Source organism: Clostridium sp. D46t1_190503_E9 (assembly GCF_015555225.1).
Classification (GTDB): domain Bacteria; phylum Bacillota; class Clostridia; order Clostridiales; family Clostridiaceae; genus Clostridium.
In genome coordinates this window covers 57,672-115,342 of record NZ_JADNKB010000003.1, presented here as the reverse complement: position 1 = coordinate 115,342, position 57,671 = coordinate 57,672, and the positions used below count along the sequence as shown (strand labels likewise).

Annotated in this window: 53 protein-coding genes and 3 pseudogenes (2 of these 56 cut by a window edge); 52 read left to right on the top strand and 4 right to left on the bottom strand. The window is 26.9% G+C overall.

Annotation, left to right across the window (positions count from 1 at the left end; genetic code table 11):
- The 4 genes from I2E83_RS04265 to I2E83_RS04250 form a co-directional block, all read left to right on the top strand.
- On the top strand, positions 1-612 hold the 3' portion of the coding sequence (locus I2E83_RS04265; RefSeq protein ID WP_243249557.1) for a multicopper oxidase domain-containing protein. Its footprint begins 876 nt before the window's first position; the window shows 612 of its 1,488 coding nt (coding positions 877-1,488); its start codon lies off the left edge, out of view; its stop codon occupies positions 610-612.
- A gap of 265 nt (positions 613-877) precedes the next feature.
- Entirely contained in the window at positions 878-1,978 is a 1,101-nt protein-coding gene (locus I2E83_RS04260) for a peptidase S41 (RefSeq protein ID WP_195428724.1), read from the top strand.
- Entirely contained in the window at positions 1,975-2,406 is a 432-nt protein-coding gene (locus tag I2E83_RS04255) for a DUF2809 domain-containing protein (RefSeq protein WP_195262517.1), read from the top strand. Before I2E83_RS04260 ends, I2E83_RS04255 begins: the two co-directional genes overlap by 4 nt.
- A 30-nt stretch (positions 2,407-2,436) precedes the next feature.
- Entirely contained in the window at positions 2,437-3,162 is a 726-nt protein-coding gene (locus I2E83_RS04250; RefSeq protein ID WP_195428721.1) for a glycerophosphodiester phosphodiesterase, read from the top strand.
- 73 nt (positions 3,163-3,235) lie between these two features.
- Here the strand turns inward: I2E83_RS04250 and I2E83_RS04245 are convergent, their stop codons facing one another.
- A complete protein-coding gene (locus I2E83_RS04245; protein ID WP_195262515.1) occupies positions 3,236-4,588 on the bottom strand; it encodes an MATE family efflux transporter in 1,353 nt (450 codons plus the stop codon).
- An 89-nt stretch (positions 4,589-4,677) separates the two neighbouring features.
- Between I2E83_RS04245 and I2E83_RS04240 the strand changes: the two genes are divergently transcribed.
- The gene (locus tag I2E83_RS04240) at positions 4,678-5,502 is read left to right on the top strand and encodes a MerR family transcriptional regulator (RefSeq protein WP_195262514.1); all 825 of its coding nucleotides are present in this window, start codon (positions 4,678-4,680) and stop codon (positions 5,500-5,502) included.
- Between the two features lie 197 nt (positions 5,503-5,699).
- Here I2E83_RS04240 and I2E83_RS04235 read toward each other — a convergent pair whose 3' ends face one another.
- Positions 5,700-6,515, bottom strand: a complete 816-nt coding sequence (locus I2E83_RS04235; protein WP_195428719.1) for an alpha/beta hydrolase — start codon at positions 6,513-6,515, stop codon at positions 5,700-5,702.
- 184 nt (positions 6,516-6,699) lie between these two features.
- Between I2E83_RS04235 and I2E83_RS04230 the strand changes: the two genes are divergently transcribed.
- The 31 genes and pseudogenes from I2E83_RS04230 to I2E83_RS04105 all read left to right on the top strand — a co-directional run bounded on the left by I2E83_RS04230 (position 6,700) and on the right by I2E83_RS04105 (position 37,133).
- Complete coding sequence (locus I2E83_RS04230) at positions 6,700-7,512, top strand: arginine deiminase family protein (RefSeq protein WP_195428717.1); 813 nt, start codon at positions 6,700-6,702, stop codon at positions 7,510-7,512.
- 176 nt (positions 7,513-7,688) lie between these two features.
- Positions 7,689-8,606: a DUF2935 domain-containing protein gene (locus I2E83_RS04225; RefSeq protein ID WP_195428715.1), complete on the top strand. Its 918-nt coding sequence runs from the start codon at positions 7,689-7,691 to the stop codon at positions 8,604-8,606.
- A 253-nt stretch (positions 8,607-8,859) separates the two neighbouring features.
- Positions 8,860-9,564: a LytTR family DNA-binding domain-containing protein gene (locus tag I2E83_RS04220; protein WP_195428714.1), complete on the top strand. Its 705-nt coding sequence runs from the start codon at positions 8,860-8,862 to the stop codon at positions 9,562-9,564.
- A 164-nt stretch (positions 9,565-9,728) separates the two neighbouring features.
- Positions 9,729-10,040 carry a hypothetical protein gene (locus I2E83_RS17990; RefSeq protein WP_243249555.1) on the top strand — a complete coding sequence of 104 codons (312 nt, stop codon included), beginning with the start codon at positions 9,729-9,731 and terminating at the stop codon, positions 10,038-10,040.
- A 12-nt stretch (positions 10,041-10,052) separates the two neighbouring features.
- Positions 10,053-10,424: pseudogene (locus tag I2E83_RS17985) on the top strand (ATP-binding cassette domain-containing protein); the annotation flags it as partial.
- Positions 10,425-10,502: 78 nt separating this feature from the next.
- Complete coding sequence (locus I2E83_RS17980) at positions 10,503-10,769, top strand: hypothetical protein (protein ID WP_243249553.1); 267 nt, start codon at positions 10,503-10,505, stop codon at positions 10,767-10,769.
- Entirely contained in the window at positions 10,756-11,253 is a 498-nt protein-coding gene (locus tag I2E83_RS04210) for a hypothetical protein (protein WP_195428712.1), read from the top strand. Before I2E83_RS17980 ends, I2E83_RS04210 begins: the two co-directional genes overlap by 14 nt.
- The gene (locus I2E83_RS18145; protein ID WP_279325322.1) at positions 11,240-11,362 is read left to right on the top strand and encodes a hypothetical protein; all 123 of its coding nucleotides are present in this window, start codon (positions 11,240-11,242) and stop codon (positions 11,360-11,362) included. Before I2E83_RS04210 ends, I2E83_RS18145 begins: the two co-directional genes overlap by 14 nt.
- Positions 11,363-11,386: 24 nt before the next feature.
- Positions 11,387-11,476, top strand: a pseudogene (locus I2E83_RS18230) (hypothetical protein); the annotation flags it as partial.
- 7 nt (positions 11,477-11,483) lie between these two features.
- Entirely contained in the window at positions 11,484-11,762 is a 279-nt protein-coding gene (locus I2E83_RS18225) for a hypothetical protein (protein WP_347708054.1), read from the top strand.
- Positions 11,726-12,325, top strand: a complete 600-nt coding sequence (locus I2E83_RS17970; RefSeq protein ID WP_347708053.1) for an HlyD family efflux transporter periplasmic adaptor subunit — start codon at positions 11,726-11,728, stop codon at positions 12,323-12,325. The genes I2E83_RS18225 and I2E83_RS17970 overlap by 37 nt, the downstream gene beginning before the upstream one ends.
- 234 nt (positions 12,326-12,559) lie before the next feature.
- The gene (locus tag I2E83_RS04200) at positions 12,560-12,958 is read left to right on the top strand and encodes a hypothetical protein (RefSeq protein WP_195428709.1); all 399 of its coding nucleotides are present in this window, start codon (positions 12,560-12,562) and stop codon (positions 12,956-12,958) included.
- Positions 12,959-13,052: 94 nt separating this feature from the next.
- Entirely contained in the window at positions 13,053-13,349 is a 297-nt protein-coding gene (locus I2E83_RS04195; RefSeq protein ID WP_195428707.1) for a hypothetical protein, read from the top strand.
- A gap of 486 nt (positions 13,350-13,835) precedes the next feature.
- Positions 13,836-14,189, top strand: coding sequence for a hypothetical protein (locus tag I2E83_RS04190; RefSeq protein ID WP_195428706.1), 354 nt, complete (start codon positions 13,836-13,838; stop codon positions 14,187-14,189).
- A gap of 287 nt (positions 14,190-14,476) precedes the next feature.
- Positions 14,477-14,752, top strand: a complete 276-nt coding sequence (locus I2E83_RS04185; RefSeq protein ID WP_195428704.1) for a hypothetical protein — start codon at positions 14,477-14,479, stop codon at positions 14,750-14,752.
- Between the two features lie 851 nt (positions 14,753-15,603).
- The gene (locus I2E83_RS04180; RefSeq protein ID WP_195428702.1) at positions 15,604-15,789 is read left to right on the top strand and encodes a hypothetical protein; all 186 of its coding nucleotides are present in this window, start codon (positions 15,604-15,606) and stop codon (positions 15,787-15,789) included.
- Between the two features lie 622 nt (positions 15,790-16,411).
- A complete protein-coding gene (locus I2E83_RS04175) occupies positions 16,412-17,119 on the top strand; it encodes a hypothetical protein (RefSeq protein WP_195428701.1) in 708 nt (235 codons plus the stop codon).
- 158 nt (positions 17,120-17,277) lie between these two features.
- Positions 17,278-17,496, top strand: coding sequence for a hypothetical protein (locus I2E83_RS04170; protein WP_195262509.1), 219 nt, complete (start codon positions 17,278-17,280; stop codon positions 17,494-17,496).
- 479 nt (positions 17,497-17,975) lie between these two features.
- Complete coding sequence (locus I2E83_RS04165; RefSeq protein WP_195428700.1) at positions 17,976-19,175, top strand: class I SAM-dependent methyltransferase; 1,200 nt, start codon at positions 17,976-17,978, stop codon at positions 19,173-19,175.
- A gap of 405 nt (positions 19,176-19,580) precedes the next feature.
- Positions 19,581-21,977, top strand: a complete 2,397-nt coding sequence (locus I2E83_RS04160; RefSeq protein WP_195428698.1) for a hypothetical protein — start codon at positions 19,581-19,583, stop codon at positions 21,975-21,977.
- Positions 21,977-22,900, top strand: coding sequence for an ABC transporter ATP-binding protein (locus tag I2E83_RS04155; protein ID WP_195262506.1), 924 nt, complete (start codon positions 21,977-21,979; stop codon positions 22,898-22,900). Before I2E83_RS04160 ends, I2E83_RS04155 begins: the two co-directional genes overlap by 1 nt.
- Before the next feature lie 15 nt (positions 22,901-22,915).
- Positions 22,916-23,809 carry an ABC transporter permease gene (locus tag I2E83_RS04150; RefSeq protein WP_195262505.1) on the top strand — a complete coding sequence of 298 codons (894 nt, stop codon included), beginning with the start codon at positions 22,916-22,918 and terminating at the stop codon, positions 23,807-23,809.
- A 4-nt stretch (positions 23,810-23,813) separates the two neighbouring features.
- Positions 23,814-25,361 (top strand): pectinesterase, encoded by a 1,548-nt coding sequence (locus tag I2E83_RS04145; RefSeq protein WP_195428695.1) that lies wholly within the window; start codon positions 23,814-23,816, stop codon positions 25,359-25,361.
- Positions 25,362-25,373: 12 nt separating this feature from the next.
- A complete protein-coding gene (locus I2E83_RS04140) occupies positions 25,374-26,357 on the top strand; it encodes a MoxR family ATPase (RefSeq protein ID WP_195428693.1) in 984 nt (327 codons plus the stop codon).
- 3 nt (positions 26,358-26,360) lie between these two features.
- Entirely contained in the window at positions 26,361-27,245 is an 885-nt protein-coding gene (locus tag I2E83_RS04135; RefSeq protein ID WP_195262502.1) for a DUF58 domain-containing protein, read from the top strand.
- 12 nt (positions 27,246-27,257) lie between these two features.
- Positions 27,258-29,045, top strand: coding sequence for a BatA and WFA domain-containing protein (locus tag I2E83_RS04130; protein WP_195428691.1), 1,788 nt, complete (start codon positions 27,258-27,260; stop codon positions 29,043-29,045).
- A 14-nt stretch (positions 29,046-29,059) separates the two neighbouring features.
- Complete coding sequence (locus tag I2E83_RS04125) at positions 29,060-31,942, top strand: VWA domain-containing protein (protein ID WP_195428688.1); 2,883 nt, start codon at positions 29,060-29,062, stop codon at positions 31,940-31,942.
- Positions 31,943-32,193: 251 nt separating this feature from the next.
- Positions 32,194-33,921: an FUSC family protein gene (locus I2E83_RS04120; RefSeq protein WP_195428686.1), complete on the top strand. Its 1,728-nt coding sequence runs from the start codon at positions 32,194-32,196 to the stop codon at positions 33,919-33,921.
- A 243-nt stretch (positions 33,922-34,164) separates the two neighbouring features.
- The gene (locus I2E83_RS04115) at positions 34,165-34,854 is read left to right on the top strand and encodes a hypothetical protein (RefSeq protein ID WP_195262498.1); all 690 of its coding nucleotides are present in this window, start codon (positions 34,165-34,167) and stop codon (positions 34,852-34,854) included.
- Between the two features lie 198 nt (positions 34,855-35,052).
- Positions 35,053-36,393, top strand: a complete 1,341-nt coding sequence (locus I2E83_RS04110) for an MATE family efflux transporter (RefSeq protein WP_195428907.1) — start codon at positions 35,053-35,055, stop codon at positions 36,391-36,393.
- Positions 36,394-36,494: 101 nt separating this feature from the next.
- Positions 36,495-37,133: an Rpn family recombination-promoting nuclease/putative transposase gene (locus I2E83_RS04105; protein ID WP_195428684.1), complete on the top strand. Its 639-nt coding sequence runs from the start codon at positions 36,495-36,497 to the stop codon at positions 37,131-37,133.
- A gap of 179 nt (positions 37,134-37,312) precedes the next feature.
- On the opposite strand, the gene I2E83_RS04100 is transcribed toward I2E83_RS04105, so the two are convergent.
- Positions 37,313-37,468, bottom strand: a complete 156-nt coding sequence (locus I2E83_RS04100) for a hypothetical protein (RefSeq protein WP_008677115.1) — start codon at positions 37,466-37,468, stop codon at positions 37,313-37,315.
- A gap of 592 nt (positions 37,469-38,060) precedes the next feature.
- On the opposite strand from I2E83_RS04100, the gene I2E83_RS04095 reads away from it, so the two are divergent.
- From I2E83_RS04095 to I2E83_RS04050, 10 genes and pseudogenes are all read left to right on the top strand, one after another.
- Complete coding sequence (locus tag I2E83_RS04095; protein ID WP_142691122.1) at positions 38,061-40,094, top strand: YgiQ family radical SAM protein; 2,034 nt, start codon at positions 38,061-38,063, stop codon at positions 40,092-40,094.
- 45 nt (positions 40,095-40,139) lie between these two features.
- The gene (locus tag I2E83_RS04090; protein ID WP_195428682.1) at positions 40,140-40,937 is read left to right on the top strand and encodes a RelA/SpoT domain-containing protein; all 798 of its coding nucleotides are present in this window, start codon (positions 40,140-40,142) and stop codon (positions 40,935-40,937) included.
- 25 nt (positions 40,938-40,962) lie between these two features.
- The gene (locus tag I2E83_RS18140; protein WP_279325321.1) at positions 40,963-41,091 is read left to right on the top strand and encodes a hypothetical protein; all 129 of its coding nucleotides are present in this window, start codon (positions 40,963-40,965) and stop codon (positions 41,089-41,091) included.
- A gap of 12 nt (positions 41,092-41,103) precedes the next feature.
- Positions 41,104-41,352, top strand: a pseudogene (locus I2E83_RS17965) (HI0074 family nucleotidyltransferase substrate-binding subunit); the annotation flags it as partial.
- Between the two features lie 635 nt (positions 41,353-41,987).
- The gene (locus tag I2E83_RS04075; protein ID WP_195428680.1) at positions 41,988-42,311 is read left to right on the top strand and encodes a metalloregulator ArsR/SmtB family transcription factor; all 324 of its coding nucleotides are present in this window, start codon (positions 41,988-41,990) and stop codon (positions 42,309-42,311) included.
- A gap of 20 nt (positions 42,312-42,331) precedes the next feature.
- Positions 42,332-43,660 (top strand): MATE family efflux transporter, encoded by a 1,329-nt coding sequence (locus I2E83_RS04070; RefSeq protein ID WP_195262492.1) that lies wholly within the window; start codon positions 42,332-42,334, stop codon positions 43,658-43,660.
- Positions 43,644-45,953, top strand: a complete 2,310-nt coding sequence (gshAB, locus tag I2E83_RS04065) for a bifunctional glutamate--cysteine ligase GshA/glutathione synthetase GshB (protein WP_195428678.1) — start codon at positions 43,644-43,646, stop codon at positions 45,951-45,953. The genes I2E83_RS04070 and gshAB overlap by 17 nt, the downstream gene beginning before the upstream one ends.
- A 244-nt stretch (positions 45,954-46,197) precedes the next feature.
- Positions 46,198-46,908 carry a GntR family transcriptional regulator gene (locus tag I2E83_RS04060; protein WP_195428676.1) on the top strand — a complete coding sequence of 237 codons (711 nt, stop codon included), beginning with the start codon at positions 46,198-46,200 and terminating at the stop codon, positions 46,906-46,908.
- 206 nt (positions 46,909-47,114) lie between these two features.
- Positions 47,115-48,473 (top strand): PTS cellobiose transporter subunit IIC, encoded by a 1,359-nt coding sequence (celB, locus tag I2E83_RS04055; protein ID WP_195262489.1) that lies wholly within the window; start codon positions 47,115-47,117, stop codon positions 48,471-48,473.
- 59 nt (positions 48,474-48,532) lie between these two features.
- Positions 48,533-48,847 (top strand): PTS sugar transporter subunit IIB, encoded by a 315-nt coding sequence (locus I2E83_RS04050; protein WP_195262488.1) that lies wholly within the window; start codon positions 48,533-48,535, stop codon positions 48,845-48,847.
- Positions 48,848-48,986: 139 nt separating this feature from the next.
- Here I2E83_RS04050 and I2E83_RS04045 read toward each other — a convergent pair whose 3' ends face one another.
- Positions 48,987-49,313, bottom strand: a complete 327-nt coding sequence (locus I2E83_RS04045) for a PTS lactose/cellobiose transporter subunit IIA (protein WP_243241901.1) — start codon at positions 49,311-49,313, stop codon at positions 48,987-48,989.
- Positions 49,314-49,516: 203 nt separating this feature from the next.
- On the opposite strand from I2E83_RS04045, the gene I2E83_RS04040 reads away from it, so the two are divergent.
- The 6 genes from I2E83_RS04040 to I2E83_RS04015 form a co-directional block, all read left to right on the top strand.
- Positions 49,517-50,914, top strand: coding sequence for a glycoside hydrolase family 1 protein (locus tag I2E83_RS04040; RefSeq protein WP_195428675.1), 1,398 nt, complete (start codon positions 49,517-49,519; stop codon positions 50,912-50,914).
- A gap of 328 nt (positions 50,915-51,242) precedes the next feature.
- Positions 51,243-52,280 (top strand): M42 family metallopeptidase, encoded by a 1,038-nt coding sequence (locus I2E83_RS04035; RefSeq protein WP_195262778.1) that lies wholly within the window; start codon positions 51,243-51,245, stop codon positions 52,278-52,280.
- A 109-nt stretch (positions 52,281-52,389) separates the two neighbouring features.
- On the top strand, positions 52,390-52,890 hold the full coding sequence (locus I2E83_RS04030; RefSeq protein ID WP_195262486.1) for a DedA family protein: 501 nt from the start codon (positions 52,390-52,392) through the stop codon (positions 52,888-52,890).
- An 87-nt stretch (positions 52,891-52,977) separates the two neighbouring features.
- Complete coding sequence (locus I2E83_RS04025; RefSeq protein ID WP_243249548.1) at positions 52,978-54,639, top strand: multicopper oxidase; 1,662 nt, start codon at positions 52,978-52,980, stop codon at positions 54,637-54,639.
- Between the two features lie 184 nt (positions 54,640-54,823).
- Entirely contained in the window at positions 54,824-56,269 is a 1,446-nt protein-coding gene (locus I2E83_RS04020; RefSeq protein ID WP_195428673.1) for a DEAD/DEAH box helicase, read from the top strand.
- Positions 56,270-56,518: 249 nt separating this feature from the next.
- Positions 56,519-57,671: the 5' portion of a bifunctional diguanylate cyclase/phosphodiesterase gene (locus tag I2E83_RS04015; protein WP_195428671.1), read on the top strand. The gene runs 899 nt beyond the window's last position; only the first 1,153 of its 2,052 coding nucleotides appear in the window; its start codon is at positions 56,519-56,521; its stop codon lies off the right edge, out of view.

Genomic DNA, 57,671 nt, shown 5'->3' with positions numbered 1-57,671 from the left:
ATTGCTTCAGATGGAGGATTTTTAGAAGCGCCAGTAAAACAAAATAGCATTTTCCTATCACCTGGGGAAAGAGGCGAAATAATAGTTGATTTTTCAAAGTATGAAATTGGAACCAAAATAGAATTAAAAAGCGATAACAAAAGTATAATGACCTTTAATGTTAATGAAAAAGTGGAAGATAAAACTGAAATACCTAATAGCTTAACTACTATAAATAGAATGACAAAGGATACTGTAACTAAAGAAAGAAGTTTTGAACTTAGAGGTATGGGGCATATGGTATCAATAAATAATGAAAAATTTGATATGGATATAATAAATGAAGTAGGTAAATATGGAGAAACAGAAATTTGGACAATTACTAATCCAGCTACAATGATGCATTCTATGGGGCATCCATTCCATATACATGGAACACAATTTCAAGTTCTAACAAGGAATGGAAAAGAACCTTTACCAGAGGAAATGGGATGGAAAGATACTGTGTTTATTAATCCTGATGAAGAAGTAAAACTTATCGTAAGGTTTAATAATGTAGGAGCATATATGTATCATTGCCACATACTAGAACATGAAGAAGAAGGTATGATGGGGCAAATAAAAATAGAGTAAAATCATATTAGAAAATATTTTATTTTGATAGGTATTAAAAGTATTAATAATATTAATGTTTAATAAGTTGATAATCTTAAAAAGAAAGAGGCGTGGTTATTTAGCTAACTAGTAAAAGTTTAGTTCAAATAAATTCGTCTCTTTATTCTTTAATAATGGTATAGTGAATAATAAGGATATAAATTGAATTTATTATACAAAAGATAGTAAAAAATAATTTATAATAACAATAATATAATAAATTTAATAACATAAAGGAGCTATAATGAGTAATACATGGGAAGAAAAGTGGTTTGAAGATATAGAGTATTTAAAAGAAAACTTAATAGAGAGACATAAAAATTTATTTTTTCATATATCAAGAAATGAGTTTCAAGAAAAAATAAATTATTTAAAATCAATAGTAAATAATTTAGATTACGATGATATGAAAGTTGAGCTAAGTAGAATTGTTGCATCAGTAAAGGACGCACATACTTCTATTATTTTTCCAGTTAAAAAGTATTTACCATTTAAGTTTTATTGGTTTAATGATGGAATTTATATAATAAAGACTAATGAAAAATATAAAAGTTTGTTGTATAAAAAAGTAAGCTCAATTGAGGGTATATCAATATATGAAATTATAGAAGAACTAAAAGAAATAATCTCATATGAAAATGAGTTTTTATTTAAAGAGCAAAGCATGAAATATCTTCAAGCAGCTGATGTACTATATGGATTATTATTAATAGATTCAGTAGATAAAGTTAAGATTAAAGTAAATGATTTTGAGTGTATTGTAGAGACTTTATCCTTAGAGGAATTGATATATACAGAAGAATATAAATTACCTATATATGCAAAAAATGAATTTGAAAACTTTTGGTATGAACATTTGATAGATTCAAAAGAAATATATATAAAATATAATTCATGTAGAGAAGATGGAGATATAAAATTAAGTCAAAAGATAAATGATGTAGTTGAATATATTAATAAAAATTCCATTGAAAAATTAACAGTGGATTTAAGTGATAATCTTGGAGGCGATTCTAGATTAATTAGAACACTTATAGATTTTATAAAAACAAATAAATATATAAATAAACGTGAAAATTTAAAAGTCATAATTGGTAGAAGAACTTTCTCATCAGCCCTTTTAAATGCCTATGAATTTATAAATGAAACTAATGCAAAGATAGTAGGAGAACCATCTGGAGGAAAACCTAACTGTTATGGTGAAATATTAAAATTTGAATTACCAAATAGTAAATTTATTGTTACTTACTCAACAAAATATTACAATTTAATAGATGATGATTCAGTTATGGCATTATATCCAGAAGAAATAGTTTATAGAAAAATAGAGGATTATATAAAATGATAAAGCTTGGAACTTTCTTTAAAAATAAAGAAAGTAATTTTAGTAGAAGTAGAGCAATTTATTTATTATTAACTTTAACTACAATGTGCTTTGGATTAGTCTCAAGAAAGTATATTAATTATTTGCCTAGTTTTTTAGGAAAGTATGCAGGAGATACCTTATGGGCAACTATGGTCTATTTAGGATTAGCCGTTCTATTTAATAGGTTTAATATAAGAAAAATTACAATATTATCTTTAATATTCTCTTATGGAATAGAAATTTCACAACTATATCAAGGAGCGTGGCTTAATGAAATAAGAAATACTCTAATAGGATCATTAATATTAGGTCATGGATTTTTATTTTCTGATTTGATTTGTTATACTGTTGGGATATTTATAGGAATAATAATAGATAAATTTATATTTAGAATTAAGTTTGATTGATATTAGGTATGATATATAGGGAGGAGAATGATGATAAATTTTGCACATAGGGGAGCAAGTTTTAATTATCCAGAAAATACGATGCTTTCATTAAAGGAAGGAATCAAATCTGGGGCAAATGGTCTAGAAATAGATGTGCATAAGACAAAAGATAATAAACTTGTTGTAATTCATGATGAAGATGTAGAGCGTACTTATTTAGGGAAGGGTTTAGTTAAGGATTTTAATCTTGATGAGTTAATAAAACTTAAAAATAGAAAAAAATTATTTATAGATAATATAGATTGTCATATACCTACATTAGAGGAAGTACTAGAACTAATTAAAGGTAAAGACATAACATTAAATATAGAATTAAAGACAGATGAGATTCATTATAGGGGAATTGAATCAGATGTAATTAGTTTAATAAATGAATATAAATTAAATAAACAAATAATTTTATCAAGCTTTAATCATGATTCTATAAAAATTGCTAAAAGATTAGATAGTAGTATAAAGACAGGGATATTATATGATAAGCCAATAGAGGATGTAATTAAATATGCTAAAGAGTTAGAGGTAGATGCAATTCATCCTGATTTAAGACTTGTATCAAGAGAGTTAATTCAAGAAGCACATGAAAATAATCTGAAGATTAATATATATACTGTTAATAATCCAATATATATGAGATTACTTATTAAAAATAAAGCAGATGGATTATTTACTGATTATCCAGAGTTATTAAGAGAAATATTAAAAGAAGAAATATAAAAAGAAAAAGTTAAATTAATCCATAGTGTTTTCTTATTCCGGAATATACTGTAGATTAATTTAACTTTTTTGTTTAAGCATAGGGTTCTAAGTTTTTATAGCTATATCCATAGGTATTTTTGTGTTTATAAACATAAAATAAAGAAAATACTAAAGTTAAGGTTTCCGCAAGAGGAACAGCAAGCCAAACACCATTTACACCTATTAATGATGGTAAAAATATTATTCCAGTTGATAAGAATACAAATGTTCTTAAAAGTGAAAGTAAAGCAGATACTTTACCATTAGAAAATGCAGTAAACATTCCAGATGTAAATATATTTACCCCACATAATAAGAAGCTTATTTGGAATAAATTAAATCCATTTAAAGTAATATCATAAATTTCATTGCCTTTCCCAGCAAATATAGAAACTAATGATGGAGATAAGTATTTTGAAATTATAAAAGTGAAAATAGAAAACAACATTATGAATATATAACTATATTTAATTATTTTAGTAAGCTGTTTTTTATCTTTACTGCCAAAGTTATAGCTTATACGAGGTGATACCCCAGAAGTAAAGCCTATTAAAGCAGAAACTAATAAAAATTGAGTATATAAAACTATAGTTATAGAAGCAACACCATTTTCACCTAAAAGCTTTAACATTATTATATTATATAAAAATGTTGTAACAGCTGATGATATTTGAGTTACCATTTCTGAAGAACCATTACTACAACTATATAGTATTGTTTTAAAATTGAATTTAGGCTTAACAAAATGTAAGATATTTTTCTTATTAAAGAAATACACAATTCCAATTATTGATGGAAGTAAATAACCTATACATGTTGCTAATGCAGCACCAACAATTCCCATATTTAAAGGTACAATAAGTACATAATCTAAAATAATATTTGTTATTCCTCCTATTATTGCACTTAATAAACCTAAGTTTGGATTACCTGCTGTAATTAAAAAATAATCAAAAAGCATTTTAAGTATAATTACAGGAGTAAAAAGTAACATCGTAAACAAGTATTTATGGGAGTTTTCATATAAACTATCAGTTGAGCCTAATAAGTAAATAATTTGTTTTATAAATAGTAAAGAAAATATAGCTATTATTAGCCCAAATACTATTGAAGAAATTGTTATAAGAGTAAAGCTTTCTTTTGCTTCTTTATTTTTTCCTTCTCCCATTAACTTTGCAACAATAGCACTTCCACCAGTAGCCATCATAACGCTTATTCCTATTAATATGCAAATAATTGGATATACTATATTTATCGCAGAAAGAGCAGTTGATCCAATATATCTAGAGACAAATATACCATCAATAATTGTGTATAGTGAGAAAAATACCATCATTATAATTGTTGGCAAGGTAAATTTTATAAGATTAAAAAAAGTAATTTTCTTTCCAAGTGAATTATTCATGTCTCCCCCTCCTAAGTATTAATTGATTTTTTCCTTTTCTTATAATAAAGTATCCAGTAAGGGAATAGTCAATAGGAGGTTTATTATTTATGGAAAAAAGATATAAAAAATATTATACAACAGGGGAATTTGCAGAGATTTGGGGTATAAAAAAGAAAACTCTTTTTCATTATGATAATATTGATTTATTTAAGCCTGAAAAAATTATGAATAATGGATATAGGTATTATTCAAAGCACCAATTAGAAGTTTTTAATGTTATATCAGTATTAAAGGAAATTGGCATGCCATTAAAGGAAATTAAAAAGTTTTTAGATAAAAGAACTCCTGAAAGCACTTTAGAATTATTCAAATATGAAAAAGAAGAAGTTGAGAAGGAGATAAAAAATTTAAAAAGAATTCAAAAACTTTTAGAAGTTAAATTGAGATTAATAAATGTTGGGATAAATGCTCCAAATGAACTATCTTTAGAAGAAAAAGATGAAGAGTATATAGTATTAAGCAATCCAGTAAAGGAAACTGAAGATGATTATGATATAGAAACATATACACAACTTATAAAATACTGTATTGATAATGATTTGGATTATGGTTATCCAGTTGGATCTATGATAAGTAAAGAAAATTTACTTAATAAAAGATTTGATAATTATAGTTATTATTTTAGTAAGGTAATAGGAAAGAAAAAATATAAGGATTTAGTTATAAAGCCAAAAGGTCTTTATTTAGTAGGTTATTCACGTGGATATTACGATAAAGTCTATAAGATATATGAAAAAATGATAAAATACATAGAAGAAAATAATTTAAGAATTAGTGGATATTCTTATGAAGAAGTATTAATAGATGAAATAGCCAGTAGTAATGGTGAGGATATTGTTATTAAAGTTTCAATAAAAGTTGAAAGAAATTAATTATAGTAATATTTGAATTTATAACGGGACTATCTCTAAATAGTTAGGACTTAAAATAGCTTTTAGTCTGCAAATTAAATAGAATGTAGTTACAACCTAAAAGCACCTAATAAAAATATTTATATCTTATTAGGTGCTATTTATTTAAAAATCTCTAAATTAGTTTTTAAGTATAGTTTTGAGATATCCTATTTATCTTAATTATTTTCTATAAATTTTAGAATATTATCATTTACTTTAATTTTTTCTTCAATAAATGGTACATGACCACTTTCTGTTAAAGGAATTAATGTAGAACTTTTAATATTTTCATTTAAATACTTAGCAAATTCATAAGGACAAACTTCATCATGAGTTCCGTGTAAAATTAATGTTGGAATATTTATTTTAGGTATATCATTAAATAGTCTTTCATTTTTTAAGCTAATTAAACATTGAGTAGTTGCCCATGGTGAAGAGGATAATGCTAGATCATCAAACCATTTTAAAAGATCTCGAGATATATACCTATAGAAGAATAAATTAGAAATATTATTAATAAAATTAGGTCGATCGTTAAGAGAGTTGTTTATAAATCTAATAACATCTTCTTCAGTATAGCCATAAGGAAAACCTTTTGTTTTTACCCAGCTAGGAGCAGCAGCTCCTATTAAACAAAGTTTAGATACCCCTTGAGCATTATAATTAGCTACGTATCTTATTGATATTGCAGCACCCATAGAGTGTCCTACTAAAGTTATATTATCTAATTTAAGAACATCTATTATTTTTTTGATGTCTGCAGCCATAGTATTATAATCATAACCTTTGTATGGTCTATCAGAGGCTAAAAATCCCCTTAAATCAATCCCAACACATCGATAGCCCTTACCTGGGAAGAACGTTAGTTGATATTCGTATATTTCATGATTAAGTGGCCATCCATGTATAAATAATATAGTTTTTTCAGCTTCAGTATTTATATCTTCAATAGCAATTCGAGTATTGTCACTTGTTTTAACAAAATATTTCATAAAGATCTCCCGTATATAGTTTATCTCTAATAATATATTCAAAAATTACAGCTTCTGTTAATAATTTAAAATGTTCAAATAAGATGTGTTTTAAAATGTTTTTTATTGTAATTTTAAAAGTGAATATTATAGATGTGATTTTGAAATTATAAATATATAATGTTTAATAGATAAGGAGATAAAGATGAAGGTACAAAATTATTGCCAAAGTGATAATTTAAAATCTTGTATATTATGCTATCCAGTAAACTTTAAAATAATAGATAAAAGTAGTGAGTATTATAATAAAGTAAATTATGATTTGCTTTATAGTCAATATAATAATTTTATAAATTCAATGAGTAAAAATAATATTAATTTATACTTTATAGATATAAATAAAAATGCAACTCAGCAAGTGTTTACCCAAGATATTGGATTTATAATAGATGATATAATGTTTGTTAGCAAAATGAGAAATGAAGATAGAAAAATTGAGACTGAAAATTTTATGAATTTTATAAAGGATAATAATATTAAATATTATGCAATGAAGAATAACATAGAAGGTGGAGATGTTATAAAGTATCAAGATGTTATTTTTGTTGGAATGAGCAGCAGAACAAATATCCAGGCCGCCAATGAACTTCAAGAAGTTTTGATAAATATGGGAAATAAGTCTAAAGTTCTTCCAATTAATTTTGATAATAGTAAAATACATTTAGATTGTGTTTTCAATACCTTAGATAAAGGAAGTGCAGTTATATCACCTTATGTTTATGATAAAAAGATAATAGAGAAATACATAAACAATTTATATGAAATATCAAAAAGGGATGCAGATGATTTAGGAACTAACTATGTATATTTAGGAAATAAGAAGTTATTAAGCAGTAATAAATCTGTAACTGAAATGCTTAAAGAAAAAGGCTATGAAGTTGAATTTATAGAATACAGTGAAATAATGAAAAGCGAAGGAAGTTTAGGGTGTTCATGCATGTTTGATTTAAGAGAATAGTTTATGTGTAGTATTAGAGAATAATTTTTGCTTTGTAAAATATTTACACGGATATAACTTTCATGCAGAATAAATTAAAAAAACAAAATTTATTATTTGATTAAATTAGTGCTTAGCATGAACATAAAAAGAATTTTATAAATATACTATAATAAAATTCTTATGGAGGAAAAACTATGCTAGGCCGTAAAAGATATATTTTCTTATCTTTAGAGTTACATTTATTTTATGCAAGAATTATGAAAGAGCATGCTATTTTTTTGGAGGCAGGATTTACGCCTAAAAATACTAAGCTTGCTAAAGAAGCAGATGAATATAAATTACAATTAGAAAAACTTTTATTAGATACTATAAAAATAAGTAATGGAAGAGTTAGGCAAGAAGTATTAGATTCTGGGGAGCTTTACACAGATTACACTTTAAGTACAGAAAGAAAAACAGAATACTATACTGGTATAGAAATAAATTCTAAAATAACAATTATGGAAACAAAATTACAGTCTAAAGGTGATAAGGAACATGATAAAAAAATAATGGATTCTGTGAAAAAACTTAATTGTAGGGCTATAAAATTACTTGATGGATTAATAGACTTAAAAACAAAAGTTTTAAATGAAGTACTATCATGTAATTTATTTACTGCAAGTTATCCTACATTCTTAGATCACTTAATACATGAAGCAAAATTATACCGTTCATATGTTTACTCTTTGGAAAATGATCAAGATATCGAAGAGAAAAATATTAAGGATGCTGAGTTATTTTGGGACCATATTATGCTTGAACATGCTTCCTTTATAAGAGGTTTATTAGATCCTTCCGAAGGAACTCTAATAAGAACAGCAGATGAGTTTATAAAAAAATATAACGATTTAATTCAAAAGACTATCAATATGGACAATATAGCAATGCTGAGTGTTACTGATAATACATTAACAGAAACTATTAATTTCAGGGATTTTAAAAAGTCAGGTACAGAAGGAATTGATGAGTGTAAAATAAAGTCCATGATGCTTCCACTTATGGCTGATCATGTTTTAAGAGAAGCTAATCATTATATAAGATTACTTAAAAGTTTTGAAAATAGAATTTAGATAAATAATATTTTAATGAAGGAAAATAATAATATACATAAGAAGAGCTAACAAGAAAATCTTATAAAGAATATAGTTTAGTAACCACCTTTTTAGGGTGGTTATTTTAATTATAAAAAATAAACAAATGGAATAATATTCTATATATTTACAAAAAAAGTGAATATGATATATAATAATAAAGGCAATTATACAGAAGAAAATTTTAAAAAATTAGAAAGGGTTTATTAAAATATGAATTTAGGGAGGATTTATGAATATATTACTAGTTGAGGATGACATAATTCAAAGTAGTCTATTACGAGAAATGATAGAAATTAAATATATTGATGTAAGAGTATATGAAGCAAAATCTGAAAAAGAATCAATGAGCATTATAGAAAAAGTAGATATTGATGTGTTCTTTCTGGATATTAAATTAAAAGAGAGTTCTGGATTAAAGTTAGCAGAAAACATTAGAAAAATTGAAAAATATGAATTATCTCCTATAGTGTTTGTAAGTGGACAAATTGGATATATGATAGATGCTTTAAAAAAAGTTAATTGTTATGACTTTATAACAAAACCCTTTGAAATGGAGGATATAACAAAAATAATCGATAAATTTCTCAGACATAAAAACAAAATAATTAATGAAAATTACTCTTATTTTAAGACTGTAGATGGAAATGAAATAAAGATAAATAAGAGCGATATAATATTTATAGAATATTATCTTAAAAAGTGCATTATACATACAACGTTTGGTGAACATAATATAAAATCAAATGGATTAGAGAAATTAATTAATGAAATAAATTATAAAAATATTATAAGAACCCATAAATCATTTGCAGTAAATATAGACTATTTAAAAGAAATAAGAAAAGTAAATACAAAGCTTTGGGAAATAACTTTTTATAATTATGATAAAGTTAGTGAATTAAGTTATAACTATAGAAATGATTTAAAAAAATAATTAAATAAGTGTTATAAAAGTAAGGATTAGAATTATTAGATTAATGATAATCCTTATTTTTATTTTAAACTTATAAAGATTTATTTAAATAAGAGAAAAATTCTATTTAAGCGGTATCAAGTGTAGGAAACCTTGTACTTATGTATATAGGAGCTATGATGATTATGAAAGGAGATATTACATTAGGTAGTCTTATGGCATTTTCAACTCTTTCAGGTTATTTTATTGAGCCAATAGGAAGACTTATAGGACTACAATTAAGTATCCAAGAAGCTAGTATATCTTTAAAAAGAATTTCAGAAATATATGAAGTAGAAAAAGAGCAAGATGAAACTGAAGTAGAAAAAATTAAATTAGAAAAAGTAGATGGAGATATAGAATTAAATAATATTACTTTTAGATATGGAAGTAGATCACCAGTTTTAAATGATGTAAGCATAAAAATTCCTAAAGGTAAAAAGGTATCACTAGTTTGAGAATCAGGAAGTGGGAAAACAACGATATCTAAACTTTTATTAAAGTACTACACTACTGAAGAAGGAAAAATAAATATAAATGGATATAACATAGAAGAATTAGATTTATATAACTTAAGAGAAAATATAGCATACGTTCCTCAAAATGTTGAATTATTCTCAGGATCTATAAAAGAAAATATAACTTTAGGAAAGACAAATGCAAGTTATGAAGAAATAAAAAGTGCTTGTGAAAATGCAGGTTGCAGAGAGTTTATAGAAAAACTACCAGGTAAGTATGGTACATTCTTAGAAGAAGCAGGGGGAGGACTTTCAGGTGGAGAAAAACAAAGAATTGCACTTGCAAGAGCTTTAATTAAAAAGCCAAGTTTTTTAATACTAGATGAAGCAACAAGCAATTTAGATTTTATAAGTGAAGCAAAGATATTTGATACCTTATTTAAAAAAGGCAGGAATATTACAATGCTTATGATAGCTCATAGATTATCTACTATAAGAAGCTGTGACATAATTTATGTTATGGATAAAGGTAAAATTGTAGAAGAAGGAAATCATGAAAGCTTATTAAAGAAAAAAGGATATTATTATAAGCTTTATGTAAGTCAAGTTGGCTCATTAGAAGAAAGAGATAACTTATTTATTAATGATTCTACTTATGAAATTAATGAAAAAAATGCAATTTCACATGAAGAAATAATTGAGGAAGGTGAAGAGTATGAATACAATTGAAAAAATAGTTTTAAGAGAAAATAAAACATTGAAATTAAATAATGTATTAATTAGAGAAATAAGTGAAAATGAATTAATTGATATAAATCAAATTAGTTATATGATGGATAGCTATATTAAGTCAAAGGGAAATTCTACTATTGGACCAATGATAAATTATTCTACGGTAGAAGTAGATGAAAGTGGACAACCTAAGGTAATAATAAAGATAATGATTCAATTAAAAAATCCAATTCATAATATTGAAAAGCCATATGAATTAAACTCACAATTAAGAGTTACTAATTGTTTATTTGCTAGATTCAGCGAAAAAGAAGAAAATTTACAGTTTGCATATCAAAAGTTAGGAGTATATGCCTTTGAAAATGATATTAGGCTCAAGGGCGATTCTTATACTGTTTTCGTTAAACAAGAAGAAGAAAATATTGTAGCAGACGTATTTATGGAATGTTTGAAAGGTGGAGATTTACTTGAAAGTATATAACTTAAATGAAATTACTGATAGTAAAATACTTTATGATAAAAATCCACCAGCATTTATGAAATATATTATTTTAATAGTTACAGCATTAATAATTGTAGCATTAATTTGAGCAAATAAATCAGTTAAAACATATATGGTAAAAGGACAAGGTATAGTAGTTTCAGAAAATAAATCACATATTATGACAAAAGGCTCAGGAGAAATAAAAGATGTGTTTATAAGTGAAGGAAGTGAAGTTAAAGAAGGTGACGTATTATTTAAAACTAATGGCATTGAAGCGAACCTTCAATTTAGAAGAAATAAATGCACAAATAAACAGTTATAGCAGAAGAATAGAACTATTAAGCATAGTAGAAGAAAATGCAACAAATGGAACAAATTATTTTGATAGATATAATGAGGAAGAAAGTGAATTTTATAATAAATTAAACGCAGCTTATATAGCAAGAAAAGAATTTTATGTGGATAAAGAATCCTTAAAAAACAAGGTTATGATGATAAGCAAATAGAGGATTATGCCAAAACACAAAAAAATAAATCAGATGAGCATTATTATAAAACTATTTCAGAGTTTACAAATGAAAAAAATCAATATGAGTTAGAATTATCAAAACTAGTTGCACAAAAGGAAGCACTAGAAAAAGGTAAAGGTCAGTATGAAGTAGTTGCTCAAAAAGGTGGAATAGTTCATTTAAACACACCATTAACATCAGGAATGGTACTTCAAGGAGGAAGTTTAATAGGAACTATAACAAGTAAAGAAGAAGAATTAATAATAGAAACTATGTTACCATCTAGCGATAGACCTAGAATACATATTGAAGATGAAGTAGCTTTAGCCATAGGTGGATTATTACAATCGGAATATGGAGCAATACCAGGAAAGGTAATAAGTATAGATGAAGATGCAACAATGGATAATGAAAAAGGCAATGTATTTTTTTTAGTTAAGGTTAAACCAGATAAAACTTATTTAGAAGATTCTAAAGGAGAAAAAGTTAATTTAACTATAGGAATGGTAACTGAAACAAGGGTTAAATATGAAAAGATAAGTGAAATCCTAAATCTTTGATTTAGTTGATTGAACTTACTCATCCGAAGTATTGAGGAGGAGTTTCCTTGTAATATGAAATACATTTTAGAATTAGTAGGAATTAAGTTTAGTTAATTAATTTGCATTAAAAGAAAATTAAATATAGTAAAGTTAATATACAAAGCGCGCGAATTAATTAATTTTGTGTTAAATATTTACAAATATTAAAAGTTCTTTTAAAATAAATATATGTATAAAATGGAGGAGAAGAAAATGAGTACATTTGTATTAAAAAGAGAATACAATTTACAATTACCAAATAACTATGTAGGTGTTGACAGAGAGGAAATGGAATATGTTGATGGAGGAGCTAGATATAGTGGTAGTCAAGGATGGATAGTTGCATCAGCATTAACAGCTGTTGGGTATGGAGTAGCAGCATTTGGAAAAGGAACATTAACTGTTTTTAAAGCTGCACTTTCAGAAATTCTATTAGCAGGTCCTTTAGCATGGTTAATATCAGCCGTTTGTTATATAACTGCTGCTAGTCTAACATATATGGGCGGAACATTTGCAGGAGCAGGTTCCGAAGCATGTTGGTACATGGGAACAAAAGGGTATTTTGATCTTACATTTGGAACTAATCCATTTGCATTGTTATCAGTTTCATAAAATTAAATAATTATATATTTTTATATGTAGCAGATATATTTAGTAAGAGTATTTAATTTATTTATAATTGAATATATTATTGGAGGAATAAAGTATGGGACTAGTTATTATAAATATAATATCATATTCAATTATAATGATAATTGAATTATTGAGTGAAAAAAGAAAAATTGAGAAATTAAAAAGAGTAAATAAAATAAATAGAGGAGATAGTATTGGAAGTTTAATATTAGTATTAATTGGAGCTGGAATATCAGCTTATGCTTGCAATAATCCAGAGTATACAGGGATTATGAGAGGCATAGTTATAACTTCCTTTGCTTTCATATACTTAATATATTGGGCAGCTATCTCAATCATAGATACTAAGATAAATGAAAGTGATAAATAGATATAATTAAATTAGAGGCATTAAGTGTTTTCATATAAAAACACCTAATGCCTCTTTATCATAGAAATATACAGTAAATATTTTGATTTCTATAGTAGTTACTTTAATAAATATTTTTTTGATATATAATATAGAAAATCTGTTAATAACTAAGTATAAGCATATGTTAATCTAAATTTCTTTTTATAATTCTAAAAAATATAATACTTTTGTATTAATAAAACTTAAATATAAGTTTTAATATGAATAGCGCGCGGATTAATTAATTGTATGTTAAATATTTACAAGTGTTTAAAGTTCTTTTAAAATAAATATATAATGGAGGAGAAGAAAATGAGCGCATTGGCATTGAACACTTAATGAAGCTTTAGCTGAATTTAGTGTGAAAACCCATCTTACGAAGGGAACTGAGGAAGATGTTCCTATGAAAAGAGAGAATACGATTTACAATTACCAAATAACTATGTAGGTGTTGACAGAGAGGAAATGGAATATGTTGATGGAGGTGCTAATGCTGTAGAATATTGGTGGGGATGGGCAGTTGATCTTAGCGCATCTGAAGCTATACAGTTTGGAGATGCACTAATATCATTTAATGCAACATCAGCTGGAATAATTGGAGGTACTGCAAGCGCTTTAGCATCTTATGCAGCTTCAAGAGTGGTAAGTACAACATTAAAGTTTTTACTGGGTTCTACAGGCTGGGGATTTATAATCGGAACTGCTGCATATGCTCTTAATGTTCTTTATGTTGGAACTAAATTGAAAAATGCAGGTGGTAGTGGGCGAGGAGCAACATTATGTAAGAATGCAGCTGGATATTCAGTTAACGTATGGTAAAAAGATATCACATATAATATAAATTTACTAAATATAGTTAGGATAAAATAAGAGAGTATTGAGAAAGTAATTAATGGTATATTTCTTATTATTTCAATACTCTCTTTTTTATAATTAATAATTAATGATATGATAAATATTATTTAATTTAAGTTTTAGAGCAAAATACGAGAGATGAATTATTAAGTGGAATGAGTTAAATGTATATTAACAAACTGATAAGAGTAATGAGAAATTAAATAATTAGATAGAACTTGTATAAAGAGTTATAATAAGGAGAAATTTTTATGGATAAATTGGAATTAAGTAAAATATTTACAATAAATATATTTATAAATGTAATAGTATTATTAATAGGAATATATTTATATGAAAATTATTTAACTCTCTTTTCTGCTTTAGTAATGATTGCTAACGTATTTTTAAATTATAAGCTTTTAAATTATTGGGTAAATGGAAAAGATAGAAAAGTAATAGCGTATATAGGATTCTTTAATTTAATTTTAACAAATGTTATTTATTTAATTTTAATATATAAGATTACTATTATAAGATATCAATAAAAGTTATAAAGTAAGTGAAACTGTAACTATAATATAATTGTAAAGTAAACATAATATATTATTCAAAAATTTATTAATTGTACTTTGAATCTATCACATAATAAATGACATAATGATATATTTCTTATTTAGGCTTAACGGATTTATAATTATTAGCACATTTTTTTAATAGTAAGCATCAAAAATTAACGGATAGAAAATAAAGACTCCATTTGCTAGAATCAAAAATAACAATAAAAGCAAAGGGAGGTTATTTTTATGACAAAAAGAATAAGAAAAGAGTCTTGAAAGGAATATATAGTAAAAATTTCTTCTTATATAGGATTGTTAAGATAGTATTGTACTGAGAATAATATTATTAAAAATAAATTTTATTATAATAAAAAGGTATTCTATGTAGATACTGTTGGTTCAGCAATAAATTTAGTACTAGGATATATTATGCCTTTATCAGCAATAGGGTAATATTCAAGAAGGGTTGGAGCAAGAAATGCCACGAGCAAGTGGGATTCAGATCATCCCACAAGCATCCCGGGCACAAAGTAGATAATAAGATAGCTAGCTTTAAATGAGTTAATAAATTCCTTTAAGGCTTATTTTTTTGCATTTAAATCTTATATTTTAAAATAGAAAGTTTTTTCTTATATAATTATTTTATTAAATATACCATGTATAGCTATGGAGAGGTTAATAGAAACATTTTGTTTGGATAGGTAATCTATTGAAAATTAAAAGATTTATGAGGTCTTTATTAGTAGAGTTGATGTAACTTTTGCCATGAATTGTTTAAATTTAGAAAACTCTATTGATATTAGAGATGCGATAATAATGGAATGGATGGTTAGCATAAAATGAAAACAATATTCAAATATATTACTCTTATAATTTATGGTACTTTAGTTTTATATTTAGCAAATAAATTTATAGAACTAAATAATTTAACAAAAAATTTTTATTATGGTAGCATAGTTTTGTTTTTATTAATAACTGGTTACACACTAATTCAAAAGTTTTTTATGGGTAAAGAAGAAAAGTAATAATAATAGGCGGTATCTCAAATTATTTTTAAATCATTTACTTAAACGGTTCCATTCTCATATTATTCATTACATGGGAAGTGTAAATCAGAAAATGGTTAAAAGTAATAGGATTTCGATTAATAATAAACTGTAAATATAATAGGTATATATTTGATTATATTTATCAGGAGAGTACTAAATAGTAGGAAACAGATTTGTTTAAAATTAGAAAATATATGAATGAAATCTGTGATTAGTAAATGATAGGTTATTAATAGATATTTTTATATGATTAAATAATTAAATAATTAAATTATTTTAGAATAGGTAAGTGAGTTAATAGTGAATTTAAATATGTTGATTCGATATGTGATAAGTGTTGGAATAAGTTCGTTGGTGTTTTTTACTATTATGGTAAATTATAATAGGATGAAGAAGGTTGTAAAAATAGATTATTAATATTCTTTTTATCTGTAGTCATAGTTTTAGTTGATATTATAATTAAAAATTATTTCGGAAGTGAAAGCATTTTTGCTACAATAACTAGAAGTATTACATATTCAGTAAGTATGAGTATTTTTATTTATTTGATTTTAAGTAGGAAACAGAAAGTATAATGAATTTTGAATAGAGGTTATTTATGTATCAATACAATTGGCTTTTTGAAGCACAATCAATAGGAGAATTTTTTAAGAGACTAGGGATTTTTATTTTAATAGTAATAATATTTGTTTTACATTTTATTGGAGTATCTTATTTAATTGATAGTTTTATTAAAGCATTTAATGAAAACTATTTATTAATAACAACGAAGATATTTGATAATATTGTATGTTTATTAATTCCAGTAATAATATTAGCAATGATTTACTTTAGAATTAAAATAAAAAGGATGACAAGAGATATAATTTATAGGAAAAGAAATAAAAGAGGTTCTATAATCTTCTATTCTATTTTACTTTCTTTAATATTAGTTTTTATCTATAGCTTAAATAAATATACGATATTTTATGAAAATAAAATTATAAGACATAATATTATAAAGCCTCTGGAAAAGGAATATAGTTATTCTGATATAAAAGAAGGGGATATAGGTATAAAGTGGAGAAATAGAAAATATCCAAGTTGGTATTATTACATTAATTTTAACGATGAATATAAAGTTAATATTACAAACGGAGTATTTGGAGACAATTATGATTTAAAGAAATTGATCGAAGTTAATAATATTCTTTCACAAAAGGACATTATTAGAAATATAGACAAGACATATCTTGATATTTATACAATAGATTTTGGTGAAGACAGAAAAAATGATATGTATGAGTTATTTAATATTAGTAATTAACTAAATTAATATTAAATAATATCTAGAAATTTTATATGAGTTTTATAGAAAAAAGTTTAATTAGAAATAGATTTATTTTATCAGCTATTATAAATGGTTTTTATGTTTGTTTATTAAAAGAATAATTATATAAATAAATTTAAAAGGAGTCTTAAGCTATGAAAAATAAAAAGATATGTCCTAAATGTAACGGTGAGAAAATCTTAAGAATACCTGGTGAAACTGGTATATATGGAACGGGGAATAATATTCCAGCAGGGTTTCTAAATGGTACTGTAAATATTTCAAGATATTTATGTTGCAATTGTGGATACATGGAAGAATGGGTAGATAATAAAGAAGATATAAACAAGTTGGAAAAAAGATATAGTAAATAATAATATAATAAAATAAAAAACAAGGATCTATCGCATAAAGATATTTAAGTAAAATGTAGAATGTAAAATTTAAAGTGATATTTCATACTGAAATACTTAAATTTACATTATTTTAAAACTACTTTCAGTAGTTTTCATCTTAATTTTACATTATAAATTTACATTTTTAGTTGCGTAACAGAGCCTTGTTTTTTTGTTAGAAAATTATAAGATTAAAGATTTTAAAAGTACGATAGGATAACTTTTAAAGGCTAATGTGAAAGCTTATAAGTATATTTTTCCTTTGTATTGTCTATAATCTCAACTAGATTAGTTTAGTTAAAGTGATTTAATTTGTGAAAGCAAAAGTAAATTTATTTCTAAATTTAAGACGTTATTAGTTGTATCTTATTTATGGTGATATATAAACTCATGAAATAATATTTTGCTACATTAAGAGTTAACAAGTTCACAAGATTAATGTATTTAGGAGGAAGTTTATGGATATGGAAAAAATATTCTTTAAAACATTTTTAAAGAATTTTGAAGACTTATCATTTGAAGTAAAGTTTTGGGATGATGAGGTTGTTAAAGTTGGAAAAGAGGAGCCTTTATTTAATCTATATTTAAAAAAGCCAATACCAAAAAAAGCATTATTAACTAGTACTTCATTAGCTTTTGGGGAAGCCTATATGGATGGTGATATAGAAATAGATGGAGATTTATTTACTGTATTTGATGAGTTGTTAAAGTGTATAGATAAGTTTTCTACTGATTTTAAAGGCTTACCAAAGATATTTAAAAGTTCAACATCTGAAAAACATCAAAAAGAAGAAATATCATATCATTATGATATAGGAAATGATTTCTATAAATTATGGCTAGATGATACCATGAGCTATTCTTGCGGATATTTTAAAAATCCAACAGATACTTTATATGATGCTCAAATGAATAAGATTCATCATCTATTAAAAAAATTAAATCTAAAAGAAGGATTGACTTTATTAGATATAGGATGTGGATGGGGTGGACTTCTTATAGAAGCTGCTAAATTATATAAGGTTAAAGGTCTTGGAATAACTTTAAGTAAGGAACAACATGATGAGTTTAAAAAGAGAATAAAAGAAGAAGGATTAGAAAATTATTTAGATGTAAAAATAATGGATTATAGAGATCTAAAGAAATCAAAATTAAACTTTGATAGAATTGTTAGTGTTGGAATGCTTGAGCATGTAGGACGTGAAAATTATAATTTATTTTTTGAAAATGTAAATTCTGTATTGAATAAAGGTGGAGTTTTTGTGCTTCATTATATAAGTGGTTTAAAAGAATCACAAGGAGATGCATGGATAAAGAAATACATATTCCCAGGTGGGGTAATACCAACACTTAGGGAAATAATATCATTATCAGCAGAGTATAAATTTTATACTATAGATGTTGAAAGTCTAAGATTACATTATAAAAATACATTATTACATTGGGCTAAAAATTTTGATAACAATATAGATAAGGTTAGAAAAATGCATGATAGTAATGGCAGAGTATTTGATGAAAGATTTATAAGAATGTGGAGAATGTATTTATATTGCTGTGCAGCATCTTTTAACAATGGAGTTATTGATCTACATCAAATAGTTTTTGTAAAAGATATAAATAATAATTTACCAATGACTAGAGAGTATATGTATAGATAATGATACAATAAATTATGTTAATAAAATTATTATTATTAATATACATTTAAAGAATAATAACTAAAAATAAATATTATAGATGAAAAAGAAAATTATCCATATTTTGAGTTGTTTTAATTTAAAATATGGATTTTTATCTTTTAAAAATAAAATATAAAACTTTTATCAAGTATTTTATTGAATATAATCTCAAGTAAAGAAGTGTGTTGTAAAAATTATATATAGTATAAGTCGTTATATATTAGTTATTTTTGAAATCTTAAATAATAAGTCTATATTATAGTTATATTATTGCTAAATTTGTTAAAAATAAGAAATTTTTAAGAATTTGTTAAGGGAAAATTATAGTAATTAGGATACAATTAAAATATATGATTAAAAATATGTAACTTAGGGGGAAGAATAATGAAGTCGCTTTTTAGAAAGGTTGCAGTAATTATTAGTTTAGTTTTAATGATTATTGCGTTACCTAGTATAAGTTTAATAACAAAGGCTGAAGATACAAAAACAGATCCATATGAATTGAAAATTACATCAGGTATTGAAGGAAAGTTTAGGGCTTTAAAATATATACCTGTGACAGTAGAATTTACTAGTTTGGAAAAGGATTTCAATGGTGAGGTAGAAATTAGAACAACTGGTTCTTATTCATCAACTTATGATGCTTATAGTAAAGAGGTTTCAATAGCTAAAGGAGAAACTACTAAAGTAGTTATCCCAATTAAGCTTTTAGAAGGATCAAGTAAAATAACTGTTAACCTTATTGAAAATGGGAAAGTATTATTTGAAAAAAAGAGTTTAATATCAAATGGTAGAGTAAATGATTCTAATTTATTTATAGGTATATTAACTGATGATGCGTCATCTTTAAATTATATAGGATCAATTTCTCTTGAATCTAAAGAGATTAAAGGTGTAATTGAAAGGGTTCAATTAGACAAAGATATTATAGGTGAAAGTAACTTAAATATAGAGGGATTAGATGTAATACTTATTAATAATTACAATATGTCTAATTTGAAAAAAGAGCAGTATCAATCTTTGAACTCTTGGATAAATAAAGGCGGAACATTAATAATTGGTGCTGGAGCTAATGAAAGTAAAACTATTAGTAGTATAGATAAAGACTTTTTAAATATAAAATCTAATGGGAATTCAGAGAAAGCTATAAAATTAGTAGATGATAATTTAAAACTTATATTTTCTAATTTAGAAATTAAAGATGCTAAGATTAAGCAAGGAACTGAGGAAATTCCATTAGTCTATTCTCTAGAAAGAGGTAAGGGAGAAATATTAGTATCAACTTTTGATTTAGGATTAGAGCCATTAATATCATCAAAGGATGCTGGAAAGTTTTTAAGTACTATATTATCAGGTTCATATTCAAGCCTATTTAATAATGGAATGAACGGTAAATATATGCCAGGATATTATAGAAGTTACGAATTAACTAGAAATATTCCTATAAACGAAATTGTAGGGGTTAAGTCTTTGGCAGTTGTACTTGGATTATATGCATTAATAGTTGGAGTATTACTTTATATTATATTAAAAAAACTTAATAAGAGAGATTTAACTTGGATAGCAGTTCCTGTAATATCCATAGTATTTACTTTAGTTATTTATTATATGGGAAGTTTAACAAGAGTAAATGATATTATATTAAATCAAAATAATATTATTTCATTAGATAAAGATGGTAAGGGAATAGCAAAGGGATATTTAGGAATAGGAACAAAATATAAAGATGATGTAATTATAAAAAAACCAGAAGATTTAACTATGAATTATTCTACTCAGGACAATTATTATTACGCTAATCAAGAACAAGAGGTAAGCGATGTGCTTAGGGTAAAAACTACTTATAGTGGGAATAACTCCTATTTTACTTTTAAAGATAGTAATGCATTAGATATGAAATCATTTGAAGTTATTGGTAAAGAACAAGTAATTACAACTATTGACTCTTCATTTAATTTAGTTGATGGAAATTTAAATGGTAAAGTAAAAAACAACCTAGATTATGACATAAAAAGATTGCTATTAGTAGCTGGAAGAAATATTTGGGATATGGGCTCACTTGAAAAGGGGCAAGAAAAGGAAATTTCTAAATTAGCTACTGCTAGTTCAGGAGGATTAGAAGCTTATTCAGAAACATTAAATCAAAAGTATTATACTGCAAGATGGGATAAAAATAAGGATTTAAAATCAGAAGAGTTTAACGGAATACTTAGAACTTCAGCTATAATTGCAACAGCTTCTAGTGAAATATCTGTTAATAAAGATATCAAGTTAGTTGCAATAACAGATATGCCAGTAGAGTATGGAGTTGATTTTGGAAAGAAATCAGTTTCTAAATTTGATACTACTGTAATTATTCAAGATGCAGCATTAGATTTTAAAGATAAAGATGGAAACTATAATTTCCCTGATGGATATTTTGAATCTAAAGTAGAGTCTTCTTCAGCAAATGTACACATAGATGATTATAGTGGATACATTTATGGACAGGGAGAAGTTGTATTTAAATATGAAATAGATAAAAAAATTGAAGTATTAGATTTAATAGTAAAACCTGGTGTAGATAGATACGGAAATGGTGGTCAAGATAATTCGGAAAAATATATTTATAATTATAAAACTGAAAGCTATGATAAAATCAAAATGTCTCAAGGTTACGAAAAGATTAAAGACTTAGATAACTATATAAAAGATAACACAGTAAAAATTAAGTTTATAGTTGATGATTCAAAAGGCCAGTCAATGATTCCAAGAATTACTGTTAAGGGGAGGGAAAGATAATGCTAGTTATAAAAAATCTTGAAAAATCTTATGGTAAGTTTAAGGCATTGAATGGATTAAACTTAGAAATTGAGAAAGGCGAGATATTTGGATTTATAGGTCCAAATGGAGCTGGGAAAAGTACTACAATGAAAATTGTATCAGGCTTACTTTCTCCAGATAGTGGTGAAGTTTATGTAGATGGAATAGATGCAATAAAAAATAATAAAGCATTAAAAGATAAAATAGGATATATGCCAGATTTCTTTGGGGTTTATGATAATTTAAGAGCAATAGAATACCTAGAGTTTTATGCTTCTATTTATGGAATTGTTGGAGAAGAAGCAAGGAAATTATCTATGGACTTGTTAGAATTAGTTAACTTACAAGATAAGTGGGATGCAAATGTAGATGGGTTATCAAGGGGAATGAAGCAAAGGTTATGTTTAGCAAGGTGTTTAGTTCATAATCCAGAGTTATTAATATTAGATGAGCCAGCTTCAGGTATGGATCCAAGAGCAAGATTTGAAATGAAGGGGATATTAAAAAATCTTAAAGAAATGGGAAAGACAATTATAGTATCCTCTCATATACTTTCTGAACTTGGTGAAATATGTACTAGAATTGGAATAATTAAAAATGGAGCTATTGTATGTGAAGGCACTGTTGAGGATGTTATGCTTCGAGCATCAGGTAGTGCGCCTATTAATATAACTGTAATTGAAGATCCTGAAAAAGCAATAAAGGTTCTAAAAGAAATACCAGATGTTAAGGAAATTTCATTAGACGGGAATAAAATTACAGCAAATGTCGCAGGAGGCGATAAGGAAGCTAAGGAAATATTAAAAGCTTTAGTTACACAAGAGGTATCTGTAATCGGATTTGCTAAAGCTGTAGGAAATTTAGAAGATGTATTTATACAAATAACAGAGGAAGATAATTAGAAGGGGGATGAAAAGATGAGATTAAATCCAGTTTTAAGAAATGAAAGCAAGCTATCTGTTAGAACAGCTAGATTTTCACTAATGTTATTAATATATATAGCTGTATTATCTGTAGGGACATTGATTTTTTATAATAGCTATAGTAGTGAAGTTTATGCTTCAGGAATAAATCCACAAAATGCAGTTTCTCTTTATATTATTATGGCAGTAATTCAGGCAATATTATTGATGTTTATTGTGCCATCATTGACAGCGACTTCAATATGTTCAGAAAGAGAAAAGCAAACATTAGATATATTATTATCAACAAGATTAAAACCACTTCAAATTATATTAGGAAAGCTTTCAGCATCTTCATTAAAGGTAATAATGCTTATAATTTGTACAATACCATTATATGCGATATGTGGGTTAGTCGGAGGGATAAAATTAAGTAATATATTGGTTTTAATTGGCTCCTTTATTATTAATACAATATTTGTTGGTTCTATTGGAGTGTTTATTTCAACCTATTCAAAGACATCTAAAGCAGCAACAGCTTTATGTTATGCATTAGTATTATTCATTTTTGTTGGAACTGTAGTTATAGCATATATTATCTTGTTGATTAATGCATCAAGAGGAATATATAGTGGAGTAACAACACCTCCATCTATATCACCAATTGCATATTTAAGCCCAGCTACTGGATTTTTTGTAATGTTATCTAATCAAGTAGGATTTGGAGGAAATTCTTTTTATTTCATAGGACAAATTGGAATGTCTAAGTACACTGAATATATTTCTGTAGGAATTCAAATAGTATTAAGTTGCATATTTATAGGATTTGCAGCTAGAAGATTAAATCCACTAAATAGAAAAAGAAATAAGAAGGTAAAGATTAAGACAAAGAAAAAAGTAAAGGAGTAAAGCTATGAATTCTTTAAATAATGAAATATTAACCTTTATAAAAAAGGCATCAAAAAGAATTAGGGCGAACTTCATAATAAACTTGAGCATAGTAGGTTTAAAATACCTACTATGCTCAATCTTATGCTTATTATTAATATCTTTATTTATAACATTTCCATATGTAGAAGAAGTTTCTCTTAGTGTTTTAGCTTTAGGATTAATTTCAATAATAATATATGGATTTATAAAATCACCTGATAAAAAAAGTGTTTCTTTAATAGTTGATTCAAAAGGATTAAATGAAAGAGTTACTACTTCTTTAGAATTAATAAATGAAGAAGATAATATTTCAATTGCTCAAAAGAAAGATACTGTATCATTTATTAAAAGTTTTAGCATAAAAGATAATTTGAAAATAACTGTAGATAAAAAGCAAATACTTATAGTTTTAGGATTAATAATAATGTGTTTTATGACTTCATTTATAGATACTTCAGCTAAAAAAGAAGCTAATTCAATTAGAGAATTTAATAAATATCAACAGGAATTTATTAAAAAAATCGAAGAAGAAAAGAAGTTAGTTGAAAAATCAGAAGAATTAACTGAAGAAGAAAAAGAGGCTATAAAAAAGATATTAGAAGATGCAAAGAAGGAGTTAAAGGAAAGCGAAAAGAAGCTTGATGTAAATAAAACTTTAGAAAGAATGGAAAAGAAGCTAGAAGATAAAAAGAATGAAGCAAAGAATGATAAAAGTAAATCTGCTATAGAAAAGACTCAAAAGAATTTATTAGATGAGTTTAATAAAGATAAAGAAGAAGGCGCAAAGAAAGACTTAAATAAATTGACTAATGAGCTTATGAAAAAGAAGGAAGGTAAAGAGCTTGCAGATGCAATATTGTCTAAGGATAAGGAAAAATTAGAAAAGGCTTTAGGAAACTTAAAAAAATCCCTGGGAAATATGAGTAGTAGTGAGCTAAATAATTTATCAAAAGCTCTTGCAAATGCCTCTAATAGCGTAAGTGATGAAAATCTTTCAGAAGCCTTAAGTGAAGCTTCAAACTCAGTTCTAGATGGAAAGCTTGATGCAGAAAGTCTAAAGGATGCTATTCAAAATTCACAAAGTAATAGTAGTGGAAAGAAGCCTGGAGATAAAGAAGGCGAAGGAGAAGGCGAAGGCGAAGGTCAAGGAGAGGGCGAAGGACAAGGTGAAGGCGAAGGAAATGGATCAGGTAGTGGAAACGGGAATGAAAGTGGAAATGGAAGTGGAACAGGTTGGAATACAGGAAGTGATGAAGGCAAAGAAAATGATTTAGAAAATAAAGAGGGAGAGCAAATATATATTCCAGGAAGAGACGTTGGAAATGATGAAAATCTAACTGGAAATAAAAATCAAGATGGAAATTCCCAAACTATAGAAACTGAAAATGGATTTAATTTAGATGGAAATAAAATAAATTACGATAAGGTAATAGGAGATTATACTAACAGTGCATTAGAAGGTGCAAATAATAGTAATCTTCCAGAGAGTTTAAAAGATCTTATAAAGGATTATTTTGAAGGATTAAACTAAGAGGTGAAAAGTATGGAAATAAGTGAAAAAGAAATAATAGAAGTTTCAGAGAAAATAAGAAGATGTGAAGAAGAAATATCTAAAGGAATAATAGGACAAAAGGATATAATTAGAAATGTTTTAATTGCTATTTTTGCAGATGGTAATGTACTTTTAGAGGGTATGCCTGGAATGGGAAAAACTCAGTTAGTAAAAACAATTGGGAAGGTACTAAATTTAAGCTTTTCAAGAATACAGTTTACACCAGATTTAATGCCAGCAGACGTAGTTGGAACAAATATAGTAGTTAAAGAAAATGATAAAACTTTATTTAAATTTGAAAAGGGACCTGTATTTACAAATTTACTGTTAGCAGATGAAATAAATAGAGCAACTCCTAAAACTCAATCTGCATTACTTGAAGCTATGGGAGAAAAAACAGTAACAGTTGGTAAGACAACATATGAAATGTCAAAACCATTTATGGTGCTTGCAACTCAAAACCCAATAGAACAAGAAGGAACATATCCACTTCCAGAAGCACAATTAGATAGATTTCTATTTAAGTTAAATGTAGATTTTCCAAATCTAGAAGAGCTTAAGGCCATTATGGATTTAACATTAACTAATAACAAAGTTGAATTTGATGCTGTTCTTGAAGGCGATGAAATATTAAAGATAAGAGAAGCAATTAGAGAAATAAAACTAGCAGAAGCCGTTAAAGAATTTGCATTAAAGCTTATATTAGCAACTCATCCAGAAATTCCAGAAGCTTCAGAGTTTGTTAATAGATATGTAGAAGCAGGGGCAAGTCCAAGAGCTGCACAAGGTATTATTAGTGGAGCAAAAGTAAGAGCAGTTATGGAAGGTAGGTTAAATGTATCATTTGAGGATATTAAGGCTTTAGCTTATCCTGTTTTAAGACATAGAATAATACTAAATTTTGATGCTATAACAGAAGGCTTAACAGAAGAAAGTATTATAGATAAGATACTAGAAGATTTAAAGGTTGTGTAAAAAATGAGTGAAAGGATATTTAATGAGGATTTTTTTAAAAAGCTAAATAAAATAAATATGCATATAAATTTTAAGCTTTCCTCGGGAACACAAGGAGGAAGAAAGTCAAAAGCAAAAGGAGTTTCTGTAGAGTTTTCTGATTATAGAGAATATGCTCCAGGTGATGATTTTAGGCGAATAGATTGGAATGCATATGGTAGATTTGATAAGTTTTTTATAAAGGTTTTTATGGAAGAAAGAGAAGGTGTTTTTAATTTCTTTGTTGATAAAAGTAAATCAATGGACTATGGAAGTGAAAATAAAAAAGATACAGCATTAAAAGTTGTTGCTGCTTTAAGCTATATTGCCTTAAATAATTTAGATAGAGTGAATATAAGCACTATGGATAACGGGGATATACAAAGTATAAAATCAGCAGCTGGAAACAAAGCATTTCAAAGGATATTAAGAGAGTTAGAAAATATTGAATTTGATGGTAAAACAGATATTACGAGCAGTATAAAAAAGAGACCATTAACTCCTAGGGGTGTATCGGTAGTTGTATCTGATTTCTTAAATAATGAAGGATTAAAAGATTTAGAAGATGCTCTTAAGTATTTAGCTTTTAAAAAGCAAGATATAATATTGGTTCAAATATTATCAAATGAGGAAATCGATCCAGAGTTCAATAATGAAATTACATTTATAGATAGTGAGACAGGTGAAAATGTAAAAATGAGTTTAACTCCAAGTTTAATAAAAGAGTATAAAAATACTTTAAAGTCTTATAAAAAGTCTATTGAGGATATTACAAGAAAATATGGTGGTAAATTTATAAGTGTAAATTCATCTATGGAAATAGAAGAAATAATATTAGGTGAGTTTAGCAAGAAAAGAGTATTGTATTAGGAGGATTATGTTATGGGATTCACAAATTTATGGCCCTTATTTTTATTAATAACAATTCCTCTTTTAATAATGCTTTATATATTAAAAAGAAAGTATAAAGAAGAGGTTATATCTTCAACACTTTTGTGGAATGAAGTTTATAAAAATACTAGAGCAAACACTCCATGGGAAAAGCTAAGAAAAAATATTATGTTACTTTTGCAAATAATAATATTACTTTTACTTATTTTAAGTTTAATGAAACCTTTTTTAAACTTTGGAGGTAAGAGTTATAAAAATATTATTTTAGTATTAGATAATACTGCAAGCATGAGTGCTGAATATGGTAATAATACTAGGCTAGATGAAAGTAAAGTCCTTGCTAAGGAGTTTTTACAATCAACAAAGGATGATACTAATACTTTTATAATAAGCTTTGATGGAAGTAGTAACTTACTACAAAATGGAGATTTTAATAAAGAAGTTTCTAATGAAATAATTGAATCAATACCTCAAAGTTATAATACTGGAGATATAAATGATACTTTATCTTTTATAAAAGCAATAGGCCAAGGTATTGAAGAAGAATATGAAGTTATTGCTTTTACAGATAAAGAACTTTCATTAGGCGATGTAAATGGAAAGGTTGTATCATTAGCCAATTCAGGAGTAAATGCATCTGTTGACAATGTATCTCATAAGTTTTTAGAAGATAAAGTAAGAGTTATAGCAACTATAACAAATAGAGGTACAGGGGTTTATGAAGGTGATTTTTCTCTTTATGATGGGGAAGAACTTGCTGCTGTTGAAAGCTTGCAATTACAAGAAGGAGAAAATAAAACATTAACTTTTGACTTGCCTAAAATAAATGGTGAAGTTTTAAAGGGAGAATTATCTAGAAAAGATATGATTCTTGGTGACAACACTTATAACCATGTTGTAGGAAAGAAAAAAGTAAATAAGGTTCTTATAGTTACAGAACAAAATCTATTTTTAGAAAGAGCCTTTGGCAGCATTGAAAATACAGAAGTATATAAGACTAATGATGCATCAAACTTAACAAGTGCAGATGCATATGATTTATATGTATTTGATAATGTTACTCCTGATATAATGCCATCGAAAGGAAGCATACTATTTATTAATCCAGCTTCAAATGAATTCTTTAATGTTGTTTCAGGGGGAGAAGGGGGAGAGGCTAAAGCTGTTATAGGAGAACTTTCAAAGTACTTAGAAGATACAACATTTACTGCTGCTAAGTATAATGCAATAGAAATTCCTTATTACGGAAGAGGCTTCTTAAATATAGATGAAAGTTATATAGGATTTAAAGGAGAAGTTGATGGAAGAAAAATAGCTGCTTTATCTTTTGATCTTCACAATAGTGATTTTGCACTTAAAAAGGAATTTCCTGTATTAATGTATGAGCTTGGAGAAAATTTAATATCAAGTGGAATGGTATATAAAAGTAACTTTAAAGCTGGAGAAAAGATAATAGCTAAAGGCGTGTCATTAGATAATAATATTACTTTAACATATCCAAGTGGAAATACATTAGAAATAAAATCAGGTGATGAAATAAAAGAAGATAGTGAACTTGGGATTTATAAGCTAAATGTCTTAGAAGAAAAAGAATTATTTTCAGTTAACTTTCCATCAGAAAAGGAAAGTAACACTAATATAAACAATATTGGTGAAAGTGAAAATATAAGTGATGCAAAAGCTGATTTAAAACGAGGTTTAAATATTTCTCCATTACTTATAATATTAGCTATTTCAGTAGTAGCTTTCGAGTGGATTATGTATAAGAGAGGAAATTAGGAGGCAAAGAAGAGATGAAGATAGAAATAGGAAATTTGTACTTTTTAATATTGATTCCAATTATTTTTGCCTTTATGTATTATAGCTTTAAAAAATATAAACCATGGAGTAAAAATGAAATTGCAATATTTATAAGTAGAATAGTGATTTTTACACTTTTAATATTTGCATTTGGAAATATAACTATAAATTTAAAGGGAAGAAATATATCAACTGTATTTTTACTAGATGTATCAGAAAGTACAAGTGACTTTGAAGAATCAGGGAAGGATTTTATATCTACAGCTATAGAGTCAATGCCTAAAGGAAATAAAGCTGGAGTAGTTTTATTTGGAGATGATTCAAAAATTGATAAAGTGTTAAATAAGAAAAAAGAATATAAATCTATAGACGAAAAGCCAGTTGTAACAGCAACAAATATTCAAGAAGCAGTAGAAAGTGCTTTAGGATTATTTGAAAGAGGTGGCTCTAAAAGAATAGTTTTAATAACTGATGGAGAAGAAAATCAAGGCGATATATTAAAATCTATACCGTTAATTAATGAACAAAAAATAGATTTTAAAATTTATAAGATTACTGGAGAAAAGGGAGAAGAAATTTACGTTGATAATGTTAAAGTACCAGATAATATATCAGTAGGCGAGGAGTTTTCAGTTTCTATTGATATAAAATCAAATTATGCAACAAAGGCTAAGCTAACATTATTTTCAGGAAGAAATAAAGTAGGAGAACAGCAGGTACAAATACAAAAAGGAAAGAATTTTTTTGTATTTAAAGATAAGCAAAGTTCTGGTGGATTTAAAGGATATAGAGTTTTAATAGAAGCAGATGGAGACACAAACAAAGTTAATAATGAATTTAGTACTTTTACAAACGTAATGGATAAGCCTAATATTCTTCTTATTAATGGAGTTAAAGGTGATTCTGAAGCTTTAGAAGGAATATTATCAAATTCAGGTGCTAATATTAAGAAAATAGCTCCAAGTGGATCACCAAGTACTTTAAATGAATTATTGGAATACAAATCAATAGTTTTAAATGATGTCCATAGAGATGATTTGAGCAATGGCTTTATGGATAATATAGAAGCTTATGTAAAAGACTATGGTGGTGGATTAATAACCTTTGGTGGTGAAGATTCTTATGCTCTTGGAGGATATAAAGATACTTCACTTGAAAAAGTATTGCCTGTTTATATGGATAAGAGAGGAAAAAATGAAGTTCCTGCAATAAGTATCAATTTAATAATAGATAAATCAGGTAGTATGAGTGCTGAAGGTGGTGGAGTTAGTAAATTAACTTTAGCTAAGGAAGCTGCAATGAAGGCATTAGAAAACTTAAGAGAAGTAGATGAGATATCAGTAATAGCATTTGATGATACTTATGATGAGGTTGTGCCTCTGCAGAAGGTTGGCGATAAAGAAGCTATAAAGGAACTTATATCTGGAATTCAAATAAGAGGAGGAACATCAATTTATCCAGCACTTGAACAAGGTTATAATATGCAAATGCAAAGTAGTGCAAAGATAAAGCACACAATATTATTAACTGATGGTCAAGATGGATATGGATTTGATAATTATGCTAATCTTCTTCAAAACTTTAATGATAATAATATTACTTTATCAACAGTTGCAGTTGGTGAAGGTGCTAATGCTGATCTTCTGAATCAGCTTGCTTCAATAGGAAAAGGAAGAAGTTATTATACAGATATATATACTGATATTCCTAGAATATTTGCAAAGGAAGTTCTTTTATCAGCAGGGACATATATAATAAATGAAGAATTTACCCCTAAGATATTAAGTAACCATGAAATATTAGCAGGAGTTAAAACATCAGATGGAATTCCAAGTTTACTTGGATATATAGGAACCTCTATAAAAGAAAATGCAGTTGAAATATTAAGCTCTAATCATGATGAGCCAATACTTGCAGCTATGCAATATGGAATAGGAAAAACAGTAAGCTTTACATCAGACGTTAGTGGTGAGTGGAGTAAAAACTATTTAGCTTGGGAGTATGGCCCACAGCTTATAAAAAATATGGTTTACTTTACTATTCCAAAGTATGGAGAAGAAGGAAAACTTAATATTAGCCAAGAAGGAAATGAAGCAAAAGTAGAATTTTATAATGATAAGATATCTAAAGATGCAAAGGTTAAAGGGATATACAATGGTGAAAATGGCGAAGAAGGGGAATTCGAATTAAGTCAAGTTGAGCCAGGAAAATTTGAAGCTAATATTCCACTAGACTCATTAGGATTTTATAATTTTAGTATAAGAGAAGAGGAAAGTGGAGAGGTAAAAAATAATTATAAAGGAGCATTTGCTCTTCAATATTCAGATGAATATAAATTTAATACTAATGGAGAAAAGTTAGATGTAGTAGTTAAAGAAACAAAGGGAAGTTTTATAAACAAGCCAGAAGAAGTTTTTGAAGGAAAGCTTCAAAGAGAATATAAAAAGATAAATTTAACAACTCCATTAATAGTAATAAGTATTTTATTATTTATGCTTGATATAGCTTATAGAAGATTAAATATAGATTTAGTTAGATTTTTTAAGAAGAGAAAAGATAAAGTTAAAAAAGAAAAAGTAGCTAAAAATACTAATTCTATAAAAAATAATGAGATTAATATAAAAGAAGAAAAGAAAATTATTAAAGAAAATACTATATCATCAGAAAATAGTAAGTCAAAAAATAAGGTTAATGTTAGAATGAATGTTGAAGCTTTGGAGCAAGATTCAACTAAGGAAAATGAAAGTAAAGATAAAAAAGATAAAGAAAAAGATAATAAAAAATCAAAGAAAAAGTTAGATAAAGAAGCTCCAAAGAAAGAATCGTTAGATACAAGTGCTCTTCTTAAGAAAAAGAGCGATAGAAAGAAGATATAGTTATAAAGGATATATGATTTTTGTATTTAAATCATATATCCATTATTTTTTTACTAGTAACTATAAAAGAATTAGAAAGTCATCTTTATTATTTTAAGATATATTAATTAAATAGTTTTACAAATAAAAAATAATATATTTTTTTATATTGTTGATAATATTAAAGAAAAGTTTAAAATTTTTACGTTATTGAATTTGCTATTTTGTTATGATAGTATTTTTTCTTGTATGTAAAAAAAGGAGAGAGGATAATGGATAAAAAGAAGATAATATCAAATACAATAATATTTATATTTATTATTTCCTTTATTAGTCTTTTTAAGGTTATGTTTGGGCAAGAAAATACTTTAGTTGGAGTTACAGTAATAACTGCAGCACTAACTTTGATGGAAAGAGATTTAACTATAGCACCATTTAAAAATTTTATTAAAGTATTACTTGTAAATTTATTTAGTTTACTTTTTTCAGTTTTAGCAATTCAAAATATATGGATTGGAATATTTATAAATTTTATAGCACTATTTATAATTGGATATTTATTTAGCTATAATTTAAAAAAATCTATTGTTGTTCCATTTGGACTTCAATATTTCTTTATGTTGTTTTATCCAGCCTACGGAGAAGTTTTATTTAATAGATTTTTATCATTGATTTTTGGGGCTGTATTCGTAATGATTGTACAGTTTGTAGTAAATAGGGATAGAATATTTACTACTGGTGGGAAAATATTAGATGGAATTAGTGGAATGACTTTATCTAAAATTACACTAATAAAAGAAAATAAAAATTTTCAAGAAGAAAATATTAAAATAGGTGAATCTATAAATTCCTTAAAAAGAATAATATATGATAAGAGAGTTCAGGATTACTATTTAACTAATGATGCCAGTATATCAACTGATATTTTGTGGGCTTTAGAGCGTATAAATATATTATTAGATTCAATAAATAATTTAACTAATAAGGAAATATACGGTTCACTATTAGATGATATTTATAGGGAAGTTGAAATTATAAAAAATAGAGATTTTACTTCAAGCAATATAAATATATTTAAAAATAAAATGTATGATAAAGAAATAGATAATTATTATGTAGAAGAGTTCACTAATTTAATTAGATGTCTAAATGATGAATTTGAGCATATTAGTGATTTAAATAGAAGAGAAAAGGATTCTATAAAAAGAGATTATGAAATTCCACATCATTTTCATAATATATATATTCACAAAAAGAACTTTAATATAGATTCTGCAAAAGTAAGATATTCAATAAGACTTGGAATAATTGGTTCAATAACAGTATTTTTAACACAATATTTTAATTTGTCAGAAGGGCGATGGATGGCATTTACAATTTTTTCGCTAATTCAACCTTATTCAGAAATATCAAAAACAAGAATTAAGGAAAGAGTTGAAGGTACTTTAATTGGAGTAGTAATTGTATTAATTGCTTTTAGTTTAATAAAAAATCAGGCAGCAAGAGGAGCTATATTGCTAGTAGTAGGATATTTAAACCCATTTGCAAATGGATATAGAAATACTATTGTTCTTGTTACTATATCTGCAATTGCATCTGCTGCTATTACAGGCGGTACAATTAAGCTTGCTTTATATAGAATAATATTTGTAATTGTTGGAGCAGTATTAACAATATTTGCAGATAAATATATTCTTCCATATAAAATTAAAGATGCTAATAAATATTTAGTTGAAACCTATGATTCAATAATAAAGCAAATGATAGAAGATTTATCAAAAGTTCATAGTGATTATAGTATAAGAAACTTATACTTAATAACTGGATTTATAGAAGATAAAATGAAAATCACTATGTTCCAAAAGGAATTTCTAGGAGCCAAGGAGTTTCTTGAAAATAGAAAAATGTTTGTAAATAATATATATGATTGTTATATAAATATGAGTAATGGGAATGAACTTGATTATAATAAGCTAATTAATGGATTTAAGCTTCAGTAGATGTAGTAAAAGTATTAATGAAAATAAACACAAATAAAAGAAGCAAGATTACTCTTGATTCGTAGTAATATAGTAAAAACATTAGTGAAATAAACACCTTGTATAATTAGTAGGCTAATTAGAAGGTGTTTATTTTTATAGAATATTTTAATTAAATAGTATATTAACTTTAAAATAGTTGTAGCAAAATGAATTATAGTGAAATACTTATATAGTAACAATAATTTAATAGGAGAAAACCATATGCAAATGATGGATATGCTTTTTAGGGGCCTTATGGGAGGCGGAATGCCTAATATGGGTGGAGGCGGAAATCCACTAGGCGGATTAGGTGGAGGAGGAAACCCACTTATTAATATGCTATTAGGTTCTATGATGGGTGGACCTATGGGTGGACAAAATCAAATGAACGGTGCCAATAATAATCCTTTATCTATGTTAATGAATGGAATGGGAGGAATGAATGGAGCAGGTAATGGAATGAATGGTCAGGGAAATGGTATGAACCAATTGTTAAGTATGCTTATGGGCGGAAATGGTATGAATATGCCAAATCAAAATGGAGGAAATACTAACAATAGAGGAAATGCTGGTTCTCAAAATCCTAATGCAAATAATCCCTTATCAATGCTCATGAATGGATTAGGCGGTATGAATTCTGCAGGAGCAGGAAATCAGCAAAGAAGTTCAGGTAATGGTAGCGTAGATATGAACCAGTTAATGAGTATGTTAATGGGTGGAGGCAGTCAAAATAATCCTACTTCAAATAATAATGCTAATAATATGAATAATAATGGAAACCAACAAATGGATCCATTAGCTATGCTTTTTAATGCTATGAATGGTGGCGGTATGAATAATAATGTTAATTCAAATTCAAATAATGGTAGAAGACGTTCTTCACATAGTAAACACCATAGAAGTAGAAGATAATTTAATATTTAAGCATTAAAGTAAGTATTAGCTCAACTGAGTTAATACTTATTTTAAATTACTTAACATAATATAAAAGTTTATAAAAGAAATATTTTACATGGAAAAATTAAAAGACTTTATAATTCTTAAGAAAGATGGTATTCTATATAATCGAGAATAAATTTATAGGAGATTAGTAGAGTTATGGCAAGAAATATGACAAAAGATATGACGACTGGAAATCCAGTTAAATTAATACTATTATTTTCAATACCACTACTTATAGGAAATATATTTCAGCAGTTTTATAGCATGGTGGATACTATCATAGTTGGTAGATTTATAGGTGTAGATGCACTAGCAGCAGTTGGATCTACAGGTTCTATGTCATTTTTAATAAATGGTTTTGTTGTTGGCTTAACAAGTGGATTTGCTGTTTTAGTATCTCAAAAGTTTGGAGCTAAAGATGAAGAAGGCTTGAAAAAAGCAGTGGCAAGTGCATTAGTATTATCTGTAATAGCAACTATTATAATTACTTTAGTAAGTGTTGTACTAGCAAAACCTTTGCTTCATTTAATGAATACTCCAGAGAATATAATAGATGATGCAAATTCATACATAATAATAATTTATGGAGGAACTATAGCTACAGTAGTTTACAATATTATAGCAGGTATATTAAGAGCTTTAGGAGATAGTAAAACTCCATTGTACTTTTTAATAGTTGCTTCTATATTAAATATAGTTCTAGACATAGTATTTATAGTTAACTTTTCAATGGGAGTAGCTGGAGCAGCGTGGGCAACAATTATTTCTCAAGGAGTTTCTGGATTACTATGTATAATTTATACATACAAAAAATATAAGATTTTAAGATTAAAAAAGGAAGATTTTAAAGTTAAGAGTAGGGTTTATAAAAAACATTTAAAAATTGGAATTCCTATGGCTCTACAATTTTCTATAACAGCTATTGGTATTATGACAGTTCAAGGAGCTTTAAATGTCTTTGGTTCTTCAGCTATTGCAGCTTATACAGCAGCATCAAAGGTATTACAAATAGTAATGCAACCAGCTATAACTTTTGGTGTTACTATGGCAACATATTGTGGACAAAACCTAGGAGCTAAGAACTATGCACGTATAAAACAAGGTGTAAAAAAATGTACTGAGATATCTGTAATTACAAGTATTATTGCAGGTATAATATTAGTATTTGGAGGTAAATTCTTTGTAGGATTATTCATTGAAAATCCAGATGCAAGTATTTTAGCATATGCTCAAGAATGTCTTAATTATTCTGCTATATTCTTTATACCATTAGGGCTAATATTTATATATAGAAATGCACTTCAAGGTATGGGGGAATCCTTTGTTCCAATGATGGCAGGGGCTTTCGAGCTTATAGCAAGAGCAGTGGTTGCTTTTGCATTACCTAGTTTTATAGGATATACAGGAATATGTTTAGCTGACCCAGTTGCATGGCTTTCAGCATCAATTCCACTTGGAATTTATTACTTTAAAAAAATGAAATCTATTGAAAATACAAAAATAGCATAGATTTTTAAACTTAATATTGGCTAGGTTTATTATGGGACTCTATGAGTCCTATTTTTTATTGACACTAAATTAAAGAAAAGACAAACAAGGAAGAAAAGAAAATGAGCGAAAATATAAAAATACCAGCTGTAATCCCTATTGTTTTATATAATGGAGAAGAAAAATGGGAAGTTCCAAAAGAGTTTAGAAAAATGATTTACAATGAAGAACTTTTTGGAAGTAATATTTTGAATTTTACTTATGATGTTTTTGATATAAGTAATGATGAAAAGTTTAATAAGGAAAATCTTGTAATAAGTCAAAATGTTACATCTGCAATATTTTTATTAGATCAAAAGGTAGATGCTTTAGAATTTTTGGAAAGAATAAAAGTTATAGCGTTATATTTTAACTCACTTTCAGAAACTGAAATTAAAGCAATTAAGAATTGGATTAAGAATACCGTAGTTAAAGAGTTAGCAGATTCAGCTATAAAGATATTAGAAGCGGATAAAATGGAGGTTGAGCTTATGGTTGCAAGAAATGCTTTTATATTAGAAGATATGAAAGACAAGGCAAAAGAAGAGGGAAAAGCAGAAGGAAGAGCAGAAGGAAGAGCAGAAGGAAGAGCAGAGGGAAGAGAAGAGGCAAGAAAAGAGTTAGCTATAAAATTACTTGATATATTAGATGATGAAATTATTTCAGAAAAGACAGGATTAGATATTGAAACAGTTAAGGAGTTAAGAAAATTAAATCATTAATTTAAATAGTAAGTGGGATATAAAGCACCCACAAGCACCCTAAGATTCATAAACTTTTAAATTGCATAGAAAAGTAGTTATTTTTGTTTTAAACAAAAATAACTACTTTTTACTATTTTAAGTTATTTTCACATGAATTATCAATTATACATTTTTAATTCTTAATTGTGCGATAGCACCTAAAATCCTCTTTTCTTTGCTTCAACTCCACTTTCATTAAGAGCAGGTTCTTCAACTGTAAAATTATATGAACTATTTGCTTGTTGATTTTGAGTTTTTGTCCCATTTCTTAGTACATTTTCTTTTGAATGAGTTCTTTTGTTATCATTTTTCATAAATTTTCCCTCCTAAAATAATATTACCTTTATAGTATTAGGAGATTAATAAAAATTATTAGTTCATTAAGGTAAGAAGAAATAAATTTAATATTATCCATATTTTGATTTCTAAAGGGTATCACGTTTTGTTATATCCTTTTAAAGTATTGAATTTACTGCTTTTGAGGGCTTATTAAGTAGTTTTTTTATCTATTATTTAAATATGCAAAAAGCGATAAGTTTTAAAATTTTTAAATAAAAAATTAACTTAAGTAATGATATATATTAAATTATGTACTTTATTATAATTAGAAGATATAACCATTATTTAAGATAGTAATATAGCATTAAGAATTTTGATTGAGCCAGTGAAGTGAGTTATAAAAATTTAGTCATCTTATATATCTTAAATTTAGAATTATGTTAGAAATTATATAAAAATCGGAAAGTTAATACATATCATTAATTTTAATTCCAATTTACAAAAAATAAATGATTTAATTGATTTAAAATGTTATAATCATTAGACGTAACGTTAATATTGATATGTAGGGGATTAATACGAAGATTTCAAGTATCAATTGTCAATTTTAAAAAAGTGGGTGTTTAAATGTCAAATAACAGATTTTTACCAATCAGTAAAGAAGATATGCAAGAACGTGGATGGGAACAATGTGATTTCATTATAGTAACAGGGGATGCCTATATAGATCATCATAGTTTTGGAACAGCAATTATTTCAAGAGTATTAGAAGATGCAGGATATAAAGTTGGTATAATCCCACAGCCAGATTGGCATAGTACAGACGATTTTATGAAGCTTGGAAGACCAAGGCTTGCTTTCCTAGTTAATGGTGGGAATATGGATCCTATGGTTAACCATTATACTGTAAGCAAGAGAAGAAGGGAAAAAGATCTTTATACTCCTGGTGGGAAAATGGGAGCAAGACCAGATAGAGCTACAATAGTTTATTGTAATAAAATAAGAGAAGCTTATAAAAATATAAATATTGTTATAGGTGGACTTGAAGCAAGTTTAAGAAGACTAGCTCACTATGATTATTGGGATAATAATGTAAGAAATTCAATACTTATAGATAGTGGAGCAGATCTTATAACATATGGAATGAGTGAAAAGCAAATTGTAGAAGTTGCAAATGCTTTAAATGATGGATTTGAAGCAAAATACATAAGGCATATAAATGGAACTACATATACTATAGATTCATTAGATGAAATTTATGGTGATTATAAGTTATTACCTTCAAGAGAAGAAGTTACAAAAGATAAAATGAAATATGCAGAGGCTTTTAAAATACAATATGAAGAACAAGATCCTGTAAGAGGGAAAGTACTTGTACAAAAGCATGGAGATAGATATGTAGTTTGTAATACTCCAGAAATGCCTCTTACAAGAGAAGAATTAGACAAAGTTTATGCACTTCCATACACTAAAGAATGTCATCCTATATATGATGAATTTGGCGGAATTGCAGCTTTAGAAGAAGTTAAGTTTAGTATAGTAAGCTCAAGAGGATGTTTTGGTAACTGTTCATTTTGTGCAATTACTTTCCATCAAGGAAGAGCTGTTCAAAGTAGAAGTGAAGCGTCTATATTAGATGAAGCTGTTGAAATAACTAATCTTAAAGATTTTAAAGGATATATACATGATGTTGGAGGCCCAACTGCAAACTTTAGAAAGCCAGCTTGTAAAACACAGCTTACTATAGGTGCATGTAAGAGTAAACAATGTTTAACTCCAAAGCCATGTAAAAACTTAATAGTAGATCATAGTGAATTCTTAGGATTACTTAGAAAGATAAGAAAACTTCCTAAAGTAAAGAAGGCATTTGTTCGTTCAGGATTAAGATATGACTACATAATGGCAGATAAAGATGATACTTTCTTTAGAGAACTTGTTGAACACCATGTTAGTGGACAATTAAAAGTTGCTCCAGAACACGTTGCAGCTAATACTTTAAAATATATGGGTAAGCCTTCCGGTGATACTTATGATAGATTTAGAGAAAAGTTCTTTAAGATTAATAAGCAATTAGGTAAAGAACAATATTTAATTCCATACCTAATGTCAAGTCATCCAGGTAGTGGATTAAATGAAGCTATAGAATTAGCTGAATATTTAAGAGATACAAAATATCAGCCAGAGCAAGTTCAAGATTTCTATCCAACACCAGGAACATTATCAACTGCTATGTTCTATACAGGAGTAGATCCTATAACTGGTGTAGAGGTTTATATTCCAAAGACAAGAGAAGAAAAAGCTATGCAAAGAGCACTTCTTCAATTTAAAAATCCTAAGAACTATAACTTAGTTCATGATGCTTTAGTTAAAGCAGGAAGAGAAGACTTAATAGGAAATGGTCCTAAATGCTTAATAAAATCAAAAGCTGATAGATATATGGCTAAGATGAAAAAGGAAGAAGCAATAGCAAGGGGAAGTTCTAATAGAGGTAAACAAGGCTCTAAGTCAAAATCTTCTTCAAAGTCATCTTCAAAAATGAATAGTAAATCAAATTCAAAGTCTACAAATAACAAAGGTGCGGCAAAAGAAAAATTTGGGGATTTTAAAGGTAAGGGATCAAAGTCAAGAAATAGCAAGAGTAATAGTAGAAAAGGTAGATAAAATTAAACTACTATAATAATCCTATAGCCAAAGGGGAATAAGGAAATGAAAAAGAGTTTTAGGATAGATGAATTCATATTAAAATATCCACAGGTAGAAGAGATAATAAAAGAAAATAATATAGACATCGAAGTTTTAAAAGATATTTATAATGATTTCGTAGATTATGAAGTTTCTTATGAGAATCAAGCAGACTTTATATCTAATATTTTACGTTCTCAGCCAATGATTCATTCAGTTAAATCAAGGATAAAAGATCCAGATAGATTAATTGAAAAAATCATAAGAAAAACTGAAGATAGAAAATTAAAATATGGCGAAGACTTTCAATTTACTTTAGATAATTATAAAAATGAAATAAATGATTTAATTGGAATTAGAGTTATACATATATTTAAAGATCAGTGGCAGGATATTCATGAATTTATCACTAAGACTTGGAAGGTTATAGAGGTTACTGCAAATGTTAGAGAAGGAGACAATACTAAAAAGTTTGAAGAACTAGATATTGAGGTTAGATCAAGAATATCAGGATATAGATCAGTTCACTACTTAGTAGAATTTTATCCAACTAACGAAAAAGTTATAGCTGAAATTCAAGTTAGAACAATATTTGAAGAAGGTTATGGTGAAATAGATCATAGACTTAGATATTCTCATGTAGAAATACCAGAAATACTAAAGTCAAATCTTCTTTTATTTAACAGAATTGTAGGTAGTGCTGATGAAATGGCTTCTTTAATAAATGATTTAAGCAAAGAATGGTTTAATAAAGAAGAAGAATATTTAAGAGTAATAAAAGAGCAAAAAGAAGAGATAGAAAAATTAAGAAGTTTAAAATAAAGTCATAAGGAAGTAGGTGTTAAATATGAATCAAGATATAGGCTGGAAACAAAGATTTTCAAATTTTAAAAAGGCAGCAGCTCAATTAAGCGAGTTTATAGAAAAAGGTGACCTTAATAAATTTGAAGTACAAGGATTAATTCAATGTTTTTAATATACTTTTGAATTAGCATGGAAAACAATGAAGGATTATCTAGAATTTGAAGGATATGAAGTCAAAAGTCCACGATCAACAATTCAAATAGCTTTTAAAACACAGTTAATTATAGAAGGACATATATGGATTGATGCATTAGAAAAAAGAAATTTAATGGCACATACTTATGATGAAGAAGTTGCTAAGCAAGCAGAAGAATTAATAAAATCAGCATATTATCCTATAATAAAAGAATTATTAGAAAAGTTAGAGGAATAATTATGGAGTTTTGATTAAAAGAATTTGATTTAAATTATATAAGAGAAAAGCTTAGTAAATTTAATGAAATTGAAAAAACAATTATTTTTGGCTCTAGGGCTAAGGGAAATTACAAGTCAGGATCAGATATAAATTTAGCTATTATAGGAGAAAATATTAATTTTGATACTGTTTCAAGATTACATTCCTTATTAGAAGATCAAGGTCCATTACCATATTTATTTGATATAGTAGATTATACACATTTAAATGATGATGAGCTAAAAGCAAATATTGATAGATCAGGCAAAGTTATTTATATAAAGAATAGTTAATTTAAATTAATTCTATAAATATGTTTTTATTTTTAAAAGCACCTTGAGAAGCCAAGGTGCTTCTTTTATCTTAGGATATTAGCAGAAGATATTTATCTTTTGGTGATACTACTTTCTTTAAAAATCCTTTAAGTATTTTTCACCTTAATTTTTTCATTCTTTTATTTTTTCATTCTTTCACCATTTTGTTTCGCAAAATATTACAGATTATATATTGACTAAACATAGATAATAATCTATATTTAAATATGTTGTATATAGATAATCATCTATATACTTTATAAACTATATATAGACAACTATCTATGTAAGGAGGGTGTTATGATTAAAAACTATGAGAAGAATATAAAGATATTTAAAGCACTAGGTGAAATAAATAGAGTAAAAATAGTAGATATGCTATCTACAGGAGAAAAATGTGCTTGTATAATATTAGAAAGTTTTCATTTTACCCAACCAACATTATCACATCATATGAAAGTATTGATGGATTGTGGGATAGTAAAATGCAGAAAAGAAGGTACATGGATGTATTATAGTTTGGATATAGAATCATGTGATGAAGTTATGAGATTTTTAAATAGTATTTTAACTGATAATCAAAAATGTATATGTAGTTCAAAGTGTATGGATAAATGTGAATAACTTTGAAAATGGAGAAAAATATGAAAAAAGTTGATTTAACTAAGGGTAATGTGTTAAAGGTATTAATTACTTTAGCAATACCTATAATAGGAAGTTCTCTATTACAATTTACTTATAACTTAATAGATATGTTATGGGTAGGGGGACTTGGTAGTGATGCAGTAGCAAGTATAGGATCCTCTAGCTTTTTTATTGGACTTGGATATTCAATTAATGCTTTTGTTGTAATAGGGACAGGAATAAAAGTTGCACATTCTATAGGAAAAAAAGATAATAAAGCAGTAGAAGAGTATATATCTAATGGAGTAATATTAAATGGAATTGTTAGTTTAATATATTGTTTAGTATTGATCTTTTTTGGAAAGAACTTTATACAGTTTTTAAATTTAGGTAATACTATAGTTGAGAAAGAAGCGTATATTTATTTAGCTATAAGTTCGCCAATGCTTTTCTTTTCCTTCTTTAATACTTTATTTATCAGAATTTTTAATAGTTTTGGTGTTAACAAAAGTGCTCTTAATATAAGTGCAATTGGAGTAGTTATAAATATGATCCTAGATCCTTTATTTATATACGGAGCAAAGTTAGGTGTTACAGGTGCTGCACTTGGAACTTTAATAGCAAATGGTATAATGTTTTTATTATTTATAGTGAAGGCAAGGAGTTTATTTAGTATTAATTTAAAAAATGGATTAGATTATAGTAAGATTAAAGAAATAACTGTTTTAGGACTTCCTATGTCTTTTCAAAGAGTATTATTTACTTTAGTAAATATAATTTTAGCTAGAATAATAGGGGGATTTGGTTCAGATGCAATAGCAGCTCAAAAAATAGGTCTACAAATAGAATCTATAGTTTATATGGTTGTAGGTGGATTAAATGGAGCTATTGCTGGTTTTGTTGGCCAAAATTATGGAGCTAAAAGGTATGATAGAATAAATGAAGGTTATAATACAGCAGTAGGAATAGGAATTATTTATGCTTTATTTGTAAGTGTAATATTTATATTTGTTCCGGAAGTATTAGTAAAGATATTTATTAGAGAAAATAATACTATTGTAATTGCAAGTGATTATTTAAGAATAATAGGATTTTCACAAATATTTGCAAGCATAGAAATGATATCTAACGGTGTATTTACAGGGCTTGGAGTGCCTAAAATACCAGCGCTTATAAGTATAATTTTTACTATACTTAGAATTCCACTAGCATTAGTTCTTACAAGATATATAGGAGTAAGTGGAATCTGGTGGGGAATATCGATATCAAGTATTTTAAAAGGGACTACAGCTTATTCGATTTATAAATTTAAGATATGGAAGGAGTATCAAGATGTTAGATGTGATTAAATCACTTGAATATAAAAATAAATTATTAAGAGGAAATTTTGGAATTGAGCGTGAAACATTAAGAGTAAATGAAAATGGTGAGTTAGCTTTAACTAAACATCCAGAAGTGTTTGAATGTAAGATAAGCCATCCGTATATAACTACTGATTTTTCTGAAAGTCAAATTGAACTTATAACACCAACTTTAAATACTTTAGAAGAGGTTCATAGTTTTTTAAATTCTCTTTATGATATTACAGCATTAGAGCTTAAGGATGAATATCTTTGGCCACAATCTATGCCATGTGATATTCCAGAGGATGATTTAATTCCTGTTGCAGATTATGGTAAGTGTGATACTGGCAAGGGAGCAAGTGATTATAGAAAAAAACTTTTGAAAAAGTATGGTGGGAAAAAACAATTAATATCTGGAATACATTATAATTTTTCTTTTAATGAAGAATTAATAAAAGATTTATATAGAGTTCTTGGAAAAGAAGAAAGTTACAGAGACTTTAGAGATAATATATATTTAAAAGTAGTTAGAAATTATTTAAGATACAGATGGTTACTTATATATCTTTTAGGTGGAACTACTATTATGCATAAGACTTTTGGTGATAAATGTGTAGTAGATTTAAATAAGATATCAAATGATAGTTTTACTAATGATGGAGCCATATCTTATAGAAATAGTGAATGCGGATATAAGAATCCTATAGATTTACATCCAGAATATACTTCGGTTAAGGATTACGTTTCAAGCGTATATAGATTTATAGATGATAAACTTATAGATAGTCATAAAGAGTTATATACACAAATAAGGCTAAAAGCAATAGATAACACTAGATTTTTAGATTCATTATTAGATGATGGAATAAATTATCTTGAAATAAGAAGCATAGATATAAATCCATTTAATAAAGCTGGTATATCACTAGATGATTTAAACTTTATAAATATATTTACTATATACTTACTTATTAAAGAAGAAAGTGATTATAAGAATTGGCAAGAAGAAGCTCAAAATAATCAAAATATAATTTCTATGTATGGACAAATGGATGTAACTTTATATAAAGATGGAAAAACTATATCTAAAAATGATTGGGCTATGCAAATATTAAATGAAATTAAAGATATGAATGATGAGCTATGTTTAGGAAAAGAAGAAATAATAAATAATATGATGGAAAAGATATTAAATCCTAAATTAACTTATGCTTATAGAATTTCTGAAATGGTAAAAGAAGAAGGATTTATAGAAAGTCATTTAAAACTAGCTAAAACATATCGTGAAGATGCTTATAAAAATAGATTTAAGTTAGAAGGATTTGAAGATTTAGAGCTTTCAACTCAAATATTAATGAAGGAAGCTATGAAAAGAGGAATTAAAGTTGATGTAATAGATAGAAGTGAAAACTTTATTTCATTAAAGAAAGGCGACCATATTGAATATGTAAAGCAAGCAACTAAAACTTCTAAAGACAGCTATATAACAGTTTTAATGATGGAAAATAAAGTTGTTACAAAGGAAATTTTAAATAAAAATAATATAAAAGTTCCGAGTGGGTTTGAGTTCTTTTCCTTAGAAAAGGCTTTTGAAAATATTAATAAATTTATTGATAAACCTATAGTAGTAAAGCCAAAGTCAACTAACTTTGGAATTGGTATATCAATATTTAAAGATGGAGCTAAGGAAGATGATCTTAAAGAGGCTTTTGAAATTGCTTTTGCAAATGACAATACAGTTTTAGTAGAAGAGTTTATTAAAGGAAAAGAGTATAGATTTTTAGTAATAGGAGATAAAGTGCCTGGAATTCTTCATAGAGTGCCAGCAAATGTTATTGGAAATGGCATTAGTACAATTAAAGAACTTGTTGAAGAAAAAAATAAAAGTTCCTTAAGAGGAAAGGGCTATAAAACTCCGTTAGAAAAAATAAATTTAGATGATCATGCTAAGTTATTTTTAAAACAAGAAGGTAAGGACTTTGATTATATTCCTAATGAATATGAAATTGTCTATCTAAGAGAAAACTCTAATATTAGTACAGGTGGAGATAGTATAGATTATACAGATTTAATACCTAAAAAGTTTAAAGATATAGCTGTAGAATCAGCAAAGTCAGTTGGTGCTAATATCTGTGGTGTTGATATGATGATAGAAGATTATAATGATGAAAATTCAAGTTATGCAATAATTGAACTTAACTTTAATCCTGCTATTCATATACATTCATATCCTTATAAAGGAGAAGAAAGAGAAATTGCAAAGGAAATACTAGATATTCTTGAATTATTAAATAAATAGATATTAATAAAAGGAACTTTTCTTAACTTAATTGTTATAGAGAAGTTCTTTTATTTATTTTATTATAAGGTATGAAGGTATAAAATATTTTTAATATCACTAGGTTCTATATTATTATTAAGCCTTTATTAAAATTTTATATAAATTTATAAAATAGAAATCTATGTTTATAATAAATTAATTAATATTTTATTATGTAAATGTTATAATATTATTAAAATATTATATGAGGTGAAATATTAACATGCTAAAGTATGAGCAAATAGCATTAGATTTACAAGATAAGATATTAAGTGGTAAGTATAAAGAAAATGAACAATTGCCTTTAGAAAAAGAAATGTGTGAATATTATAATGTAAGTAGAATAACTGTAAAGAAGGCTGTAGATAAACTTGTTATGAGTGGATTGGTTATTAAAAGAAGAGGTGCAGGAACATTTGTAAAAAGTGTTGATAATGAAAATGTAAACGAAATAAGTAAATCAAGGCAATTTGCAGGATTTACTAATACATCTTTATGTAAAAAAGTTACTTCTAAAGTACTTGAGTTTAAAGTTGTAAATCCATCAGAAGAAATAGCAAAAAAGTTAAAAGTAAATCAATCTGATTTCGTATACTACATTTGTCGTGTAAGATATGCAGATAATGAACCTTATGTTATTGAATATACATATATGCCAATAGATATAATAATTGGACTTAAAATGGGAATTTTAGAAAAGTCGATATATGAATACATAGAAAAAGAACTTAAGTTAAAAATAAAGAGTGCCCATAGAACTATAAGGGCTTTATTGCCAACAGAACTTGAACAAAAATATTTAGAAGCAAGTAAATATACACCATTATTAGAAGTTGAACAAATTGCATTTCTAGATAACGGACAACCTTTTGAATATTCAAAATCACGTCATAGAAATGATAAATTTGAATTTAAAAGTATAAGCGTTAGATAGAAAGTAAATAAAATAGTTGAATTTAAAGTGTAATCGTAGTTTGCAGATTGCACTTTTTTTGATTTTAAAACTTATCAAGAAAAAAAGTATAAAAATATTTTTGTAAAAGGATATACTTTTACTTTACAAAAGATATATCTTTATGTATAATAAGTATTGTAATAGATTTCATAAAGTAATTATAAATTTTAGGGAGATGAGATTGTATGTCAAAATTTAATGAATTTATTGAGAAGTACATGTTACCTTTTGCAGGCAAACTTAGTACAAGCCGTATCTTGACAGTTTTACGTGATGCATTTATGCTAAGTTTTCCTCTAACAATAGTAGGGTCATTTGCAGTTGTTTTAGTAAATTTACCTTACTTAGATAAATTAATTGGTGAAGAGGGAAAAACTGCACTAGGTAATATACTAAATATATTACCATCAGCAACTATGAGTATAGCTACATTATTTGTAGTATTAGGTATAGGGTATTATTTGGCTAAGAGTTATGATGTTGATGCCATATTCCCAGCAGCTATATCTGTAGCAGCATTCCTTGTATTGACACCACTTATGGTTACAACTGAAGCTGGCGAAATAGTAAACGATGTAATTCCAATAGCAAGATTAGGAGCTAAGGGAATGTTTGTTGGAATACTAACAGCCTTTCTTGCAACAAGAGTTTATGTTTGGATACTTAATAAAAATTGGACAATAAAGATGCCAGATGGTGTTCCACCAACAGTAGCAAAATCATTTGCAGCTTTAATACCTTCATTTATTGTATTAGGATTATTTTTAGTAATAAGAATGATATTTACAGCTACACCATGGGGAAATATTCATGACTTTATATATGAAATAATACAAATGCCATTAATGTCATTAGGTAGTGGATTATTTGCAACTATAATTGCTATATTTGCAATACAAATTTTATGGTTCTTTGGATTACATGGACAAATTATAGTTAATTCAGTTTTAGATCCAATTTGGAATACTTTATCATTACAAAATTATGAGGCTTTTATAGCTCATAAAGATGTACCTAATATAATAACTAAGCAATTTATGGAAACTTATACAGTTGGTATAGGTGGTACTGGTATGACTTTAGCTGTTATAATTGGAATATTTATAATAGCTAGAAGTAAACAATTAAGACAGGTTGCTAAAATAGCAGCACCAGCAGGTATATTTAATGTTAACGAACCAGTTATATTTGGATTACCAATAGTTATGAATCCAGCAATACTTATTCCTTGGATATTGGCACCAATGGCAGCAGTAGTTATAGCATATTTAGCAATGAGAATAGGATTAGTTCCTATGACTACAGGGGTATCTGTTCCTTGGACAGTTCCAATATTCTTTAGTGGTATGTTAGCTACAAACTCAATTCGTGGTGGTATTTTACAATTAGTTGAATTAGCAGTAGTATTATTAATATGGGTACCATTTATAAGAGTTTTAGATATACAAGCACTTAAAGCAGAAAAAGAAGCTAAAAATTCAGAAAATAAAAAATCTAATCGTTTTAAGAAAAAAGCAGAAACAGTAGAAGCAGCAGAAAATTAGTAGAAAATAAAATAGAATTAAATTGATATAGTAATTAAAGTATAATTGGAGGGATATATATGGAAAATATATTATTAGTTTGTTCAGCAGGAATGTCAACAAGTTTATTAGTTACAAAGATGAAAAAAGCAGCAGAGGAAAATGATGTACAATGCAATATATGGGCAGTATCACAAAGTGAAGCTGAATCTAATTGGGAAAAAGCTGATGTTATTTTATTAGGACCTCAAGTACGCTTTATAGAATCAAAAATTAAAACAATGGTTAAAGGTAAAATACCAGTAGCAGTAATTGATGTTGTTACTTATGGTAGAGTTGATGGATTGGCTGTATTAGAACAAGCATATGATGTTATAGATGCCTTTCAAAAATAAATATTTGAGATAATTAAAAAACAATTAGCAAATATAGATTAATTTCTTAATTGCTAATTGTTTTTTTATAAATTTTTATAAAAAAATAAGGTATAATAAATCTATTAAATATTTTTTATTATACCTTATTTACTATATATTATTTTGAATATTTTTTATGAGTTAAAATCAATTCTTCAACAACTAATTTTAATGTTTCTGTAGTCATCAATTGATCTTCGGCATGCATTAAAATTAATGAAAATTGTAGGTTTTCACCATCAGCTTCTTTTTGTATTAATCCAAAATGGCTATGGTGACCGTTAGTTAAGAACTTAGATGCTTCTTTAACTTTTTCATCTGCTGCATCGAAATTTTCTTCTCTAGCTAGCATTAAAGCTTCCATTAATAAAGATCTTGCCTCACCTACATTACTAATTAATTCAAATGCTATTGCTTCCATATTAGTTTCATTATTAAGTTCCATGAAAAATCCCCTCCATTAATAAGTATATACTTATTATACAGAAAGGTATTATATATTTCAATATTAATCGAGCAATAAAAGATATAATTGTTTATATTAAAAGTATAGACAAATAATTTAATAATATATATAATGGTGTTGTGAAATAATTTAGATTTGAAGAGATAATATAGGCGATTAAGATATTTATAGGAGGAATAATCATGACAATAAAATATAATTTTCCTGAAAACTTCTGGTGGGGATCTGCAACATCAGGGCCACAATCTGAAGGGGATTTCAATAAACCTCACAAGAGTGTATTCGATTACTGGTATGAAGTTGAACCAGAAGCTTTCTTTGATAAAGTAGGGCCATCAGTAACATCAAATTTTTATAATAGTTATAAAGAAGATTTAGCTATGCTTAAAGAAATCGGCTTAAATAGTTTTAGAACTTCTATTCAATGGACTAGACTTATAAAAGATTTAGAAACTGGTGAACCTGATGAAGATGCAGTAAGATTTTATAATGATGTAATTGATGAAACTATAAAGAATGGGATGATTCCAGTAATGAATCTTCATCACTTTGATATACCTGTAGAGTTATACAATAAATATGGTGGTTGGGAATCAAAGCATGTAGTTGATTTATTTGTTAAATTTGCAGAAACAGCATTTAAGTTATTTTCAGATAGAGTAAAACATTGGACAACCTTTAATGAACCAATAGTTGTAGTTGAAGGGGAATATTTATATCAGTTCCATTATCCTAAATTAGTAGATGGAAAAAAAGCAATGCAAGTTTTATATAATCTAAACTTAGCTTCTGCTAAAGCAATTAAAAAATATAGAGAACTAGGATGCGATAAAGATGGAGGGAAAATTGGAATCATACTAAATTTAACTCCTGCATATCCAAGAAGTAATAGTGAAGAGGATTTAAGAGCGGCTAAAATTGCAGATAGCGTATTTAACAATTCATTTTTAGATCCTGCCGTGAAAGGAGAATTCCCAGAAATTTTAGTTAATATATTAACTAAAGATAATGTATTATGGGAGTCCACTAAAGAAGAATTAAAAATAATAAAAGAAAATACAATAGATTTTCTAGGTGTAAATTACTATCAACCAAGGAGAGTAATGGCTAAAGAGTCAGAGTTCGATGAAAGTAATGGATGGATGCCAGATAAATATTTTGATAACTATGATATGCCAAATAAGAGAATGAATCCATATAGGGGATGGGAAATATATCCTAAGGCTATGTATGATATAGCAATGAATATAAGAGATAACTATAATAATATTCCATGGTATATATCTGAAAATGGTATGGGTGTTGAAGGAGAAGAAATATATATAAATGAAAATGGAATTGTTGAAGATTACTATAGAATAGATTTCTTTAAGGAACATTTAGAATATCTTCATAAGGGGATAGAAGAAGGTTCAAATTGTTTTGGATTCCATTCATGGACACCTATAGATTGTTGGTCTTGGAGTAATGCATATAAGAATAGATATGGATATATTGCTTTAGACTTAAAGACATTAAAAAAATCAATAAAGAAGTCAGGAAGATGGATTAAGGAAGTATCTGAAAATAATGGCTTTTAATTTATAAGAGGAATACCGTTTAGGTATTCCTTTTCTAATTCTAATATATTCAGAATTAAATTTATAAAGATAAATTAGTTTTAAGCTATAAATTTATTTACAATAAGAGTTTTATAAGTTAATTACTCTTTATAGATAAATTAAAGAATAATATTAAATAGATTTGTGATAATATCAGAAATAGAAAGTATGTATAATTATTATATAAATATGGAAATACCATAAGAAAATATAGTAAAATAAATTGATAAAGAATATAGTTTACTTTGTATCGTTAAGATTTAAATGATAGATTTTAGCGCTATAAAAAGTGAGGAGTGTGATAATGATGCAATATAGTATTAATAAGGAATACGTATTAAGTACTGCTAAAAGAATATTGGAGTTTGATAGTCCAACAGGATTTTGTTTCGATATAATTAAGATTATTGAAGAAATTTCTAATAGCTTTGGATATAAGTTTGAAACAACAAATAAGGGATGTGGAATAATAACAATTCCAGGAAAAAGTAATGATAAGGTTATAGGACTTGCAGCTCATGTAGATACATTAGGGGCAATGGTTAGATCTATTACTAATAATGGAACACTAAAGTTCACTTTACTTGGAGGTCCAATTCCACCAACTTTAGATAGTGAATATTGTAAGATAAGAACTAGGGATGGAAGAATATATACAGGAACATTTTTAAGTACAAGCCCAGCAGCTCATGTTTATCCAGATAGTAAGGAAAAAAAGCGTGATCCAGAAAATATGGAAGTAAGAATTGATGAAAAAGTACTTTCAAAGAAAGATGTTGAAGATATTGGAATATGTCCTGGAGATTTTATTTTTATAGATCCTAAGACAACAATAACTGAAAGTGGTTTTATAAAATCAAGATTTATAGATGATAAGGGTAGTGTAGCTGCATTGATGGGATTATTAGAAATCTTTAATAGAGAAAAAATAACTCCTAAGTACACAACAAAGTTATTTATTTCTATATATGAGGAAGTTGGACATGGAGCTTCATATATTCCAAATGATATAACTGAAATGATAGCAGTAGATATGGGGTGTATTGGAGATGATTTAAGTTGTACAGAGTATGATGTATCAATTTGTGCTAAGGACTCTGGTGGACCTTATGATTATAATATGGTTACATCTCTTATAGAATTAGCTAAAGCAAATAATATAAAGTATGCAGTAGATATTTATCCAATGTATGGATCTGATGTAGGAGCTGCATTAAGAGGTGGAAATGATATAAGAGGGGCACTTATAGGACCTGGAGTTCATGCATCACATGGAATGGAAAGAACACACTATGAAGGGTTAGAAAATACAATAAAGTTACTGTTAGCATATCTAATGAACTAAATGAAATAAAAGTATAATTAAGTAAAAATTAAGAAAAACAATATTTAATTTTAAGAAAGATGGGGTAAAATAAAAGTCATCAACATATATAGCTTGGAGTGGAGATGAAATGGACAATATTCAAATAGTAATAGAATATTTTGCAAGATATGGCTTAATATTTTTATTTATAATTATATTTTTAGAATACTTAAACTTTCCTGGATTAGGAGCTGCTATAATAATGCCAGCTATAGGAATTGCTGTGGCAAAGTCAGGAATTAACTTTTTTGTAGCATTAGGAATATCTGTTTTAGCAGGGGCATTAGCAAGTTATGTTTTATTCGGAATATCTTATTGGTTTGGTAAGCCAATATTAACTAAGGTATACAATAAGTTTCCTAAGTCGCGTAAATCTATTGATAAGGTATGCTTATACATAGAAAATTATGGGGATAAGGGAGTTTTAATAACTAGATTAATTCCAGTAGGAAGAACTTTAATACCTTTTGTTGCTGGAATGTTCAGAATGAATGTAATAAGGTTTTCTATTTATTCAACTATTGGTATAGCAATATGGAATGCAGTATTTATATATGTAGGATATGCATTTGGAAGTTGGTTTATTTAAAAAAACAAAAAAAAGGTAACTGTAAAAAGAACATTTAACATAAGGGTGAATATATTATATTATAACTTAGCTTAAGGAGTGAAGAGTATGGTTTCAAGTGAACTAGATATAAATACTTCGAAAAATGAGCTAGAAGAAAATTCAAAAGATAAAGTAGAAGTAAAAAGTTGTAATGATAATATATGTTTTATAGTTAATCCATCTGATCCGTTTACAATTCCAAAATTTATAGATAAATTGCCAATTATGGAAGTGGCAAAACCTATATATGATGATAACAATGATTCTAAAGATAATGAAAAAAGATATCATATTAGTATGGAAGAAGCAGAGCATTATTTTTCATCATATTTTCCACCAACCAAGATTTGGGGATATAATGGATTATATCCTGGTCCAACAATAGAAGCATTTAAAAATATTCCCACTTATGTATTATGGGATAACAAATTGCCTGATAAACATTTTTTACCTTATGATAAAACCTTGCATGGAACTGTAGATGATCCAGAATCAAAAACAGTAGTTCATTTGCATGGAGCAAAGGTAGAAAGTAGTAGTGATGGACATCCAGAAGCTTGGTTCACTAATGGATTTAAAATTACAGGACCGGAGTTTATTAGAAAAACTTATAAATATACAAATTATCAATCAGGTACTACACTATGGTACCATGATCATGCTATGGGTCAAACAAGATTAAATGTATATGCAGGTCTTGCAGGTATGTATATTCTTAGAGATTTATTAGAGGAAAGATTAAATTTGCCTAAGGGTAAATATGAAATTCCTCTTTTAGTACAAGATAAATCATTTACTGAAGAAGGAGAATTATTTTATCCGGCAGACCCACCATTTCCAGTTAGTGTATCTCCATCAATAGTACCTGGATTCTTTGGGGATACAATATTAGTTAATGGTAAAGTATGGCCGTATTTAGATGTTGAGCCTCGTAAGTATAGATTTAGAATAGTAAATGCTTCAAATAGACGTCAATATATTATGAGACTTTCTAATGATGAAGAATTTATTCAAATAGGTACTGATGGAGGATTATTAGAAGAACCTGTCAACCTAACATCATTTAAGTTAATGCCATCTGAAAGAATTGATATAATAATAGATTTTTCACAACATGTTGGAGAAAGAATTATATTAATGAATGATGATGCTGATTCAGATATATCAGGTACTAATATGATTATGAGATTTAATGTTGTAGAGCCATTACAAGGCGAGGATACAAGTGTTGTTCCTAGTACCCTTAGAGCAGTGCATCCATTAAATAAGGATTTAGTAAGAAGAAAAAGAAAAGTATCTTTTGGAGCTATGACTGATAGTTATGGTAGACCAATGCTTATGATTGATAATATGACTTGGAGTGATCCTGTTACTGAGAAACCTGAACTAGATAGTATTGAAATATGGAATTTAATTAATCCAATGGCTTTGCCACATCCAATTCACATTCATTTAGTACAGTTTAAGATTCTTTGGAGAAGACCTTTTGATGTAGATGCTTATAATAATACAGGTGAAGTAATTTATACTGGACCAAAAGAAGAGCCTCATGATTATGAAAGAGGCTTTAAAGATACAGTTGATTCAGAGGCTGGAAAAGTAACTAGAATCATAATGCAATTTAAAGGCTATGCAGGCAATTATGTATGGCATTGTCATTTCCTAGAACATGAGGATCATGAAATGATGAGACCTTTAAAAGTTGTAGAATGCGATTGTGTAAAATAATATAATAATGTTATCTAAAATAATTAAGCAGTAGATAGGTATCTATCTACTGTTTTTTATAAAATATCTAACATTGTTAAAATTAGTGCTATAGGGTAAAATAAATAATGCTATTTAATAGTAGTAAATAGTTTTATTAGAAATTTAGTTTAAATAACAGAATTTTAAAAAGAGAGGTATTCTAATGAATATAGATAAATTTGAGGATATGAAGTTAAGTGAAGAAATTCTTAAAGCACTAAAGAATTTAGGATTTGAAAAACCATCTGAAGTTCAACAAGAGGTTATTCCATATATGTTAAATAAAAAGGATTTAGTTGTGAAATCTCAAACGGGGAGTGGAAAAACAGCTAGTTTTGGAATTCCAATATGTGAGCTAGTGAATGTAGAAGAAAATAAGGTAAAAGCTTTAATATTAGTTCCAACAAGAGAGCTTGCAATGCAAGTAAAAGAAGATATATCAAATATAGGAAGATTAAAGAAGGTTAGGTGTGCAGTTATATTTGGAAAGCAGCCTTTCAATGAGCAAGTAAGAGAACTTAAGCAAAGAGTACATATAGTATGTGGAACTCCTGGAAGGGTTATAGATCATATAGAAAGGGGAAACTTAAATACTCAGGATATAGACCTTGTAGTAATAGACGAAGCTGATAAAATGCTTAATATGGGATTTATAGATCAAATTACAGATGTATTAGATAAATTACCAAAATCAAAAAATGTAGCTTTATTTTCAGCGACAATTCCAAAGGAAATAGAGGGATTATATTTAAGTTATATGAATAATCCAACTGTACTTAGTATAAAGTCAAAGGTGTTTAATAGGGATAAAATATCTGAAAACTATATAACTGTAGATAGAGAAGAAAAGTTTAAATATCTATTAAAATCTCTTTATGCATTTACAGATGAATCAGCAATAATTTTCTGTAATACTAAGGATTCAGTTAGGAACTTAAGTTCTTTATTAAAAAAAGAAAAAATTAGTGTTAGAGAATTGCATGGAGATATGGAGCAAAAAGATAGACTAGCAACTATGGAAAGTTTTAAAAATAAGGAATTTAAAGTGCTTGTAGCAACTGATGTTGCAGCTAGAGGAATTCATATAGACCATATAACTAATGTATTTAATTATGAAGTTCCAATGGAAAAAGAAAGTTATGTACATAGAATAGGAAGAAGTGGAAGAGGAGAGAAAAAAGGACTTGCGATATCATTAGTGTCTAAAGGGGAAAAAAGATTTTTAACCGAAATTGAAGAATATATAGGTTACAATATAGAAGAGGTTAGTCTTCCAGTATACGAAGAAATAGTAGAAGGAAGAAAAAGATTCTTTGAAAGTCAGAAGAATGATTATAGTAATAAAACAAATGTTAAGAAGAATATTCATAACGAAGTTACTAAAATACATATAACAGCAGGGAAGAAGAAAAAAATAAGAAATATAGATATATTGGGGGCATTTAGTAATTTAAATGAGGTAACAGGTGATGATATAGGAATTATAGATGTGCAAGATGGTCATTCATTTGTTGATATTCTAAATGGAAAAGGAAATTTAATATTAAAAAAATATAAAGAAATAAAAATAAAAGGAAAAGTTGCTAAGTTAAGCAAAGCTAAAAATTAAAGACTATAATTCTTAGTAGACATATGTTAATAAGGTGATGACTCGTAAAAGTTATTTATGAGTAGTCACCTTATTACTTTTATTTTTAGATTAATTATATTTGTAATTTATTAAAAATCTAGAGTAACTTTAATCAAACAATTTATAATTAATATATTTAAATATAAATTTAAAAAACTTGAATGGTATATATGAAAAATTGTATAATTATAGTAAGAATAAAATGATAAATTTGGGATGGGGAACAAAATGAGGATTTCACAAAAAATAGCGATGTTGTTATTCTATTCCACTTTATTGATATCTATTATTATTAGTGCAATATTTATGTTTATAGTTTATAAATTAGAAGAGAGTTCACTAGAAGCAATTATAAATTATAGATTAACATTAATATTAATACTATTTCTGTTAATCTCAGTAAATATAGGAATTTATTTATTTGTTAATGAAAATATAATAAAAAGATTTAAGTTAATTGAAAAATCTATAAAAAAACTTATAATGTCAGCTGATAAAAATAATAATTTTAAAAATGATGAAATAAGTAAGTTGGATGATGAAATTAATATAGTATTAAATAAACTTGTGCATACAGAAATGTATTTGCAACAAGAGGAAAAAAATTATACAAATATATTAAATGCAATGTCTAATTCATTTTTTCATTTAAAAGCAATAGAAAATAACGAAGGGGAATATATAGATGGAATTATTATAGACGTTAATTTTGCTGGAGCAGAGTTATTGGGGCTTACACAAGAAGAAGTAATAAATAATAAATTGTCGGATATATATATAAATTTTTCAAGATATAGAAATCAGATATTAGAAATTTTAACAAGAATAAAAAATTCAAAATCAGAATGCATTGCACAGGAAATAAACATAATAGATGACAAGTGGGGAGTTGTATCGATATACTCACTTAATGAGGGGTACTTTTCAATAATAGTAAATGACGTTACAGAAATAAAAAAATATGCTGAGGATATGACTTACTTAGCTAATTATGATACTTTGACGAACTTATTAAATAGGCATAACTTGCTTGAATATTTAATAGAATTAATAAGTAGAGATGAAAAGTTTAGCATTTATTTTATCGACCTTGACGATTTTAAAAATATAAATGATACTTTAGGACATAATACAGGAGATGAGGTTCTAAGAGTTGTAGCAGATAGATTAACGGAATTATGTTCTGATGATATAACTGTTGGTAGATTGGGTGGAGATGAATTTATAGTAGTTAAAAGAGGCGAAAGTGATTTAGATAATATAAATGACATAGCGAAAGGTATATTAAAACTCTTAAAAAAAAGCATTCAATTTAGTAGATATAATTTTAGTTTAAAAGCAAGTATAGGAATAAGCTGTTATCCAGATCATGCTGAAGATG

Coding starts and splice junctions, on each gene's coding strand:
- I2E83_RS04260 (WP_195428724.1), top strand. CDS start 878: ATGAGTAATACATGGGAAGAAAAGTGGTTTGAAGATATAGAGTATTTA.
- I2E83_RS04255 (WP_195262517.1), top strand. CDS start 1,975: ATGATAAAGCTTGGAACTTTCTTTAAAAATAAAGAAAGTAATTTTAGT.
- I2E83_RS04250 (WP_195428721.1), top strand. CDS start 2,437: ATGATAAATTTTGCACATAGGGGAGCAAGTTTTAATTATCCAGAAAAT.
- I2E83_RS04245 (WP_195262515.1), bottom strand. CDS start 4,588: ATGAATAATTCACTTGGAAAGAAAATTACTTTTTTTAATCTTATAAAA.
- I2E83_RS04240 (WP_195262514.1), top strand. CDS start 4,678: ATGGAAAAAAGATATAAAAAATATTATACAACAGGGGAATTTGCAGAG.
- I2E83_RS04235 (WP_195428719.1), bottom strand. CDS start 6,515: ATGAAATATTTTGTTAAAACAAGTGACAATACTCGAATTGCTATTGAA.
- I2E83_RS04230 (WP_195428717.1), top strand. CDS start 6,700: ATGAAGGTACAAAATTATTGCCAAAGTGATAATTTAAAATCTTGTATA.
- I2E83_RS04225 (WP_195428715.1), top strand. CDS start 7,689: ATGCTAGGCCGTAAAAGATATATTTTCTTATCTTTAGAGTTACATTTA.
- I2E83_RS04220 (WP_195428714.1), top strand. CDS start 8,860: ATGAATATATTACTAGTTGAGGATGACATAATTCAAAGTAGTCTATTA.
- I2E83_RS17990 (WP_243249555.1), top strand. CDS start 9,729: ATGAAAGGAGATATTACATTAGGTAGTCTTATGGCATTTTCAACTCTT.
- I2E83_RS17980 (WP_243249553.1), top strand. CDS start 10,503: ATGCTTATGATAGCTCATAGATTATCTACTATAAGAAGCTGTGACATA.
- I2E83_RS04210 (WP_195428712.1), top strand. CDS start 10,756: ATGAATACAATTGAAAAAATAGTTTTAAGAGAAAATAAAACATTGAAA.
- I2E83_RS04200 (WP_195428709.1), top strand. CDS start 12,560: ATGAGTACATTTGTATTAAAAAGAGAATACAATTTACAATTACCAAAT.
- I2E83_RS04195 (WP_195428707.1), top strand. CDS start 13,053: ATGGGACTAGTTATTATAAATATAATATCATATTCAATTATAATGATA.
- I2E83_RS04190 (WP_195428706.1), top strand. CDS start 13,836: ATGGAATATGTTGATGGAGGTGCTAATGCTGTAGAATATTGGTGGGGA.
- I2E83_RS04185 (WP_195428704.1), top strand. CDS start 14,477: ATGGATAAATTGGAATTAAGTAAAATATTTACAATAAATATATTTATA.
- I2E83_RS04180 (WP_195428702.1), top strand. CDS start 15,604: ATGAAAACAATATTCAAATATATTACTCTTATAATTTATGGTACTTTA.
- I2E83_RS04175 (WP_195428701.1), top strand. CDS start 16,412: ATGTATCAATACAATTGGCTTTTTGAAGCACAATCAATAGGAGAATTT.
- I2E83_RS04170 (WP_195262509.1), top strand. CDS start 17,278: ATGAAAAATAAAAAGATATGTCCTAAATGTAACGGTGAGAAAATCTTA.
- I2E83_RS04165 (WP_195428700.1), top strand. CDS start 17,976: ATGGATATGGAAAAAATATTCTTTAAAACATTTTTAAAGAATTTTGAA.
- I2E83_RS04160 (WP_195428698.1), top strand. CDS start 19,581: ATGAAGTCGCTTTTTAGAAAGGTTGCAGTAATTATTAGTTTAGTTTTA.
- I2E83_RS04155 (WP_195262506.1), top strand. CDS start 21,977: ATGCTAGTTATAAAAAATCTTGAAAAATCTTATGGTAAGTTTAAGGCA.
- I2E83_RS04150 (WP_195262505.1), top strand. CDS start 22,916: ATGAGATTAAATCCAGTTTTAAGAAATGAAAGCAAGCTATCTGTTAGA.
- I2E83_RS04145 (WP_195428695.1), top strand. CDS start 23,814: ATGAATTCTTTAAATAATGAAATATTAACCTTTATAAAAAAGGCATCA.
- I2E83_RS04140 (WP_195428693.1), top strand. CDS start 25,374: ATGGAAATAAGTGAAAAAGAAATAATAGAAGTTTCAGAGAAAATAAGA.
- I2E83_RS04135 (WP_195262502.1), top strand. CDS start 26,361: ATGAGTGAAAGGATATTTAATGAGGATTTTTTTAAAAAGCTAAATAAA.
- I2E83_RS04130 (WP_195428691.1), top strand. CDS start 27,258: ATGGGATTCACAAATTTATGGCCCTTATTTTTATTAATAACAATTCCT.
- I2E83_RS04125 (WP_195428688.1), top strand. CDS start 29,060: ATGAAGATAGAAATAGGAAATTTGTACTTTTTAATATTGATTCCAATT.
- I2E83_RS04120 (WP_195428686.1), top strand. CDS start 32,194: ATGGATAAAAAGAAGATAATATCAAATACAATAATATTTATATTTATT.
- I2E83_RS04115 (WP_195262498.1), top strand. CDS start 34,165: ATGCAAATGATGGATATGCTTTTTAGGGGCCTTATGGGAGGCGGAATG.
- I2E83_RS04110 (WP_195428907.1), top strand. CDS start 35,053: ATGACAAAAGATATGACGACTGGAAATCCAGTTAAATTAATACTATTA.
- I2E83_RS04105 (WP_195428684.1), top strand. CDS start 36,495: ATGAGCGAAAATATAAAAATACCAGCTGTAATCCCTATTGTTTTATAT.
- I2E83_RS04100 (WP_008677115.1), bottom strand. CDS start 37,468: ATGAAAAATGATAACAAAAGAACTCATTCAAAAGAAAATGTACTAAGA.
- I2E83_RS04095 (WP_142691122.1), top strand. CDS start 38,061: ATGTCAAATAACAGATTTTTACCAATCAGTAAAGAAGATATGCAAGAA.
- I2E83_RS04090 (WP_195428682.1), top strand. CDS start 40,140: ATGAAAAAGAGTTTTAGGATAGATGAATTCATATTAAAATATCCACAG.
- I2E83_RS18140 (WP_279325321.1), top strand. CDS start 40,963: ATGAATCAAGATATAGGCTGGAAACAAAGATTTTCAAATTTTAAAAAG.
- I2E83_RS04075 (WP_195428680.1), top strand. CDS start 41,988: ATGATTAAAAACTATGAGAAGAATATAAAGATATTTAAAGCACTAGGT.
- I2E83_RS04070 (WP_195262492.1), top strand. CDS start 42,332: ATGAAAAAAGTTGATTTAACTAAGGGTAATGTGTTAAAGGTATTAATT.
- gshAB (WP_195428678.1), top strand. CDS start 43,644: ATGTTAGATGTGATTAAATCACTTGAATATAAAAATAAATTATTAAGA.
- I2E83_RS04060 (WP_195428676.1), top strand. CDS start 46,198: ATGCTAAAGTATGAGCAAATAGCATTAGATTTACAAGATAAGATATTA.
- celB (WP_195262489.1), top strand. CDS start 47,115: ATGTCAAAATTTAATGAATTTATTGAGAAGTACATGTTACCTTTTGCA.
- I2E83_RS04050 (WP_195262488.1), top strand. CDS start 48,533: ATGGAAAATATATTATTAGTTTGTTCAGCAGGAATGTCAACAAGTTTA.
- I2E83_RS04045 (WP_243241901.1), bottom strand. CDS start 49,313: ATGGAACTTAATAATGAAACTAATATGGAAGCAATAGCATTTGAATTA.
- I2E83_RS04040 (WP_195428675.1), top strand. CDS start 49,517: ATGACAATAAAATATAATTTTCCTGAAAACTTCTGGTGGGGATCTGCA.
- I2E83_RS04035 (WP_195262778.1), top strand. CDS start 51,243: ATGCAATATAGTATTAATAAGGAATACGTATTAAGTACTGCTAAAAGA.
- I2E83_RS04030 (WP_195262486.1), top strand. CDS start 52,390: ATGGACAATATTCAAATAGTAATAGAATATTTTGCAAGATATGGCTTA.
- I2E83_RS04025 (WP_243249548.1), top strand. CDS start 52,978: ATGGTTTCAAGTGAACTAGATATAAATACTTCGAAAAATGAGCTAGAA.
- I2E83_RS04020 (WP_195428673.1), top strand. CDS start 54,824: ATGAATATAGATAAATTTGAGGATATGAAGTTAAGTGAAGAAATTCTT.